This is a genomic window from Magnetospirillum fulvum MGU-K5 (assembly GCF_000442515.1).
Classification (GTDB): Bacteria; Pseudomonadota; Alphaproteobacteria; order Rhodospirillales; family Magnetospirillaceae; genus Phaeospirillum; species Phaeospirillum fulvum_B.
Map to the genome: position 1 here is coordinate 1 of NZ_AQPH01000001.1, position 57,671 is coordinate 57,671.

Annotated in this window: 37 protein-coding genes, 2 tRNA genes and 1 pseudogene (1 of these 40 running past the window's edge); 19 read left to right on the forward strand and 21 right to left on the reverse strand. The window is 63.1% G+C overall.

Annotated features, from left to right (window positions below; all coding sequences use genetic code 11):
• On the forward strand, nucleotides 1-2,964 hold a 2,964-nt coding region (locus tag K678_RS00005), incomplete at its 5' end, for an amino acid adenylation domain-containing protein (protein WP_021130392.1).
• Between the two features lie 88 nt (nucleotides 2,965-3,052).
• On the opposite strand, the gene K678_RS00010 is transcribed toward K678_RS00005, so the two are convergent.
• The 7 genes from K678_RS00010 to K678_RS00040 form a co-directional block, all read right to left on the reverse strand.
• Nucleotides 3,053-3,128: transfer RNA gene (locus K678_RS00010), tRNA-Val, on the reverse strand.
• Between the two features lie 43 nt (nucleotides 3,129-3,171).
• Nucleotides 3,172-3,459 carry an HU family DNA-binding protein gene (locus K678_RS00015; RefSeq protein ID WP_039851715.1) on the reverse strand — a complete coding sequence of 96 codons (288 nt, stop codon included), beginning with the start codon at nucleotides 3,457-3,459 and terminating at the stop codon, nucleotides 3,172-3,174.
• Between the two features lie 163 nt (nucleotides 3,460-3,622).
• Nucleotides 3,623-6,037: an endopeptidase La gene (gene lon / locus K678_RS00020; RefSeq protein WP_021130394.1), complete on the reverse strand. Its 2,415-nt coding sequence runs from the start codon at nucleotides 6,035-6,037 to the stop codon at nucleotides 3,623-3,625.
• Nucleotides 6,038-6,213: 176 nt separating this feature from the next.
• Entirely contained in the window at nucleotides 6,214-7,479 is a 1,266-nt protein-coding gene (gene clpX / locus K678_RS00025; protein ID WP_021130395.1) for an ATP-dependent Clp protease ATP-binding subunit ClpX, read from the reverse strand.
• A gap of 142 nt (nucleotides 7,480-7,621) precedes the next feature.
• Nucleotides 7,622-8,266: an ATP-dependent Clp endopeptidase proteolytic subunit ClpP gene (clpP, locus tag K678_RS00030; protein WP_039851716.1), complete on the reverse strand. Its 645-nt coding sequence runs from the start codon at nucleotides 8,264-8,266 to the stop codon at nucleotides 7,622-7,624.
• A gap of 102 nt (nucleotides 8,267-8,368) precedes the next feature.
• Nucleotides 8,369-9,787, reverse strand: a complete 1,419-nt coding sequence (gene tig, locus K678_RS00035; RefSeq protein WP_039851717.1) for a trigger factor — start codon at nucleotides 9,785-9,787, stop codon at nucleotides 8,369-8,371.
• Nucleotides 9,788-9,898: 111 nt separating this feature from the next.
• Nucleotides 9,899-9,983: transfer RNA gene (locus tag K678_RS00040), tRNA-Leu, on the reverse strand.
• Nucleotides 9,984-10,309: 326 nt separating this feature from the next.
• On the opposite strand from K678_RS00040, the gene K678_RS00045 reads away from it, so the two are divergent.
• The 3 genes from K678_RS00045 to K678_RS00055 are packed head-to-tail and all read left to right on the forward strand — an operon-like array spanning nucleotide 10,310 to nucleotide 13,129.
• Entirely contained in the window at nucleotides 10,310-12,337 is a 2,028-nt protein-coding gene (locus K678_RS00045) for a ribonucleoside triphosphate reductase (protein ID WP_021130398.1), read from the forward strand.
• A 17-nt stretch (nucleotides 12,338-12,354) separates the two neighbouring features.
• Nucleotides 12,355-12,543 (forward strand): anaerobic ribonucleoside-triphosphate reductase, encoded by a 189-nt coding sequence (gene nrdD / locus K678_RS19655; RefSeq protein ID WP_021130399.1) that lies wholly within the window; start codon nucleotides 12,355-12,357, stop codon nucleotides 12,541-12,543.
• Nucleotides 12,536-13,129, forward strand: a complete 594-nt coding sequence (locus tag K678_RS00055; protein WP_021130400.1) for an anaerobic ribonucleoside-triphosphate reductase activating protein — start codon at nucleotides 12,536-12,538, stop codon at nucleotides 13,127-13,129. The genes nrdD and K678_RS00055 overlap by 8 nt, the downstream gene beginning before the upstream one ends.
• A gap of 57 nt (nucleotides 13,130-13,186) precedes the next feature.
• Here the strand turns inward: K678_RS00055 and K678_RS00060 are convergent, their stop codons facing one another.
• Nucleotides 13,187-15,262 carry a methyl-accepting chemotaxis protein gene (locus tag K678_RS00060; RefSeq protein WP_021130401.1) on the reverse strand — a complete coding sequence of 692 codons (2,076 nt, stop codon included), beginning with the start codon at nucleotides 15,260-15,262 and terminating at the stop codon, nucleotides 13,187-13,189.
• A gap of 422 nt (nucleotides 15,263-15,684) precedes the next feature.
• Here K678_RS00060 and K678_RS00070 point away from each other — a divergent pair, with 422 nt between their 5' ends.
• The 5 genes from K678_RS00070 (at nucleotide 15,685) to K678_RS00090 (ending at nucleotide 25,299) form a co-directional block, all read left to right on the forward strand.
• Entirely contained in the window at nucleotides 15,685-16,632 is a 948-nt protein-coding gene (locus tag K678_RS00070) for a DUF7354 domain-containing protein (protein ID WP_021130402.1), read from the forward strand.
• Between the two features lie 115 nt (nucleotides 16,633-16,747).
• Entirely contained in the window at nucleotides 16,748-18,808 is a 2,061-nt protein-coding gene (locus K678_RS00075) for a CHASE2 domain-containing protein (protein WP_021130403.1), read from the forward strand.
• A 91-nt stretch (nucleotides 18,809-18,899) separates the two neighbouring features.
• The gene (locus K678_RS00080) at nucleotides 18,900-22,556 is read left to right on the forward strand and encodes a CHAT domain-containing tetratricopeptide repeat protein (RefSeq protein WP_021130404.1); all 3,657 of its coding nucleotides are present in this window, start codon (nucleotides 18,900-18,902) and stop codon (nucleotides 22,554-22,556) included.
• A gap of 62 nt (nucleotides 22,557-22,618) precedes the next feature.
• The gene (locus K678_RS00085) at nucleotides 22,619-24,832 is read left to right on the forward strand and encodes a cyclic nucleotide-binding domain-containing protein (RefSeq protein WP_021130405.1); all 2,214 of its coding nucleotides are present in this window, start codon (nucleotides 22,619-22,621) and stop codon (nucleotides 24,830-24,832) included.
• 44 nt (nucleotides 24,833-24,876) lie between these two features.
• Nucleotides 24,877-25,299: a hypothetical protein gene (locus K678_RS00090; protein WP_021130406.1), complete on the forward strand. Its 423-nt coding sequence runs from the start codon at nucleotides 24,877-24,879 to the stop codon at nucleotides 25,297-25,299.
• 10 nt (nucleotides 25,300-25,309) lie between these two features.
• On the opposite strand, the gene K678_RS00095 is transcribed toward K678_RS00090, so the two are convergent.
• Nucleotides 25,310-26,479 (reverse strand): ATP-grasp domain-containing protein, encoded by a 1,170-nt coding sequence (locus K678_RS00095; RefSeq protein WP_021130407.1) that lies wholly within the window; start codon nucleotides 26,477-26,479, stop codon nucleotides 25,310-25,312.
• 38 nt (nucleotides 26,480-26,517) lie between these two features.
• On the reverse strand, nucleotides 26,518-27,246 hold the full coding sequence (locus tag K678_RS00100) for a response regulator (protein WP_021130408.1): 729 nt from the start codon (nucleotides 27,244-27,246) through the stop codon (nucleotides 26,518-26,520).
• A gap of 322 nt (nucleotides 27,247-27,568) precedes the next feature.
• Here K678_RS00100 and K678_RS17460 point away from each other — a divergent pair, with 322 nt between their 5' ends.
• On the forward strand, nucleotides 27,569-28,276 hold the full coding sequence (locus K678_RS17460; protein WP_196802523.1) for a sensor histidine kinase: 708 nt from the start codon (nucleotides 27,569-27,571) through the stop codon (nucleotides 28,274-28,276).
• A gap of 29 nt (nucleotides 28,277-28,305) precedes the next feature.
• Here the strand turns inward: K678_RS17460 and K678_RS00110 are convergent, their stop codons facing one another.
• Nucleotides 28,306-28,692 carry a hypothetical protein gene (locus K678_RS00110; protein ID WP_021130410.1) on the reverse strand — a complete coding sequence of 129 codons (387 nt, stop codon included), beginning with the start codon at nucleotides 28,690-28,692 and terminating at the stop codon, nucleotides 28,306-28,308.
• Nucleotides 28,693-28,814: 122 nt separating this feature from the next.
• On the opposite strand from K678_RS00110, the gene K678_RS00115 reads away from it, so the two are divergent.
• The 6 genes from K678_RS00115 (at nucleotide 28,815) to K678_RS00140 (ending at nucleotide 36,351) form a co-directional block, all read left to right on the forward strand.
• Complete coding sequence (locus tag K678_RS00115) at nucleotides 28,815-29,369, forward strand: thioredoxin family protein (protein ID WP_021130411.1); 555 nt, start codon at nucleotides 28,815-28,817, stop codon at nucleotides 29,367-29,369.
• Between the two features lie 134 nt (nucleotides 29,370-29,503).
• Nucleotides 29,504-30,190: a tetratricopeptide repeat protein gene (locus K678_RS00120; protein ID WP_021130412.1), complete on the forward strand. Its 687-nt coding sequence runs from the start codon at nucleotides 29,504-29,506 to the stop codon at nucleotides 30,188-30,190.
• A 5-nt stretch (nucleotides 30,191-30,195) separates the two neighbouring features.
• Nucleotides 30,196-31,533: an outer membrane protein assembly factor BamB family protein gene (locus K678_RS00125; RefSeq protein ID WP_021130413.1), complete on the forward strand. Its 1,338-nt coding sequence runs from the start codon at nucleotides 30,196-30,198 to the stop codon at nucleotides 31,531-31,533.
• Between the two features lie 13 nt (nucleotides 31,534-31,546).
• Complete coding sequence (der, locus tag K678_RS00130) at nucleotides 31,547-32,962, forward strand: ribosome biogenesis GTPase Der (RefSeq protein WP_021130414.1); 1,416 nt, start codon at nucleotides 31,547-31,549, stop codon at nucleotides 32,960-32,962.
• Between the two features lie 142 nt (nucleotides 32,963-33,104).
• Nucleotides 33,105-34,196: a zinc transporter ZntB gene (locus K678_RS00135; protein ID WP_021130415.1), complete on the forward strand. Its 1,092-nt coding sequence runs from the start codon at nucleotides 33,105-33,107 to the stop codon at nucleotides 34,194-34,196.
• Nucleotides 34,186-36,351 carry an RNA degradosome polyphosphate kinase gene (locus K678_RS00140; protein WP_231376174.1) on the forward strand — a complete coding sequence of 722 codons (2,166 nt, stop codon included), beginning with the start codon at nucleotides 34,186-34,188 and terminating at the stop codon, nucleotides 36,349-36,351. Before K678_RS00135 ends, K678_RS00140 begins: the two co-directional genes overlap by 11 nt.
• A gap of 49 nt (nucleotides 36,352-36,400) precedes the next feature.
• On the opposite strand, the pseudogene K678_RS00145 reads toward K678_RS00140, so the two are convergent.
• Nucleotides 36,401-36,836: pseudogene (locus K678_RS00145) on the reverse strand (MaoC family dehydratase).
• A gap of 235 nt (nucleotides 36,837-37,071) precedes the next feature.
• Here K678_RS00145 and K678_RS00150 point away from each other — a divergent pair.
• From K678_RS00150 to K678_RS00160, 3 genes are all read left to right on the forward strand, one after another.
• Complete coding sequence (locus K678_RS00150) at nucleotides 37,072-38,817, forward strand: hypothetical protein (protein WP_021130418.1); 1,746 nt, start codon at nucleotides 37,072-37,074, stop codon at nucleotides 38,815-38,817.
• Between the two features lie 174 nt (nucleotides 38,818-38,991).
• Nucleotides 38,992-40,827 (forward strand): potassium/proton antiporter, encoded by a 1,836-nt coding sequence (locus tag K678_RS00155; protein WP_021130419.1) that lies wholly within the window; start codon nucleotides 38,992-38,994, stop codon nucleotides 40,825-40,827.
• Between the two features lie 14 nt (nucleotides 40,828-40,841).
• The gene (locus K678_RS00160; RefSeq protein WP_021130420.1) at nucleotides 40,842-41,903 is read left to right on the forward strand and encodes an ankyrin repeat domain-containing protein; all 1,062 of its coding nucleotides are present in this window, start codon (nucleotides 40,842-40,844) and stop codon (nucleotides 41,901-41,903) included.
• 28 nt (nucleotides 41,904-41,931) lie between these two features.
• On the opposite strand, the gene K678_RS00165 is transcribed toward K678_RS00160, so the two are convergent.
• From K678_RS00165 to K678_RS00205, 9 genes are all read right to left on the reverse strand, one after another.
• Entirely contained in the window at nucleotides 41,932-43,212 is a 1,281-nt protein-coding gene (locus K678_RS00165; protein ID WP_021130421.1) for an MFS transporter, read from the reverse strand.
• Nucleotides 43,213-43,458: 246 nt separating this feature from the next.
• Nucleotides 43,459-45,177 carry a methyl-accepting chemotaxis protein gene (locus K678_RS00170; RefSeq protein ID WP_231376175.1) on the reverse strand — a complete coding sequence of 573 codons (1,719 nt, stop codon included), beginning with the start codon at nucleotides 45,175-45,177 and terminating at the stop codon, nucleotides 43,459-43,461.
• Nucleotides 45,178-45,682: 505 nt separating this feature from the next.
• Nucleotides 45,683-46,204 (reverse strand): hypothetical protein, encoded by a 522-nt coding sequence (locus K678_RS00175; protein ID WP_021130423.1) that lies wholly within the window; start codon nucleotides 46,202-46,204, stop codon nucleotides 45,683-45,685.
• Nucleotides 46,204-46,668 carry a hypothetical protein gene (locus K678_RS00180; RefSeq protein WP_021130424.1) on the reverse strand — a complete coding sequence of 155 codons (465 nt, stop codon included), beginning with the start codon at nucleotides 46,666-46,668 and terminating at the stop codon, nucleotides 46,204-46,206. The genes K678_RS00175 and K678_RS00180 overlap by 1 nt, the downstream gene beginning before the upstream one ends.
• A 2-nt stretch (nucleotides 46,669-46,670) precedes the next feature.
• Nucleotides 46,671-46,847 carry a hypothetical protein gene (locus K678_RS18905; RefSeq protein WP_021130425.1) on the reverse strand — a complete coding sequence of 59 codons (177 nt, stop codon included), beginning with the start codon at nucleotides 46,845-46,847 and terminating at the stop codon, nucleotides 46,671-46,673.
• A gap of 296 nt (nucleotides 46,848-47,143) precedes the next feature.
• Nucleotides 47,144-48,733 carry a hypothetical protein gene (locus tag K678_RS17465; protein WP_021130427.1) on the reverse strand — a complete coding sequence of 530 codons (1,590 nt, stop codon included), beginning with the start codon at nucleotides 48,731-48,733 and terminating at the stop codon, nucleotides 47,144-47,146.
• Nucleotides 48,734-48,839: 106 nt separating this feature from the next.
• Nucleotides 48,840-53,186 carry a hypothetical protein gene (locus tag K678_RS00195; protein WP_155804382.1) on the reverse strand — a complete coding sequence of 1,449 codons (4,347 nt, stop codon included), beginning with the start codon at nucleotides 53,184-53,186 and terminating at the stop codon, nucleotides 48,840-48,842.
• A 338-nt stretch (nucleotides 53,187-53,524) separates the two neighbouring features.
• Nucleotides 53,525-55,747: a hypothetical protein gene (locus K678_RS00200; protein WP_021130429.1), complete on the reverse strand. Its 2,223-nt coding sequence runs from the start codon at nucleotides 55,745-55,747 to the stop codon at nucleotides 53,525-53,527.
• Nucleotides 55,740-57,671: the 3' portion of a hypothetical protein gene (locus tag K678_RS00205; RefSeq protein WP_021130430.1), read on the reverse strand. Its footprint extends 162 nt past the window's final position; 1,932 of the gene's 2,094 nt are visible here — the last part of the coding sequence; its start codon lies beyond the right edge, outside the window; it ends in the stop codon at nucleotides 55,740-55,742. The genes K678_RS00200 and K678_RS00205 overlap by 8 nt, the downstream gene beginning before the upstream one ends.

Genomic DNA, 57,671 nt, shown 5'->3' on the forward strand with positions numbered 1-57,671 from the left:
AGCCTGCCCGCGCGGGTCAGGGACTGGGCTGCCCGCTATCCCGATCATCCCGCACTGGTGACCGGGGCCGGAACGGTCGGTTATGCCGCGCTTGAGGCCCGCGCCCTCCATCTGGCTGATGCCCTGCGCCGTCACGGGGCAAGGCGGGGGCGGCCGGTCGGGGTGCTGACCCATCGCTCTGCGCGTCTGCCCGAAATCGTGTTGGCGATCTGGAATGCGGGCGCGGTCTATCTACCACTGTCCGCCGATCTGCCGCCCGAGCGGCTGGCCTTTATCGCCCAGGATGCCGGGCTGGGGCTGATCGTTGCGCTGGACGGACTGGTGCCGCCCGCCGGTCTTGACAATCTGCCCCTGCTGCGCCCGGAAAACCTGCCCAAAATCGCGCCGGTAGCGCGTCGGGCGGCGGCGGGGCCAGACGGGGACGATCCCGCCTATATCATCTATACCTCGGGCTCGACCGGCCAGCCCAAGGGAGTCGTTCTCACCCATCACGGGCTTAACAATCTGGGCGAGGCGCTGGCCGCCGCGTTGGAGATAACCGCTGAGGACCGGGTGTTGCAGATGGCTTCGCCCGCCTTCGATGCCTGGATTTCCGATCTGGCGATGGCCTGGGCGGCGGGGGCGGCGCTGGTTCCGGTCCGGCGCGACGAGATCGACGATATCGCCGGGATGGCGGCGACGATGACCCGGCTGGGCTTGTCGGTGGCGACGATGCCGCCGTCCTATCTGCGCCTGTTCGGACAGGCCGATTTCCCCGGCCTTCGGGTTCTGATGACGGTAGGCGAGCCGCCGATCCCCGCCGATGCCCGCCATTACGCCGCCCGGCTGCGCTATATCAACGGCTATGGCCCGACCGAGACCACCGCCGCCGCCGCGATCGGGCGCGTGTCGCCCGAGGCACGGCGGCTGACCGCCGGGGTTCCCCTTGCCAACACCAGCATCCATTTGCTCGATCCGGACGGACGGCCGGTTCCCCCCGGCGCAATCGGAGAGGTCTGGCTGGGCGGTGCCGGGCTGGCGGCGGGGTATCTCAACCGCCCCGATTTGACCGAGGCCGCCTTTGTCACCCGGCCCGAGGGACGATTCTATCGTAGCGGCGATCTTGGCCAATGGAGCGGCGAGGGCGAGCTGGTGATCCTCGGTCGGGCCGACAGCCAGGTCAAATTGCGCGGGCAGCGGGTCGAACTGGGCGAGATTGAGCGACGGCTCGACGCCCACCCCTTGGTGCGCCACAGCGTTGTCCTGGTCGAAACGACCGAGCCGGGCGGGCAAAGTCTGTGGGCATTCGTCCGGTTGGAAGATGGCGCGGCCCCGCCCGCCGCCGCCGATTGGCAGGATCATTTGTCGGCGGTTCTGCCGTCTTACATGGTGCCCTCGGCGGTCTTTGTCGTGCCCGATATTCCGCTGACGGTTTCGGGCAAGATCGACCGTGCCGCGCTGCTGGCGCAGGTGACCGACGCGGGCGGCGCTGACAAGGACAGCCCGTTGCAGGACGAGATGGAGCGCCGGATCGCCGCCGTCTGGGCCGAGCATCTGGGCCGCGCCAGCATCGGCCGCGACGACGATTTCTTTGAATTGGGCGGCGACAGTTTGCGGGCGATTGCCGTCGTCAACCAGTTACGGCGCAGCGTTCAATGCGCGATCAACGATCTGTACGAGCATCCCCGGCTGGCCGATTTCGCTAAACGCTGCCGCCCCAGGCCCGAGCATCTCCGCAGCCTGCTGCGCGACGCGGCGGCGGATTGGCGGGCCTATCAACGCAATCTTGACGCCTATGACGCCGAGCGCGACGCGATTCTGGCCGAAGCGGAACGGGCCTATGCCGCCCGCACCCAAGCCTGCCTGAGCGGGGAGGCTGGCGTGCGGGGCAGTTATGGCGAAGTTCTTCTGACCGGGGCGACCGGCTATCTCGGCATCTATCTGCTGCGCGCTTTGCTGGCCGAGCCCGAGCGGCGGGTTACCGTGCTGGTTCGGGGAGCTGACGATAATGCGGCCCGGACCCGTCTTGGCGGGCTGCTCCGCCACTATTTCGGGGCAAAGACGGGGGCGGCGCTGGAGGCCGATCCTCGCCTCACCATCCTGGCGGGCGATCTGCGCCAAGGCGATCTCGGCCTGTCGCCGGAGGAGCGCGACCGTCTGACGAAGCGGCTTGGGGCGATCTTCCATTGCGCCGCCAATGTGAAGCATTTCGGGCCGTACAGCGCTTTCGCCGCCGACAATGTCGCCGCCACCGCCAAGATGATCGCGCTGGCCGAGGCGGCCTCGGCCGATTTTCACTTCGTCTCGACCCTGTCGGTCTGCGGCAAGGCCCCCGATCACGGCTTCCGGCTGTTCACCGAAGATGACCCGGTTCCCGAGACGTTGGACGAGAATTACTACACCCGCAGCAAGCAGGAGGCCGAACGGCTGGTCGTCGCGGCGAGAGAGCGGCTGGCCAATGCCGCAATTCATCGGGTCGGCAATGTCGTCTTCGCCGCCGACGGCGGGCCGCTTCAGGCCAACATCGGCGAAAACGCCTTCTTCCGCCAAGTGAGCGCCTTCCTCCGCCTCGGTGCGGTCCCCGCCGAATCTCATGTCTGGCTGTGCCATGTCGATTGCGTGGCACGCGCGATCGTGCTGTTGGCCGAACGATCCGGACGCCCCCACCTTACCCACCATATCGAAAATTCCGAGCGGCTGACCCTGGCCGACCTGATGCCCGAGCTTCACGCCTGCGATTTCGGCGGGTTCCTCGAAAGGCTGGATCGGGCGATCGACGCCCCGGCCCTGGCAGCGGTGCTGGCCGAGACGATGGAGACTTTCGGCCTGTTCCGTGGACTCTCCCCCCAATCCCGCGCCCGGCGGCTCGAGATCGTGTCAAGCCGGACGCAAACGAGGCTGTCGCAACTGGGGTTCGCGTGGCCTGCGGTTCCGCCTGAGGGATGGGCGGACGTCCTGCGCCGGGCGGCGGACGCGTTTAAATAGAGGGATTTACCCCCCGGACGCCAAACATCGACCGACGGCCGCACGTCAGGTGCGATCGATCGCGACAGAAGATGTTGGCTTGGGGAAATGGTGGGCGGTGACGGGTTCGAACCGCCGACATCCTGCGTGTAAAGCAGGCGCTCTTCCAGCTGAGCTAACCGCCCAAAGGCCGGTCCCGGGGGGACCGGCAAAACGGCACTGGGGGTTTTATTGGATCGCGTCCTTCAGACCCTTGCCCGCCTTGAACTTCGGCAGCTTCGAAGCCGGAATCGGAATCTTGTCGCCGGTGCGGGGGTTACGCCCCTCCGTCGCCGCGCGCTCGGTAACCGCGAAAGTTCCGAAACCAACCAGCCGGACTTCGTCGCCTTCCTTCAGAGCATTGGTGATGGCCTGAAAAACGGCATCGACGGCGGTGGCCGCATCGGTCTTGGTCAGGCCGGTCGATTCGGCCACGGCCGCCACCAGATCGTTCTTGTTCGACAAGGTTGCCCCCATGAATTTACAGAAAAAAACGGCCACACAGACCGCCCTATGGACAGGATGCGGCAGTGTAATTCACGCTCTTTGAGAGCGTCAACCCGCAATGCAGCAATGGCGAACCCAAGACGATACGATCTGTCTCCCGCCGGACAGGATTGACGGGAGACAGATCAGTCGCTTAATGGGTCAGCACACCACCCACGGCGGCACTGTCGGCTTCGGCGGCAACCTTGGCCGGAGTCTCGCCCTCGGTCTCGTCCCATTCGATTGCCGCAGGCATCCGCACCAAGGCGTGCTTCAACACTTCGTCGGCAGTGGCGACGGGCAGAATGGTCATCCCTTTTTTGACATTGTCGGGGATCTCGGCGAGATCCTTTTCATTGTCCTTGGGGATCAGCACCGTCTTGATGCCGCCACGCAACGCCGCCAACAGCTTTTCTTTGAGACCGCCGATCGGCAGAACCCGCCCGCGCAGGGTGATTTCGCCGGTCATCGCGACGTCGCGGCGAACCGCGATGCCGGTCAGAACCGAAACGATCGCGGTGCACATCGCGACACCGGCCGAGGGGCCGTCTTTCGGCGTGGCGCCTTCGGGAACGTGGACGTGGATGTCACGCTTCTCGAACGCGGTCGGCTTGATGCCCAGGCTGACCGAGCGCGACCGGACGTAGGAACGGGCGGCCTGCACCGATTCCTGCATCACATCGCCCAGCTTGCCGGTGTGGGCAAAGGTGCCCTTGCCCGGCATGCTGACCGCCTCGATCGTCAGCAATTCGCCGCCGACTTCGGTCCAGGCCAGTCCGGTGACGACGCCGACCAGATCGGTGTCCTCGACCTCGCCGAAATGATAGCGGCGGATGCCGGCATATTTTTCGAGGTTGCGAGGGGTGATCGCGACCTTTTCCTTACCCTTCGAGACGATCTCCTTTACCGCCTTGCGGGCGAGGTTGGCCAGCTCGCGCTCCATGTTACGGACGCCTGCTTCCCGCGTGTAATAGCGGACGATATGGCGCAACGATTCGTCGCTGATCGAGAATTCGCCGGACCGCAGACCCGCCGCCTTGATCACCTTGCCGAGCAGATGGCGCTTGGCGATTTCGACCTTCTCGTCCTCGGTATAGCCCGAGAGACGAATGATCTCCATCCGGTCCAGCAACGGCTGCGGCATCCGCATCGTGTTGGCGGTGGTGACGAACATCACGTCGGACAGGTCGTAATCGACCTCGAGGTAATGATCGTTGAAGCTGGCATTCTGTTCGGGATCAAGCACTTCGAGCAGGGCCGAGGCGGGATCGCCGCGCCAATCCGCGCCCAGCTTGTCGATCTCGTCGAGCAGGAACAGCGGGTTGGACGACTTCGCCTTCTTCATCCCCTGGATGATCTTGCCCGGCATCGAGCCGATATAGGTGCGGCGGTGACCGCGCACTTCGGCCTCGTCACGCACGCCGCCCAGGCTCATCCGGACGAAATTGCGGCCGGTGGCGTGAGCGATCGACTTGCCGAGCGAAGTTTTGCCGACACCCGGCGGGCCAACTAGGCACAGAATCGGGCCTCGGACCTTGTCGGTGCGAATCTGCACGGCAAGATATTCGAGGATGCGTTCCTTGACCTTTTCGAGGCCGTAATGATCGGCGTTGAGCACCTTTTCCGCCAGCGCAACGTCCTTCTTGACCTTGCTGCGCTTCTTCCACGGAATCGTCAGCATCCAGTCGAGATAATTGCGCACGACGGTGGCCTCGGCCGACATCGGGCTCATCGACTTCAGCTTCTTCAACTCGGCCAGCGCCTTTTCGCGCGCCTCGGTGGTCAGCTTGGTCTTGGCGATCCGCTCCTCGATTTCGGCGATTTCATCCTTGCCGTCCTCGGTCTCGCCCAGTTCCTTCTGGATCGCCTTCAGCTGCTCGTTGAGGTAGTACTCGCGCTGAGTCTTCTCCATCTGCCGCTTAACGCGGTTGCGGATTTTCTTTTCCACCTGAAGGACGCCGATTTCGCCCTCCATGTAGGAATAGACCCGCTCCAGCCGTTCGGAGACGACTTCGATCTCGAGCAATTCCTGCTTGTCGGCGATCTTGAGCGCGAGGTGCGAGGCGACGGTATCGGCCAGCTTGGCCGCGTCCTCAATCTGATTGATCGAGACCAGCACCTCGGGCGGAATCTTTTTGTTCAGTTTGATGTATTGCTCGAACTGCGCGACCACCGAGCGGGACAGCGCTTCCAGTTCCTGCTGGTTGCCGGTCCGCTCGCCGATCGATTCGGCGCGCGCCTGGAAGAAGGCTTCGTTCTCGGTAAAGCCGGTGATCCGGGCGCGCCGCCCGCCTTCGACCAGAACCTTGACGGTTCCATCGGGCAGCTTCAGCAATTGCAGAACCGTCGAGACGGTTCCGACAGTATAGATGTCGTCGGTGGTGGGATCGTCCTGGGCGGCGTTCTTTTGCGCCACCAGCAGGATTTGCTTGTCCTCGCGCATCACGTCTTCCAGGGCGCGGACCGATTTGTCGCGGCCGACGAACAGGGGGACGATCATGTGCGGGAAGACGACGATGTCCCGGAGCGGAAGAACCGGGAAGATGTCGTCATGGGGGGCTTCGACCATTCTGCCTCGTAAGGTCTGCGGCTCCGACCATCGCGGAGCCGACGGGGGCGATGTGACTACCTATGACGAAAGATTGTAATGAGGAAGGCTCTCGTCAAGGGGCGGTGGACACGGGCGGCGCTGTGACCGCCGCGACGGGAAGGAGCGACTGCGCTCCTTCCGCCACCGGATCGGCCTTAAGCGGAGGTACCGATATCCTCGCGCCGTTCGGAATAAATGTAGAGGGGCTGGGCGCGACCCTCGACCACTTCCTTGTTGACCACCACTTCGTCGACTGCCTCGAGGCCGGGCAGGTCGAACATGGTGTCGAGCAGGATGCTTTCCATGATCGACCGCAGACCGCGCGCGCCGGTCTTGCGCTGGATCGCCTTTTCCGAAATCGAGCGCAGCGCATCCTCGTTGAAGGACAGGCGGACGTCTTCCATTTCGAAAAGGCGCTGGTACTGCTTGACCAAGGCGTTCTTCGGCTTGGACAAGATTTCGATCAGGGCGCTGACATCGAGATCTTCCAGCGTCGCCAGAACCGGCAGACGGCCGACGAATTCGGGGATCAGGCCGAACTTCAGCAGATCCTCGGGCTCGACCTCACGCAGGATTTCGCCGGTACGGCGCTCGTCCGGACCGCGGACCTCGGCACCGAAGCCGATCGAGGTTCCCTTGCCCCGGCTGCCGATGATCTTTTCCAGACCAGCGAAGGCGCCACCGCAGATGAACAGGATATTGGTGGTATCGACCTGAAGGAATTCCTGCTGCGGATGCTTGCGCCCACCCTGGGGCGGCACCGACGCGACAGTCCCTTCCATGATCTTCAGCAGGGCCTGCTGCACACCTTCGCCCGAAACATCGCGGGTGATCGACGGATTGTCAGACTTGCGGCTGATCTTGTCGACCTCGTCGATATAGACGATACCGCGCTGGGCGCGCTCGACATTGTATTCCGCCGCCTGCAACAGCTTCAGGATGATGTTCTCGACATCCTCACCGACATAACCGGCTTCGGTCAGGGTGGTGGCGTCGGCCATCGTGAACGGTACATCAAGGATGCGGGCCAGGGTCTGCGCCAGCAACGTCTTGCCGCAACCGGTCGGGCCGATCAGCAGGATGTTGGACTTGGCGAGTTCGACCTCGTTGCTTTTGGCACCGTGCTGCAATCGCTTGTAGTGATTGTGAACGGCGACGGACAACACTTTTTTAGCGTGGTCCTGGCCGATGACATAGTCATCAAGGACGGCACGAATATCTTTCGGCGTTGGGACGCCGTCGCTGGAGCGGACCAGATGGGTCTTATGCTCTTCGCGAATGATGTCCATGCACAGCTCGACGCATTCATCGCAGATGAAAACGGTCGGCCCGGCGATCAGCTTTCTCACTTCATGCTGGCTTTTGCCGCAGAAAGAGCAATACAGAGTGCTTTTTGATTCGCCGCTGGTGGACTTGGTCATCGAAGCTCCATTGGGTCTACCCCCCACATCCGCTTAACGTATGTTAGCCGCAGCTGACCCGACCAGACAATGACAATAATCTGTCTTTTCCCCAATAGATGGGGGGACGGGTCGCTGCGACCGCGCGAGGGGAGGGGTGGGATCAGGTGGAGGCGCCGTCTCCCTCGGGTACAGAGCGCTTGTTGACGACCTCGTCGATCAAGCCAAATTCGCGGGCTTCATCGGCGGTCATGAACTTGTCGCGCTCCATAACCCGCTCGATCACCTCCAAAGGCTGGGCGGTGTGCTCAACGTAGATATTGTTAAGCCGAGCGCGGAGCGCAAGGATCTCACGGGCCTGAATTTCAATATCGGTCGCCTGCCCCTGGGCGCCGCCCGAGGGCTGATGGACCATGATCCGGGAATTGGGCAGCGAATAGCGCTTGCCCTTGGCACCCGCCGTCAGCAGCAGCGAGCCCATCGAGGCCGCCTGACCGATACACACGGTCGACACTGCCGGCCGGATATATTGCATGGTGTCGTAGATCGCCAGGCCCGAGGTGACGACCCCGCCCGGCGAGTTGATGTAGAAAGCGATGTCCTTGGTCGGATTTTCCGATTCCAGGAACAGCAACTGCGCGCAGATCAGGCAAGCGACGTCGTCATGGACCTGACCGGTCAGGAAAACGATGCGTTCCTTCAAAAGACGGGAATAGATGTCATAGGAACGTTCGCCGCGATTGGTCTGTTCGACCACCATGGGCACCAGCGTATTCATGTAGAGGTCGATAGGGTCTCTCTCGCGCATGGTCCATCCTTCTGCGGTTCGCGACCCGGCCGGAGAAGGTCCGGCCGGAGCTTTCTGGGGCGGGAGGCGGCCGGACCGTTTCCGATCCGACCGCACGCCTTATTATTCCGCCGACTTCTTGCGGGGTGCACGCTTTTTCGGCTTGGGGCTTTCCTCGCCCTCGCCGGACTCGGCCTGCTCGGCCTCGTCAGCCGCAAGTCCCTCGGCCTCGGCATGTTCGCGACGAAGATCCTCGGCCGCGACTTCACGGTCGGTGACCGACGCCTTTTCGAGGATGAAGTCGACGACCTTTTCCTCATAGACCGGAGCGCGCAGCGATTCGATCGCGTCCTTGTTCTTCTGATAGTACTGAAGAACCAGATGCTCCTGGCCCGGATAGGCGCGGGCTTCGTTGAGGATGGCGCGGTTGATGTCGTCCTGGGTCACGGTGACTTCATTGACCCGGCCGACTTCGGCCAGCAACAGGCCGAGACGCACGCGGCGCTCGGACAGGGTGCGGTATTCGGCCTTCAACTCGTCGTCGGACTTGCCTTCGTCAGCCGGATCGACCTGACCAGCCTTGCGGCCTTCCTCAAGCTGCTTCCAGATCGCCTCGAACTCGGACTCGACCATCGAGACCGGAACCGGGAAATCGTGGCTGGCGGCCAGGGCGTCGAGCAGGGCGCGCTTGACCTTCAGACGCGACGCGTTGGTGAGGTCGCGGCCGACTTCGGCGCGGATCGCGTCCTTCAGGGCGTCGAGGCTTTCCATCCCGACGGCCTTGGCCAGCTCGTCATTGATCTCGGCGGGCTTGCTTGCCTGGACTTCATGGACGGTGATGTCGAAGGTGGCGGCCTGACCCGACAGCGATTCGTTGCCGTAGCCTTCGGGGAAGGTGATGTCGATCACCTTGGTATCGCCCGCCGACACGCCGATCAACTGGTCTTCGAAGCCGGGGATGAAGGTGTTCGAGCCGAGCTTCAGCGAATAACGCTCGGCCGCGCCGCCGGGGAAGGGCTCGCCGTTCAGCTTGCCGAGGAAGTCGATCACCACCACATCGCCGGAAGCGGCAGGGCGTTCGACCTTTTCCGCGGTGCCGTTGCGCTCGGAGATTCCGGCCAGAACGGTATCGATCTCGGAATCGGCGATGATCGCCTTGTCGCGCACCAGGCTGATGGTGGCGAAATCAACCAAGTTGATTTCCGGCATCACCTCAATGGCGAGGTCGAATTCAAGGTCGGTGCCCTCGGCGAACGAGGTGATTTCGACCTTGGGCTGGGCGGCCGGGCGCAGCCCGCTGCTTTCGACGGCCTTGCCGATGGCGTCGTTGACGGCAGCTTCCAGAATCTCGCCCAACACCGCCTGCGAGTATTTCTTGCGGACGATCGCCAGCGGCACCTTGCCCGGACGGAAGCCGGGGAGGCTGATGGTGCCGGCCAACTGGGTCAGCTTGTCCTGCATCCGCTGGTCGAGGTGGGAGGCGGGAACAACGACCTTGAAATCACGTCTTAGGCCGTCGGAATTGATCTCGGTTACCTGCATCAGTCTTTCGCCAATCGAGTCGAGTGGGTTGCATCCGGTGGCCCCGGCGCGGATCACGGGTCGCGACTGCCCGTCCGGCGAGCGCCCGTTGCGGAGCGATCAGGGGCACGCTGGTGCGGGCGAAGGGACTTGAACCCCCATGGCTTGCGCCGCTGGAACCTAAATCCAGTGTGTCTACCAGTTCCACCACGCCCGCATACGTTTTTATCCACCGCGCACGCACGATTCAGCCGCACGCGCGTGGGGCCGCCCCGTCGTGAACCAGTGTCTATACCATGTTCGTTCACATGGAAACAGGGAAAAGCCGGAGGGGGGCTCCCGCTCCCTTGGTCGGGGTGTGGCGGTGAATCGGACTTGACTTTCGGGCTTCGGCTGAACTACCCTATCTAGCGTTAAAGCCGTGTTGATCATCTATATATAGGATGATAACGCGGCTTTCTCCTGCGCCCGACTGTTGTGGGGGCGTGTTCACCGGGTTGTTTGTCCCCCCCTTCCGCCCTGTTCTGCCTAAGGAATCCGCTGATGTCCGGGTCCACGTTTCCCGCTGTATCGCCACGTTCGGTCGTCAAGCGCAACGGCCAGGACGTGCCGTTCGATCTCGACAAAATCCGCTCTGCGATCGAGCGTGCCGGCAAGGCGACCGGCGAATTCGATCCGACCGAGGCCTATCTGCTGACGATCCAGGCGGCCAAGGTGATCGAGCATCGCTTTGTCGATCAGCCGCCGCATATCGAACAACTTCAAGATGTGGTCGAGCAGGTGCTGATCTCGGCCAACCATTTCGCCACCGCGCGCGCCTATATCGTTTACCGCGAGCAGCGGGCACGACTGCGCAAGGACAAGAAGACCGTCGTCGACGTCGAATCCTCGATCAACGAGTATCTCGACCGCGCCGATTGGCGGGTCAATGCCAACGCCAATCAGGGCTACTCGCTGGGTGGTCTGATCCTCAACGTCTCGGGCAAGGTGGTCGCCAATTACTGGCTGTCGCACGTTTATCCGCCCGAGATCGGCACCGCGCACCGCGATGGCGATATTCATATCCATGATCTCGACATGCTGGCGGGCTATTGCGCCGGATGGTCGCTGCGGACCCTGCTGACCGAGGGATTGAACGGCGTTCCCGGCAAGGTCGAGGCCGGTCCGCCCAAGCATATGTCAAGTGCGGTCGGTCAGATCGTCAACTTCCTCGGCACCCTTCAGAACGAATGGGCCGGAGCCCAGGCGTTCAGCTCGTTCGACACCTATATGGCCGCGTTCATCCGCGCCGATTCGTTGTCTTATGACGAGGTGCGCCAGTCGATCCAGGAACTGGTCTACAACCTCAACGTTCCCTCGCGGTGGGGGACGCAGACTCCGTTCACCAACCTGACCTTCGATTGGACCTGCCCCGAGGATCTGAAGGATCAGGCTCCGGTGATCGCCGGGCGGGAGATGCCGTTCACCTATGGCGATCTCCAGGCCGAAATGGACATGATCAACCGCGCCTATATGGAGGTGATGACCAAGGGCGACGCGTTGGGCCGGGTGTTCACCTTCCCGATCCCGACCTACAACATCACCCCCGACTTCCCCTGGGAATCCGAGAATGCCGGTCGTCTGTTCGAGATGACCGCGAAATACGGGTTGCCGTATTTCCAGAACTTCCTGAATTCCGAGTTGAAGCCGCACATGATCCGCTCGATGTGCTGCCGTCTCCAGCTTGACCTGACCGAGCTGCTGAAGCGCGGCAACGGCCTGTTCGGCAGCGCCGAGCAGACCGGATCGGTCGGTGTGGTGACGATCAATTGCGCCCGGCTGGGCTTTACCTATCGCGGCGACGAAGAGGGGCTGTTCGCCCGCCTCGACCGGCTGCTCGACATCGCCCGCAACAGCCTCGAGATCAAGCGCAAGGTGATCCAGCGCCACATGGATGAAGGGCTGTTCCCCTATACGCGGCGCTATCTCGGCACGCTGCGAAACCATTTTTCGACGATCGGCGTCAACGGCATCAACGAGTTGATCCGCAACTTTAGCGCCGACCACGAAGATATCACCACCCCCTGGGGCCATGCCTTCGCGGTGCGCTTCCTCGATCACGTTCGCGCCCGGATCGTCGCGATCCAGGAAGAAACCGGACACCTTTATAATCTGGAAGCGACCCCGGCCGAGGGCACCACCTATCGCTTCGCCCGCGAGGACCGCAAGCGCTATCCCGATATTCTCCAGGCCGGAACCCCGGACCAGCCCTATTACACCAATTCGAGCCAGCTTCCGGTCGGCTTTACCGACGATCCGTTCGAGGCGTTGGAGCGTCAGGACGAATTGCAGCGCAAATATACCGGCGGTACCGTCTTGCACCTTTATATGGGCGAGCGGATTTCCTCGGCTGAGGCGTGCAAGAAGCTGGTCCGTCGCGCGCTGGAAAACTTCCGGCTGCCCTACGTCACCGTCACCCCCACCTTCTCGATCTGCCCCAAGCACGGCTATATCGCCGGCGAGCATAAATTCTGCCCGAAATGCGATGCGGAACTGATTGCCCGCAAGCGGTCGTGCGTCTCTACCTCCTGACCTGAAAGGATTGGTCCGTGAATCACATTCCGTCCACTATCGCCCGCGACGCCGCCCTGGATCTGCGCGACGACGAGCGCCAGCCCTGCGAAATCTGGACCCGGGTGATGGGCTATCATCGCCCGCTCGCGTCGTTCAACAAAGGCAAGCAGGGCGAGTTCGCTGACCGCCTCTATTTCTCTGAAGCGCAGTGCGCCCTTGATTGATCTCCGCCTTGGCGGGCTGGCCCGGCTGTCGTCCTGCGACTGGCCGGGCGAGCTGGCGGCGACTCTGTTTTGCCAGGGTTGCCCCTGGCGCTGTCCCTATTGCCACAATACCCATCTGCTATGTGCGACCGCTCCGGCGGCACTGACTTGGGACGAGGCGGCGGCGTTTCTCGACACGCGGCGCGGTCTGCTGGACGGAGTCGTGTTCTCGGGCGGCGAGCCAACACTTCAAGCCGCGTTGCCCGAGGCGATCGCCGCCGTGCGGGCGATGGGGTTCAAGATCGGCCTGCACACCTCCGGTGCGTTTCCCGATCGGTTGGAGCGGGTGTTGCCGCTGGTCGATTGGGTCGGCTTCGACGTCAAGGCTCCCTTCGCCGATTATGACCGTCTGACCGGGGTGCCCGGCAGCGGCGAGAAGGCAAAAGACAGCCTGACCCGTTTGCTGGCGGCAGGGATTCCCCGCGATCTCCGCATTACCGCCGATCCCGCCTGGGCCGATCCCGAGGCGCTGGAGCGTTTGGGTGCGGATCTGGCGGCATTGGGAGCCGAATCGCCCCGGATTCAGCCCTACCGGCCGGGACGATGACACAGCCGGACCTGGAGCCAGATGGCTTCAGGTCCGGTTTGCGTCCAGATTCGGGGCTTAGGCCCGGATGCGGCCGAGGAAGGATTCAACCTTGCCGGTCAGCGAGTTGATATCCTCGGCCAGTTGTTCGGCGGCGTGCAGAACCTGAACCGCCTCGCCCCCGTTGCGCCGTGCCCCGTCATTGACCCCTGCAATCGAACTGGAGACCGTGGCGGTGCCGTTGGCGGCCTGCTGCACGCTGCGGGTGATCTCCTGGGTCGCGGCCGATTGTTCCTCGACCGCCGAAGCGATCTGCGACGAAATCGAGTTGATGGTATCGATCGTCTTCGCGACGTTGTTGATCGCCTCGACCGCTTCGCGGGTGGTGTTCTGAACCGCGTTGATCTGGCTGCTGATCTCTTCGGTCGCCCGTGCCGTCTGGTTGGCGAGTTGTTTGACCTCGCCTGCGACGACGGCGAATCCCTTGCCCGCATCACCGGCACGTGCCGCTTCGATTGTCGCGTTCAAGGCCAGCAAGTTGGTTTGCGAGGCGATATCGTTGATCAGGGTAACGACCTCGCCAATCCGGTTTGCCGCCTCGGTCAGATGGGCGATCGTGTTGCGGTTGTGATCGACCTGATCGACCGCTTCCTGGGAGACGCGCGCGGAATCCGCGACCTGACGGCTGATTTCGCGGATCGAGGCCGCCAGTTCTTCGCTGGCGGCGGCGACCGTCTGGACATTGCTTGAGGCCTCGCCCGCCGCTACCGCGACCAGATTGGCGCTTGACGAAACCTGATCCGCTGTCGAAGACATCGACTGCGCCGTTCCCCGCATCGCCCGGGCACCATCTCCGACCGACCGGACCACACCGGCGACCTCGGTCTCGAACCGCGTGGCGGTGTCGAGCAGCAGGCGTCGCTGTTCTGCCGTCGCTTGTTGCTCCATTTCGGCATTGCGGCGTTGCATCTCGGCCATCGCGACGGCATTGTCCTTGAAGACCTGGACCGCATGAGCCATCGCCCCGATTTCGTCGCCGCGATCACCCCCGGCGATCTCGATGTTGAGATCGCCCTTGGCCAACCGAGTCATGGACCCTGTCATCGCTTTGATCGGCTTGACGATGCCGTTGCCGATCAGCACCGCGATTGCTGCCGCCAGCAATAGAACGACGGTTCCGACGGCAAGAAGCTTGGTTCGGGTTGCTTTGGCTTCAGCCAGAACCGCGGATTCGGGGACCGCAATCAGGAAGCTCCACACCTCGGGGGCCTGACCGAAACGGATCGGGACCAGAACCGCCATCATCTCCTCACCCGCTGTGCCGGTCAGGGTGAAGTCGGCGGTCTTGCCGTTGCGTGCCGCCGCCAGAGCGGTCTTTACCGCGTCGGTCTCGACGGGTTTGCCCAGCAGTGCGGGATCGGGATTGGCCACCCATTGACCGTCGTGCGAGATCAGCGCGGCATAGCCGCTGCCCATCGGCTTGAGCGCGGCCACGTCGGCCTGCACCTGCTTCAACGCCAGATCGACCGTCGCAACTCCGACCGCCTTGGTCCCGACGAGAATCGGCGACGCGACCGTGATCATCAGGGTCTTTTGGCCGCTGATCTCATAAAAGAAGGGCGGGGTGACGGTGTCGCGCTTCTCGCGTAGCGGCGTGTTGTACCAGAATTCCTCGGCCGGATCGCCGGTCAGCGGGGCGATTTCGACGATTGGCGCCCCATCCTTGCGATAGGCGTAAACCAGATAGCGGCCACTGGCATCGCCCCAGGTCCCACCGGCATTTTCGGCGTCACGACCGTCGAAATTCGCATCGAATCCGACATAGATGCCGGTAAAGCCGGGATTGTGTTCAAGCTGGCGCAACAGATCGCCGCCAATGGCGGAGCGATCATAGCTTTTTGGATTCGTCCGGCCCATCCAAGAGGCATTGGTGCGGGCCGCAGTCTGGCCTTTCTCTACCATTTGACGGATCAGATTGGATTCGGCCAAGGCGGATTGGTGCATCAGCGCCGTCGCTCCGGTCTTGGCGTCGCCAAAAGACTGGATCGACGAAAACCCGACGATCAGGGAGAAACCGACGGCGATCACCAGAATGATTGGAACGAGAATCCTGATCCGGATCGAAATGCCGTGTTGGGTGTCTGGATTATTCACGGTCAGCCTCGCTCAAGATTTTTGTAAATGGAACCGCACCCCGAGTTTGGTTCGGTGGGCGATCCCATTTCCGGATTTTTGCAAACCAATCAGCTAGTTATTTAGATATGGTCTGCGTCCAATTCTTTAGTGATGTAGATTAAGCCAAAAGAGATAAAAAGTCGATTCCGGAACGGTCCGTGTACGGGGGAGGGGCAACCGTGGCGCGATGGTGACGTGGCGTCATCGTTGCGTTCGGTCGAACAAAATGGTTCCATCCGCGCCGTCCACCCACCGCTTTAGAATTGCGGGGTTGATGGGAGGGATGGAGAATTAGGGTGTTCTCCCGTGATGGTATTGTTTTCGGGTCTAGTGTTTGCGCCCGATTATACCGCGCCGGGGGGTGTGGTAGTATTGGCGACAAGGGGTTCATGGAGGGTTAGATGAAGACCAGACTATTCGTAACCCTGTGTTTCGCGGTTGGTATTGTTCTGGCTTGTCTGCCGATTCCGCTATTCGCCGCCGATCCGCCGGTATCCTTGCTGATGCAGGTGTCCGGCACCGTCGAGCACAGTCGGGACGGGGTTACCTGGAAGCCGGTGACCCGCAATAAATACCTGTTCGCGGGCGACATTATCCGTACCGGTGCCGACGGATCGGGCAAGCTGGTCGATCAGGCGACCAATACCGCTCAGACCATTTCCGCCAACAGCCAGATTGAGGTGGCCGGATCGGCCTTAAAGGCGGTGGCGGGCAAGCTGTCGGCTCCCGAGGCGGCCTCGGGCGATCTGGTCGCCGGTCTGGGCAACCGCTTCGCCGAGGCCCAGCGCTATACCACCGTTCGCCGCAGCGTCCAGAAAGACCCTCAGGCGATCAAATTGCGGGTGGTCCAGCAGGTGACCCTGAGCGCTACCTATCCCGATTTGGCCTGGCAGAGCTTTGGTCGTTCGTTCAGCTATATCGTCGCCATTGACGGCGTTGCTCATCCTGTCGCCGGAACCGAGGACGAGATGGTCCGCTTCCGCGTTCCCGATCTTTCCCCCGGCCACCATGTCTTCTCGGTGGCGGTGCTGGACGGGGCGCAGAAGGTCGCCGAATCCGATAAGGATGGCGGGATCGTCTGGTTGTCGGCGGCCGAGGACAAGGTGCTGGCCGACCAGATTGCCCGCATTCGCGCCATCAATCCCAAGGACGATTTTTCCGTCGCCAACCAATTGGACGAGAAGGGGGTGATCGTCGCGGCGATGGACCTCTATCGCAAGTATTTCGATGAGAACAAGGACGACAATGAGATGCGTCCGTTGTTGATCCGGGCCTATAACGAACTGAAGCTGGTCGAGCTGAAGCAGCGCGAGGCTCAGGTCTATAACGACCGTCTTCCCGCTAATTGATCCGGTAATGCGTCCTCCGGCCCGATCCCGGAGGACGCTTTTTTCTTCACTGGGGTGAAGAGAGCTCTCGGGTTACCATAATCCAGAATGTGGGTTACGGGGGCGGAGGATAGTGATGGGTGGACTAGCGCGGCGGTACGATATCCTCCTCACGGTGCTGTTCTTCCTGCTCGCCATTCCAGCCCAATATCATGAATCCTTTGCCTTGCTGGAGGACCAGACTCTCTCCTTCCGCCACCAGCTTCGGCTGGCTTATGGCGAGGGGCGGGGACAGGTGTTGTCGCACGACATCGTCCTGGTCAATACCGACGAAGCCTTCTTCAAAGCCTATAAAAGCTTTCCTCTCCGCCGCAGCGACATCGCCCAGATCGTCACCAATCTGAAGGCGCTGGGCGCGCGGGTGATCGCGGTCGATATGCTGATGGATTACCCCAGTTCCTATGGCGAGGACCCGATCCTGGCCAAGGCGCTGGACGAGGCGGGAAACACGCTTCTGGTGGCCCAGGCCGAGTTTCACGACGGTCGCTTTGTCAGGATTAACCGGCCAGCGCCTCTGCTCGACGAGGCTTCCGTCAGCGCCTACACCAATATCCAATCGACCTCGCGGCTGGTGACCACCTTGTCCCGGTTGACGATTCACCCCCAACTGACCGGTGAACGCGGTGGTTGGCCCTTTGCGGTGGCGGCGGCGGCGATGTATCTGGGGGTCGAGCCGCAATTGGAGCCCGGAGCCCTTCGGCTCGGCGCGTTGCGGGTACCGCTCGATCATCGCAACAATCTGCTGATCGACTTTCCGCCGCTGCCGACCGGAATCCGCTTTCTGAGCCAGTCGGCCGGAATTAGCGCGTTGGAGTTCCTCGATATTTCTAACCTGGACGAATCCGAGCGCGCCGAACTCGAAGCCTGGGTCAAGGATCGCATCGTTCTGGTCGGCGACACCTCCGAAGTCTCACACGATTGGTTCGATACCCCGGTTGGGATGGTCTATGGGGTCGAGATCATCGCCGATACTCTCAGCACCATCCTGAATGGCGGACAATTGCGGGCGGTGTCGCCCGAAACCGCCGCGACCATTCCCGTGGTCTTGCTCCTGGTGATGATCGCGCTGTCGCTGCTGCTGCCCCGTCCGCTGGGGCGCGGGCTGTGCGTGCTGGGGCTGACGCTGGGCTATTTCGCCTTTGCCACCGTGCTGTATGTCCGCCAGGGAATGGTGCTGCCGGTATCCTATGTCGTGATTGCGATCATTCTCAGCTATCTGCTGATCGAGTTCCGCCAATACATGGTTGAACGGGCGCAGAAGCAGCGGATCGCCCGCACCTTCGGGCAATATATTCCGCCTGAACTGGTCGCCGAGATGAATCGCAGCGGCCTTAATGTCGAAATCGGGGGCGAAAGCCGCGAGATGACGGTGCTGTTCTCGGATGTGCGCGGCTTCACCACTATTTCGGAAGGGCTGCCGCCACAGGATCTGACGATGCTGATGAACGCCTTCCTCAGCCCAATGACCCGGGTGATCCACGAGCATCGCGGCACTATCGACAAATATATGGGCGACGCGATCATGGCGTTCTGGGGCGCGCCGCTGCACGATTCCGACCATGCCCGCCACGCGGTCGAGGCGGCGCTGGCGATGGTGCGCAAGATGGACGATTTGCGCGACGATTTCGTTGCCCGGGGGTGGAAGCCGATCAAGGTCGGGATTGGTCTCAATACCGGGCCGATGAATGTCGGCAACATGGGATCGGACTTCCGCATGGCCTATACCGTGCTGGGTGACGCGGTCAATCTGGGCTCGCGGGTCGAAAGCCTGACCAAGCAATATGGCGTCGATCTGATGGTGACTGAATACACCCAGGCCGCCGTGCCCGGTCTGGTCAGCCGCGAGATCGATCTGGTCCGGGTCAAGGGCAAGGATACTCCGGTCCGATTGTTCGAGCCGTTGGGCTTTGAAGACGATATCGACGACGAGACCGACGAGCGTCTGGCCCGTCATCACGAGGCGCTGGCGCTGTATCGCGCCGGAAAGTGGGACGCGGCGGAGGCGGCGTTCGAGAGTCTGGCCGCGCTGGAGCCGGGGCGGCTGATCTATCGGATTCACCTCGACCGCATCGCGCATTTCAAGGATTTCCCGCCCGGTGACGGGTGGGATGGGGTCTATACCCACAAAGAGAAGTAAGACCAAGGGGCCACGCGGCTTATGCCGCGGGAGGCAAGGGGATCGGGTCCGATCACCGAGAGATGGGATAAGGCCGGGAGGAACGACGGTGATGCAGCGAGCAACGATCGGGTCGGCCTGGAGCGCCGTCGCCCTGGCCTCCTTTCTGTGGGCGGTTCCGGCCTGGGCCGAGAGCGTCGATAGCGCGATCGCCGAAGCCGGACAGGCCTTTGCCGCCGGTCGCGCCGCTGACGTGGTGCGGCTGGACGGCGAGATTTCACGGCTGCGCACGGTGTTCCCCGCCTGGGTCGCCGAGAAGCAGGCGGCGGCATCCGAGATTCCGGCGGCAAAGCAGCGGGCGGCGGCGCTGTGGAACCGGGTCCATCAGCAATCGATTCTGGCCGCCGGGGCGGGCGATCTGCCCAAGGCGCTGGAAACGGCGCGCCAAGCCGTATCGCTGGCCCGCGACAATCTGGGCGATGGCCATTTCGCGACGATCATCAGCTATAGCGATCTGGCGGCGTTGCAGCATCTGAGCGGCGATGTCGATGCCGCCGAAGCCAGCTACCGTCAGGCGATTGCCCTGGCGCGGGGAGCACTGGGCGCCGGGCATCCCGAAACCCTGAAGCTGGATCAGGCGCTGTCGCGCTTTTATCGCGATCAGGTCCGGCTGGGTCCGGCGGATTCGCTGCTGACCGAAGCCTTGGCGGCCTCGACCGAGGCGCTGGGGGCGGGCCATCCCCAGACCCTGGCCCTAGCCTATGCCCTGGCGAGCGCCCGGATCGATCAGGGCAAGGTGAACGAGGCCGGGGTCGGGCTCGTCTCGCTTTGCGCCACCGCCGCCCGCACCTTTGGCGAGGCGCATCCCGATTTCGCCCGCTGCCTGACCTTGCAAGGGGCAGTGAAGCATCGGCAGGGAGAGTATGCCTCCGCCGCCGCTTTGTTCGAGCGGGCGATCGCGATCCAGGCGGCGGCTCTTCCCGTTGCCGACCGTCAGGCGCTGGCGACGAGGCTTCAGCTTGCCCAGACCTATCACCGTCAGGGCCGACTGGCCGAGGCGCGGGCGGCGCAGGACAGCGTGATCCGTGACGCGGTGGCCGCCTCCGATCAGGACAGCGTTCTGGCGGCAAAGGGCGATCTGGCCGACGTTCTGGACGATCTGGGCGAGTATCAGGCCGCCGAGGCCGCCGCCCGCGAGGTGCTGGACACCCAGACGGCGCGGCTGGGGCCATCCCATCCCGCGACCTTGGCGGCGTTGTCGTCGCTGGCCAGCGTGCTGCGTCGTCAGGGTCATCTGCTTGAAGCGGAAAAGCTGTTCGACGAAGCGTTGCAGCGCTATCGCAAGGCGTTGGGCGACGACCACCCGGCCACCGTGGTTGCGGTCAACAATCTGGGCGAAATCCTGGAAAAGGAAGGCAGTTTTGATCGTGCCGAGCCGGTGTTGCGCACCGCGCTCGAGTCCAGTCGTCGGGTGTATGGCGAGAACCATCCGGCGACGATGACGACAATGAACAATCTGGCCCTGCTTTACGAGAGCCAGGGCTTGTTCGACAAGGCCGAGCCGCTCTATCAGGGCGTGATCGCGGTGTTTTCCCGCACGATCGGGCCCAAACATCCCGACACGATCGCCAGCACCAACAACCTTGCTTACCTCTATATGTTGAAGGGAGAGCCGGACCGGGCGGCGGTGATGTTCCGCGAGGTGTCCGATGCCTGGGCCAAGGCCTATGGCCCCCGTCACCAGAACACCTTGAAGGCGCTGAACAATCTGGCCCGCGCCCTTCATGCCCAGGGTCGGCTGAAAGAGGCCGAGGCCAATTTCGACAAGGCCCTGGCCGCGCGGCGCGCCACGCTGGGCGAACGCCATATCGATACTTTGCGCTCGATGCACGATCTGGCCGCATTGTATCGCACCACCAAACGGCTGCCAGAGGCCGAGGCGCTGTTGAAGAAGACCCTGGAGGGCGACGAGGCGGTGCTGGGCGCGGCGCATCCCTACACCTTCGAGACGCTGAACAGTCTGGCGGCAGTGCAGGAGGATCGCGGCGAAAGTGCTGCGGCGTTCGAAACCCGTCGCCTGACCTTCCTGCGCCGCACCGATTTCTTCGGCCGGGTGTTGCCGGTCACCGGCGACAATGCCCGCGAAGGCTATCTGCGCCTGCATGCCCCGGAATATTCGGCCTATGTCGCTTTGCTGGCGCGGCAGAACGATGCCGAAGCCGCCCGCGCCCTGCTGGAAGCCAGCCTGAACCGCAAGGGGCTGCTGCTGAAGATTGCGTCGGAAAGCCAGCAGATTACCCGCCTTTCCCGCGATCCCGAGCTGAAACGTTTGGCCGCCGAATTGACCGACGTGCGCAAGCGGCTGGCGGCGCTGACCCTGTCCGGGCCGACCGCCGAAACCCGCGATAACCATGTTGAGGTCGTCAACGGTCTGGAAGATCGGGTCAACCAGCTTCAGGGCGATCTGGGCCGGGCCAGCCAGCGTTTCCGCCGTTCGGTCGCAGCGCTGACGCCCGAGGATGTGGTCAAGGCGTTGCCCGCCGATGCCGCGCTGGTCGATTTCGTGATCTATGGCGAAGCGGGGCGGCAGAAGCTGGCGGCGGCAGTCCTGCGCAAGGAGGGCGAGCAGCCGGTCTTCTCGCTGGTCCGCTTTGATGATCCCGCCACGATCGAGGCGGCGGTGACCAAATACCGCACCGTGATCCAGGATGAAGAAGTCGAGATCGATGACCTGCTCGATGCGGGCGAGGCGGCCACCCGTCTGGTGTGGCAGCCGCTCGAGGCGGCGCTGGGGGGGCGCAAGACGGTTTATCTGGTTCCCGACGGCATCTTGAACATTTTACCGTTCAGCGCGCTGGTCCAGAAGAACCGCAAATATCTGATCGAAGCGGTCGATCTGCATGTGCTGACCTCCAGCCGTGATCTGCTCCCCACTCCGGTCGGGGCGGCGAAGGGCTATCTGATTGATGCCGGTCCCGATTACAACACTGATGCGGTGGTCGGGCGCGACGTGCTCGATCAGGCCCGCTCGCGCTCGGCCCGTGCCGCCGACCTGCAATTGGCGGTGCGGGGGATGTCGGGTTTGCGCGGCCTGCATTTCGACCCGCTGCCCGGTGCCGAACGGGAAGGCCAGATGATCCAGCGTACCGTCGAAGGGCAGGGTCAGCCGACGGTGATTCATTCCCGCGCCGATGCCCAGGAAAAGACCCTGCGCGATCTCGATCAACCGCCCGAGGTGCTCCACATCGCCACCCACGGCTTTTTCCTGAAGCCCGACGATACCCTGCGCAAACGTCTGCTCAAGCTCCAACGCTCCAGCGATTTTCAGGTGCCGCCGCCCGGCGACAATCCGTTGTTGCGGGCCGGTCTGGCCTTTGCCGGAATCAATTCCAACGCTCAGGTGCTGGGCGAGATTGATACCGACAATGATGGAGTGCTGACCGCGCTGGAAGTGCTGGGGCTCGATCTGACCGGCACCCGCCTCGCTATCCTGTCGGCCTGCGAAACCGGCTTGGGCGAGATCCATGAGGGCGAGGGCGTCTATGGTCTGCGCCGTGCGTTCCAGGAAGCGGGGGCGCAGTCGGTGGTATCCTCGTTGTGGGAGGTCAGCGACGCCGGGACCCAGACCTTGATGGCGGCTCTTTACAAACGGCTATTGGCGGGCAAGACTCCGCACGACGCCCTGCGCGAGGCCCAGTTGGAAATGCTCAGAACGCCGCAATGGAGCACCCCGTACATCTGGTCCGCCTTCTTCATGGTCGGTGGCTGATGCAGTTTGGGCGGCCTGGGTCCGACTCGTTTTTTCCGGCCGCATTGTCTCCTGGCGGCCGGATGCGTCTGGTCGCGGTGTCTCCCGGGATCAGTTGGGTCGAGGTGCCCGAGGCCGATCTGCGGGTGCTGTGCGGCTGCCCCGCCGATAGCGTCAAGCATCTGATCAAGCGCGGCCTGATCGTCGAGACCGAGCAAAACGGGGTTTCGTTCGAGACCGGGCCGAACGCGATCTTGCTGTCCGACGTCTCGCTTCAGAACGGGGCGTTCTGCAATCTGTCCGAATTCCCGATTCTCCAGATGCTATACCGCCAGGGGATGATCATTCCTGGCCATCCCAATTGCCGGGGCCGTAAGCCGTTGATCCTCGGTTCGGCCCAGCAGGTTGATGCCCAGCTTGAGTATGTGATGCGGGGCAATTACGGTCTGCTGTCGGTCGAGGAGATGGTCGAGGCCGGAGTTCCCCCCGAGATCGCTCAGGAATGGATGCGGATGAAGCTCCGCTTTGCGTTCGGTGCGATCCGTCCGCCCCGCGATCTGCTCGATACCTGCATCGTCGGCGACGGGCTGTCCTTGCTGCCCGGCGGGGTGACGGTGCGGCGAACCGCCCTCAACGTCTTCGAGTTTGCCTATCAGGGCGAGACGGTGACGGTCGATCTGAATCTCGGGTGTGGGAGGACCTATCAGACTCCCTATCACCTCGGCTATCACGATCTCGAACGTGGCTATTTCACCATCGTTCATTCCGGCGAGGGTGATGGCTGGGACGCCGAGCGCGCTGCGATCTCGACGATCATGATGGTGCAGGGCAAGGTCTATCTGATCGACGCCGGCCCCAATATCCATGCTTCGCTTCGGGCGCTGGGGATCGGGGTTCAGGAGGTCGCGGGGATTTTTCATACCCATTGCCATGATGATCATTTCTGCGGCTTGACCACTCTGTTCCGCGCCGATCATCGCATCAAATATTTCGCGGTCCCGCCGGTGCGGGCTTCGGTGGCCAAGAAGTTGGCGGCGCTGACCGGAGTGGACGAGGATTCGTTCGGCGCTTATTTCGACGTCTGCGATCTGACCCTGGGGGCGTGGAACGAGATCGAGGGATTCGAGGTTTTGCCGCTGTTTTCGCCTCATCCGGTCGAAAACTCGGTGTTTCACTTCCGCACCCCGTGGGAGGGCGGCTATCGCACCTATGCTCATCTGGCCGATATCGTTTCGCTCGATGTGCTGGGGCAGATGGTCGATGACGACGAGAGCCATCACGGGATCAGCAGCGCTCTGTTTGAGCAGGTCCGCGCTGATTATCTGATTCCCGCCGACATCAAGAAGCTCGATATCGGCGGCGGTTTGATCCATGGCTCGGCCGAGGATTTCAGCGAGGATCGCTCGGGCAAGATCGTACTGGCCCATACCGCGCTACCGCTGACCCGGGCCCAGAAACGGATCGGATCGGGTGCGCCGTTTGGCACCGTCGATGTCCTGATCCCGTCGCACCCGGAATCCCGCCTTAGCACCGCGCGCGACACCTTACGGGCTTATTTCCCAGGCGTGCCCGGCCACCAGATTCTCAGCCTGCTCAACCATCCGGTGGTGACGATCAATCCGGAAACGATCTTGCTGCGCGAGGGGGCTCATTGCGAAGCGATTCATCTGGTCCTGACTGGGCTGGTCGAAGTGATCGAGTCGGAAAACGACGGCAGCGCGATTTTGTCGGCCGGGGCCTTGGTCGGTGAATCCTATGCCTTGTCGGGCGAGCCGTCGCGTGAGACCTTCCGCGCCCTTAGCTTCGTTCGGGCGCTGCGTATTCCCGCCGCGCTCTATTGTACCTTCGTCGAGCGTAACCAGATGACCCGGCGTATCACCAGATTGGCCGAATTGCGGGATTTCTTCACCCATACCTGGCTGTTCGGCGAAAGCCTGTCCAATCTGACCCAGGTGCGTCTGGCCGAGGCGTCGACCTTCACCTCGCTTGACGATGGTCAGCCACTCGATCCCCGCCACCGGGACGAATTGTTTCTGGTCCGCGCCGGATCGCTGGCCCGGTACAGCGATGATGGCAACCTGATCGACCGCGCTGGGCCGGGTGACCCGTTCAACGAATCCGAAGTGCTGTTCGGCTGTACCTCAGCCGGGCACCTGCGGGCCGAGGGGACGACCGAACTCCTCTCGGTGCCGGGGGCGCTAGTACGCGAGATTCCGGTGGCGCGGTGGAAGCTGCTGGAATTGCATCAACGGCGGATGCGCCTGTTTCCTTTATCCGTCGAGGGGGAGAGATCCTGAGACCGTTTCGCGACGTTTCCCGCGCGGGGCTGGCGCTATCGCTGTTGCTGCTGCCGTCCTGTGCCTCTGTCATCAATGCGTCGAGTTCCGACGTGCTGATCCGTACCCGGCCCGAACCGGCGCGCTGCGCCTTGAGCGGGCAGGGCGGCTATCGCGAGACGATCGACGCCCCGGCGACGGTTGCGGTGCCGCGTTCGGCCGCGCCGGTCACCGTATCCTGTAGCGCTCCCGGCTATCGCCAGACCGTCGCGACCCTCAGCGCTTCGGCCGACGGCTGGGTGTGGGGGAATTCCGCCCTGGTGATCGTGACGGGCGGGGTTGCTTTCCTCGGCATGGCGGTCGACGAGGCGACCGGCTCGGTCTGGAATTACCAACCCGATTTTACCGTGCCACTAGACGAGGACAAACCCCGGCCACTCAATTTGCGCCAGCGCGGCGAGGCGGCGTCCACCAAACTGGGGGAATAACGCGCCGGTCTTAGCGCATCGTGAGATGGGTGCGCAGGTCCGCGCCGAGCACCGCCTGCAACTCGCCCAGATCGTTGGATGGCACCGCGACGAACGTGAACGCGAACACGGGATAGCGGTTGAAATCGGTGGGGCGAAGCTCGAGCACGCGGCTGAACCGGGCGGCAAATCCGTCATAATCAACCGATTGAATCCGGGCGAGATCGACCGAGTTCGGCAGGTCGGAGACGACGATCGCCGTGGTGCGCCCCGTCGTTGCCGCCGCGATGCTGGACCAGTCGATGGTTTCGCCCCGCAGGTAACAGCGATACGGATTGATGCCATAGGCAAAGGACGCCAGATCGGTCGCGCACCAGCCACCGAAGCGCATCGGGTTGACCTCGATGGGGGCGGCGTTGCCCGCAGCGTCGATGCGCATCTCGACATGAACCGGGAAGTCCGTGATCCGGGCGCGGCGACCGACTTCGGCCAGGAAGTCCAAGGCTGGTGCACCGAGGCGCGCCACCGTTTCGGCATTGGTGTAGTAGACGCGGTCGCTGACATCGTTGGCCGAAGCGAACAGATGGGTATAGGCATTGACAAGTACCGGCGTTCCGGTCGTGTCGTAATAGGCGTCGATTGCGAACTCTTCGCCCGGGATGACCTCTTCGATGATGAAGCGATCCAGGCCGAGAACCTGCTGTGGATACAAAGTGGCGAACTGGCTGGCTTCGTGCTCGATCGCGTCGATGGCCTTCCGCCACGCCTCGACGGACTCGACGACGTGGACCCCCATGCTGAAAAACCCGACGGCGGGTTTGATGACGAACGGAAACGGGATGGTGTTGGGGTCGAACCCGCGCAACTCGGCAAGCGAGCAGGCGGCAAAGCGGTACCCCGGGTAGAGATCGGCCACGAGTTCGCGGAACGCCACCTTATCCTTGAACAGCTCGATCATTCTGGGCCGATCGGTGTCCGAAAGATGCTCGGCGATCCATCCGATGGCGTTCTCTGAATTGGCGTAAAGGCGGGCGCCCGGTTTGGCGGCCGCCGCCGCGAAGGTTGCCGCATCGACGATCAACGATTCAGCGCGTCCGGTCAGGCGGCGGCGGGCGATCGGGGTGTCAAGGACCGGGAGACCCAACGCGCCGATGGTGGCGACGAGAAGATCCGAGACGTATGGCTCTTCGAGAATAAACACAGAGAGGCTCCGCGATGGTGGGGATGTGCGGTCTGGCCTCAGCCGCCGACCAGCCGGTATCCGACGCCATGGACGGTCAGAATAATCGCGGGGTGACGCGAATCCTCTTCGATTTTGCGCCGCAGCCGTCCGACCAGAACGTCAATGGTGCGGTCGATCACCGCTTCGCCATCGTGCTGGGTGAGGTCGAGCAACTGGTCGCGGGTCAGCGCCCGCCCCGCATTGCGCGCCAGTGCAGCCAACACGTCGAACTCGCCCCGGGTCAGGCGTACGTTTTCGGCTTTGGGGGAAAAGAGCTGGCGGGCATCGCAATCGAGCTTCCATCCGGCAAAGGAATAAACGCCCGAGGCGGAGCGCTCGGCGGCCATCGTCGGGGCGACCCGGCGTTGCAGGTTGCGGACCCGCACCGCCAATTCACGCGGATTGAATGGTTTGGTGATATAGTCGTCGGCCCCGATCTCGAGACCGACGATCCGGTCGGTTTCGTCTTGCCGCGCCGTGACCAGGATGATTCCGACTGAGGATTTAGCCCGTAATTCCCGCGCCAGGATCAAACCGCTTTCGTCCGGTAGATTGATGTCGAGCAGGACCACATCGGGAATGGCGCGGGCGACGATCGCTTTCATGTCGCGGGCATCGCTTGCCTCGCTGACCTGAAACCCCTCGGCCTGCATATAGGCCGCCAGTTTGCTCCGGGTAACCGGGTCGTCTTCGACGATCAGTACGTGAGCTTTAGCCTGCACGGCAATGGTCTCCAACTGACGCATTCACGACTCATTTATATCTTATTTCTCTTTAATTCAATCGTTGCCGTAATTTCATTGAGATTTATGTCTTATAAGGGTTGATGTTCGCCTCTCTGACGTCGGGCGTTAAAGGGGCCGGGGGTAACCGCAAAGAGATAAGTATCGCATCATGAACGCTCAATCCTCTGGAGGCGGAAACAGGCAGACCTTGGCCGTTTTGTTTCCCGTGGTGGGAGCGGCCATGCTTGCCTTGGTGTGGTCTGTCGGAAGCGATGGTCTGGCTCGGACCAGCGGCTTTTTTCAGCGCCTTTCTGGCATAGAGGGGGCCGTTAGTTCGCTGGCCTTGTCCCAGATTTTTTTGATTGCGGTGGTGATGGTCGGCGTCGCCGGAATCGCTGTTATCGTCAGCACTTTGCGGCATCGTCAGAATCGGCTGGAAATGATGCTGCACGGCCGCTCGTGTGACACAGCGGGATCGGACGATCCCGGCCGGAGCGGGTGGATCGCCGCCGAGGCCGGTCCCTATCCGCACTCCTTTAGCCATCGCGTGGTTGCCGCTCCTTCGGCGGCCGTGGCGCAGGCGCGGCGGTCTTTGGCGGGGGCTTTAAGCGATGCCGATGTTGCCCTGATCGTCGATCCACTGCCGGAGGTTTTTGCCGAACCGGATGCGCTGGTCGATATCTTCACCCGGCTGATCGACAACGCGGTGCGCTTCCGCTCACCGCACCGGCGGCCGGTGGTTCATATCTCTGCCGCCCGCGATGGGGCGATGATCGAGTTTCGTATCCGGGACAATGGCTTGGGTATTGATCCGGCCCGCGCCGCCCGATTGTTCGAAATTCTCCGTCAGACCGGGGCGGGTGACGACAGCATCGGAGCCGGTTTGAGCTTGGTCCGCCGTCGGGTCGAGTGGATGGGCGGCACGATCTGGGTCGATCTCAGCCCGGGTCAGGTGGGGACGACGTTCGGATTTTCGATGCCCGCTTTGCCGATCACGGCGGCAAGTCGGCCGCTGTCGCGGCGCTGTCAATTCGGTCAGTCCGCACTCTGATCATCACCGGCGGGACGGAAGTGCAACACTCAGCGCATCGGCGTCGAGGGCGGGACGAAGCCGATCAGACGATCATTCCCCTCATTATAAGGCTGGGCATAGCAGGTCGGGCGGGCCAGCGTGCTATAGCAATAAATCTGCGGCGGCGGCGGCGGCTTGCCCACCCACTCGCGGCAATAGGCCTCGCCGCGTTCGGCCCGCGGGCTCGAGCAATCCTTATCGGTGATCCAGCCATAGATGTGATCGACGATGGATTTGTGCGTTCCCATCAGGCTGAACGCCTCGAAATGCATCATGGTATAAGGGTCGGGCAGGGGCTTGGGCGCCGTCCCAAATCCGGTCGATGTCAAATAGTAGCATCCCCCCAGCGGGAGGAGCAGGACCAGCGTCGCCAGGGGAACGCGTCTTGACACCATTTCCCTGATCCCATCCAAAATATTCCTGTGTATTGTGGGGAGGGAGCGGGGCCGAATCAATGGGCAGTTTCTGCCCAGGATGGTGGCCGGCCCCCGAGGCGAGGACGACAGGGAGCAGAACTATGGCGGTGGAAACTCCGACCGGAAGCCTGGGGGCAAAGGCCTCTGATTTCGCTTTGCCCGACACCAACAGGCGGGTCTGGACCCTGGCCGATATCGCTGGTCCGCGCGGGACCCTGGTGGTCTTCATGTGCAACCATTGTCCCTATGTCCTGGCGATTATCGATCGCTTGAACCGCGATGCCGCCGCGTTGAAGCAGCTGGGTATCGGGGTGGTGGGGATCAATGCCAACGATGCCGTGACCTATCCCGACGATTCGTTCGACAACATGGTGGCGTTTGCCAAACAGCATGGTCTGGTTTTCCCCTATCTGCATGACGAGTCGCAGCAAGTTGCCCGGGCCTATGGCGCGGTGTGCACCCCGGACTTTTTCGGCTTCGATGCCGCGGGTGTGTTGCGCTATCGTGGCCGCCTTGATGCGTCGGGACGGCAACCGGGACCGCCCGATGCCAAGCGCGAACTGGTCGAAGCGATGCGTCTGATCGCCGAAACCGGCGAGACTCCGGACGGGCAGGTGCCCAGCATCGGCTGCTCGATCAAATGGCGGGACGAGTGAGCGCCGGTGATCTGGGGCGCTTTGCCCGACAGAAACGATAAAGATGTGAACCGGGGTTTGCCAAGACCGCCGCCGCGGACTATGTTACGGCGCGGCCGATCCGTGCGCCGCCTTCCCCCCATGGAGAGTCTTTCTTGAACGAGAAGCAGCAGCATGATGCCGCCGCCGACCTTCTTATCAAGGAGGTTGACGAGGATCTGAGGCACGAGCAACTGACGAATCTGTGGAAACGCCACGGGGTTCTGGTTGTCGGTTTTGGCGTTGCGGCTGTTCTTGCCGTTGCGGGCTGGCAAGGCTGGCGGGCCTGGGACGGGCAGCAACGCAAGGATTCTTCGCTCCGCTTCCACGAAATCGCTTCGTTGCTCGAACAGGGCAAGCGCGATCAGGCGGTAGACGATCTGACTCGTCTGGCTGCGGATGGTTCGGGCGGGTACCGTCTGCTGGCCAATCTGCGTCTGGCCGAGTTGCGCCAGCAACAGGGCGATCTGGCCGCCGCCGCCGCGATCTATCGCGCCGTCGCCGCCGACAGTTCGGTCGCGTCGGTCTATCGCGACATGGCGTTGATCCGGGCCGGTTACCTGACCCTGGATAGCAGCGATCCCGCCCAATTGGAAAAGGCGATGGAGCCGTTGGCGGTCGAATCCAGTTCGTGGCGCCACTCCGCCCGCGAGATTCAGGCGCTGGCGGCGTTGCGTCGCGGTGACAAGGCCCGTGCCGCCGATTTGTTCGGTCGCCTCTCTGAAGATGCCGCCGCGCCGGAAGGGATGCGCACCCGCGCCGCCGAAATGCTGGCCGTTACCGGCCAGGCGGATCGGGGCTGACCGCCATGACCGCCGCCGCGCCGCGTCGTCTTGTCCTGGCCGGAGCCCTGGCGGCTTCGGTCGTCCTGTCCGGCTGCGATGCCGGCTGGCTGGGCGAGCGGGCGGCCCCTCCGTTGCCGGGCAAGCGCATTTCGGTGCTGTCGCGTGAGAAGCTGATCGAACCGGAAATCGCCGGTCCGGTGGCCAAGGTCATCTTGCCGCCGCCGGAACCGAACGAGGATTGGCCCCAGGCCGGGGGCTATTCCAACCATGCGATGCAGCACATGGTGGCGGACGGCGACCTGCGTGAAGTGTGGTCGGTCAGCGCGGGCAGCGGGTCGAGCAAGCGAAGCCGCCTGTTGGGGCAGCCGGTGGTGGCCGACGGCATGGTGTTCACCGTCGATGCCTCATCTGAGGTCAGCGCCTTCAACGCGGAAACCGGCAAGCGGCTGTGGAGGACCGACACGGTCCCCAGCGACAATTCGAACGTCTATACCAGCGGCGGCGTCGCTTATGACGAGGGACGGGTGTTCGTCGCCACCGGGTTTGCCCAGGTGGTCGCGCTCGATGCCGCCTCGGGCCGCATTCTGTGGCGCCAGACGCTCTCTGGGCCGATGCGTGGCGCGCCGACGGTACGCGGCGGGCGGGTCTTTGCCGTCACCGTCGATAACCAGACCCACGCCTTGGCCGCTGAAGATGGCGGCGTACTGTGGACGCATTCCGGCATCACCGAGGCCACCGGCCTGTTGGCGGGCAACAGCCCCGCCGTCGATGGTAATATGGTGGTGGTGCCGTACTCGTCGGGTGAATTGTTCGCGCTTCGGGTCGATACCGGAGTGCCGATCTGGCAGGATTCGCTGGTGACGATCCGCCGCACCGAGATCATCGGTGCGTTGATGGATATTCGCGGCCGTCCGGCGATTGATCGCGGCCGGGTCTATGCCATCAGCAATGGCGACATGCTGGTCTGCATCGATCAGAAGACCGGCCGTCGTCTGTGGGAAAAGGAAATCGGCGGGGTGGAAAGTCCGTGGGTTGCCGGTGACTTCCTGTTCCTGCTGACCAACAACAATGAAGCGGTCGCGGTCGAAGCCAAGACCGGCCGTATCGTTTGGGTCACCCAGATGCAAAGCTGGGAAGACCCCAAGGCAAAGGAAGGCCGTATCTTGTGGTCGGGGCCGGTTCTGGTTTCGGACCGCCTGATTCTCGGCAGTTCCGATGGTAAGCTGGTGTCGCTGTCGCCCTATACCGGCGACATGCTCGGCTGGGAGAAGGCGCCCGATGGGGTCAGCATCGCTCCGGTCGTGGCCAACGGCACCTTGTATTTCCTCACCGACGAAGCCGATCTCGTCGCCTATCGCTGAAAACTGAGAGCGCATGCCCTTCACCGTCGCCATTGTCGGACGCCCGAACGTCGGCAAGTCCACCCTGTTCAACCGCCTTGTCGGGCGCAAGCTGGCAATCGTTCACGATTTGCCCGGCATCACCCGTGACCGCCGCGAAGGCCGCGCCAGCCTGATGGGGGTCGATTTCCAGGTTGTCGATACCGCCGGTTTCGAAGAACTGGGCGGCGACAGCATTGAAGCGCGGATGCGCTTTCAGACCGACCGCGCGGTCGAAGAAGCCGATGTCGCGTTGTTGCTGATCGACGCTCGCGCCGGGGTGACCCCGCTTGACCGTCACTTCGCCGACCATCTGCGCAAGGCGAAGACGCCGGTGATTCTGGTCGCCAACAAGTGCGAGGGTAAGGCGGGCGCTCCCGGCCTTTACGAAGCCTATGGCCTGGGGATGGGCGAGCCGGTTCCGGTGTCGGCCGAGCATGGCGAGGGTATGTACGAATTGTTCGAGGCGCTGATGCCTTACGCCCAGAAGGCGGGGGTGGTGCTCGACGACGAAGACGAGGACGAGTTCCCGCCGTTCCCCGACGAAGCCGCCGATGCGGCGTCCGAGGCAGAAGCCGAGCCCGATCCCGGCCGTCCGCTGACGATGGTGATCGTCGGCCGTCCCAATGTCGGCAAATCGACCCTGGGCAACCAGTTGCTGGGTGAAGAGCGGCTGTTGACCGGCCCCGAGGCCGGATTGACCCGCGATGCGATCGGCGTCGAATGGATTCATGGTGGCCGCGCGGTCAAGCTGGTCGATACCGCCGGTTTGCGCCGCAAGGCCAATATCTATGACGCTGTGGAGAAGCTGTCGGTCGCCAACACCCTGGAATCAATCCGCCGCGCCGAAGTGGTGGTTCTGGTGATGGATGCCGCCCAGATCCTCGATAAGCAGGATTTGACCATCCTGCGTCTGATCGCCGACGAGGGCCGCGCCCTGGTCGTTGCCGTCAACAAGTGGGACGTGGTCGAGAATCCCCAGGTGGCGTTGGGCCGTCTGCGCGACCGTCTGGAAACGTCGGCTCCTCAGGTCAAGGGTGTCCGCACCGTGACGATGTCGGCGCTGAACGGGCGCGGCATCCCCCAATTGATGGATGCGGTGATCGACAGTTGGACCGTGTGGAACCGCCGCATTCCCACCGCCCAGCTCAATCGCTGGCTGGCCGAGGTGATCGAGCGTCATCCGCCGCCCGCGCTGCCCGGCGGCCGCCGTTACAAGATTCGCTATATCACCCAGGTCAAGGCCCGGCCGCCGACCTTTGCCCTGTTCGCGACCAAGCCGGACGAACTGCCCGAATCCTATGTCCGTTATCTGGTCAACGGCCTGCGCGAGGCGTTCGACCTGAAGGGCGTGCCGATCCGACTGTTCGTGCGCGGCGGGCGTAATCCCTACGCCGATAAGGGGGCCTGACCGGCTCTCGTTTCCCGGCGGTGTTCACCCTTGTTCGGGGTGTCGCTGCCGGAATCGACAACCGAGCCTTGATCTTCCTTTTGTCACTTTCCGATCCTCCTGGTTCGGTTATCCTGGAAGGATGTGACAAGGAAGAGGTGTGATGGGAGTCGACAAGGAATTGGCCGCCGGGTTGGAGCCCGGATTGCGCTTTGCCATGCTGGCCACCGCCAGCGGCGGCTTCGTCGATCTGACCTGGACCGGGGTCGAGGCCTGGACCCCGATCGACGGGTTCCTGTGGATTCATCTCGAACGCGACGATCCGGTTGCCCAGGAATGGGTGCGGACTAAGGCCGGGCTTGACCCGCTGGTGGCGCTGGCGCTGCTGGCCGACGAATCCCGGCCTCGGGTCGAGGATGTCGACGATGCCTTGCTGGTGGTCCTGCGTGGTGTCAACAAGCCCCGCCCCGGCGAGGATCAGCCCGGTTCGGTCGATTCCGAATTGGTGCCGATCCATATCTGGATGGAAGCCGGTCGGTGCATCTCATTACGCGATAAGGATCACAGCCTTAACGCTCTGCGCGATCTGCGTCTGTCGATGCTGAATGGCAAGGGGCCGCGCACGGCGGGCGGGCTGATGGCCCGGATCGCCGAAAAAGTCACCGATCATGTCGGCGATCTGGTCGACGAGTTGGAAGAGAACGTTTCGCTGCTGGAAGACCGGTTGAGCGATGCCGATGCCGGGTCCGACCTACGCGCTTCGATTGCCGATTGTCGGCGTAGCGTGGTCCAGGTGCGGCGCTATCTGGCTCCGCAGCGCGACGCACTGTATCGGCTGCGCTCCGACGATGCGACTTGGCTGACCGATGTGGCGAAGACCCATCTGCGCGAGATCAGCGACCGGCTGATCCGCCATCTGGAAGATCTCGACGAAATCCGCCAGCGTGCCTCGATTTTGCAGGAAGAATTGGCGGCGGTCGTCGCCGAACAGACCAACAGCAATCTTTATACCCTATCGGTGGTGACAGTGATCATGCTGCCGATGACGTTCATCGCCGGTTATTTCGGAATGAATACCGGGGGTTTGCCGTTCGGTCTGGAGAATCAGAATGGAACAATACTTGCCAGCGTCCTGATCGCCGTGACCGCTCTTCTGACCGCGCTGGTGGTGCGCTACGGCATTCCACTGGGGCGGTATGGCCGGGTCGGGCGGATGCGGCGCGACAATAGTAAGACTGATGGAGATGGGGAATGACCGCGATGACCGAGACGGCGGCAAGCTTGCCGGAAGACCGTTTTTTAATCGCGAATTGTCGTGGCTGGCCTTTAACACGCGGGTGATAGAGGAAGCGTTCAACCCCCGTCATCCGCTGCTGGAACGGCTGCGCTTTCTGTCGATCTCGGCCTCTAACCTCGACGAGTTCTATATGGTCCGCGTTGCCGGGCTGAAAGGGCAGGTCGAAGCCGGGGTGTCAGCGCCCAGCCAGGATGGTTTGACCCCCGCCGAGCAATTGGAGGCGATCAGCCGCTATGCCGCCGAACTGATGGCAACGCAATATCGCGGCTGGCGCGAATTGAAGAGTGAGTTGCAGGCGGTCGGGATCACCGTGGTCAAGACTGATCACCTGACCATCGAAGATACCGTCTGGATGGGCCAGACCTTTGACGAGCAGATTTTTCCGGCGCTGACGCCGCTGGCGATCGACCCGGCCCATCCGTTTCCGTTCATTCCCAATCTTGGTATCGCGCTGGTGGTGCTGCTGACCCGTCGCTCGGATGGCGAGGCGCTGCGGGCCTTGATCCCGGTGCCGCCGCAATTGCGCCGCTTCCTCCGCCTCCCCGGCGAGGGGATCCGCTTCTATCCGCTGGAAGACGCGATCACCCTGTTCCTTGACCGCCTGTTCCCCGGCTTTCAGGTCGAAAGCGCCGGGATGTTCCGGGTTATCCGCGATTCCGAAATGGAAATCGACGAAGAGGCCGAGGATCTGGTCCGAGTCTTCGAATCCGCACTGAAGCGCCGACGCCTGGGGCGGGTGATTCTGCTGACCTTCAAGGTCGGAATCCCTGAGGCGCTGAAATCGCTGATCGTCGCCGAAATGAATGTCGACGAGCGCGATGTGTTCGAGTTCGAGGGGCGGTTGGGGCTGGTCGATGCCCGCCAGATCATCACCGATCAGCGCCACGATCTGTTGTTCCCGCCCTATAACGCCCGCTTCCCGGAACGGGTGCGCGATTTCGGCGGCGATTGCTTTGCCGCGATCCGTCAGAAGGACATTGTTGTCCACCACCCGTTCGAAAGCTTCGACGTGGTGGTCCAGTTCATCCGCCAGGCCGCGCGCGATCCCCAGGTCGTCGCGATCAAGCAGACGCTGTATCGCACCAGCGCCGATAGCCCAATCGTCAAGGCGCTGGTCGAGGCGGCCGAGGCGGGTAAGTCGGTCACCTGCATGGTCGAACTGAAGGCGCGTTTTGACGAGGAGGCCAATATCCACCTCGCCCGCAGCCTGGAACGGGCCGGAGCCCAGGTGGTGTTCGGCTTCATGGAACTGAAGACCCACGCTAAGATGTCGTTGGTGGTTCGGCGCGAGGAAAGCCGGTTGGTCTCCTATGTCCATTTCGGCACCGGCAATTACCATCCGATCACCGCGAAGATTTATACCGATCTGTCGTTCTTCACCTGCGACCCGCTGCTGTGCCGCGATGCGGCGCGGGCGTTCAATTTCATGACCGGCTATGCCGTGCCCGACGGGTTGGAGAAGCTGGCGATTGCGCCGTTGTTCCTGCGCGGCCGTCTGCTCGATTTGATCGAGGACGAAATTACCCATGCCAAGGCCGGGCGTCCGGCGATGATCTGGGCCAAGCTCAATTCCCTGGTCGATCCTCAATTGATCGACGCGCTGTACCGCGCCTCGCAGGCCGGGGTGGCGATCGAATTGGTGATTCGCGGCATCTGCTGCCTGCGTCCCGGCATTCCCGGTCTGTCGGAAACGATTCGGGTCCGCAGCATCGTCGGCCGCTTTCTTGAACATGCCCGCATCGTCTGTTTCGGCAACGGCAAGCCGTTGCCGTCGCGTGAGGCGAAAGTGTTCATCTCGTCGGCGGATTGGATGGGACGCAATATGGATCGACGGGTCGAGACCCTGGTTCCGATCGAGAATGCGACGGTGCACGCCCAGATTCTCGACGAGATCATGGTGGCCAATCTGCGCGATACGGCTCAGTGCTGGATGCTTGATGCCGACGGGGAATATCGCCGGGTCGATCCCGGCGAGACGCCGTTCAGCGCCCATAATTACTTTATGACCAACCCGTCACTGTCGGGCCGGGGCAGCGCCCTGATCACCGCGCCGGTGCGGGCGGGGGGCAGCGCGGCGGCGCGGCGGGGCAAGCGCAAGGCCGCTTCGGACTAAGGGGCACAACACGGGGCGGGAATGATCGCGCCCCGTGTTGTCGTCGATCTTATTCTCGCCGTTCGACCCGCAAGGTTGCTTCACCTTCCAGGACCACCTTGCCATCGACGGTTGCGGTGGTCTTGAAGGTCGCGAACTTGCGTTCCGGCACCAGCGCGATCAGTTCGACATGGGCGGTAACGGTATCGCCGATCCGCACCGGCGCCTTGAATTTCAGCGACTGGGCGACATAGATGCTGCCCGGTCCCGGCAGCCGGGTGCCGAACACCGTCGAGATGAACGCCGCCGACAGCATGCCATGGGCGATGCGGCCCTTGAACGGGGTGCCCTGGGCGAACTCTTCATTGATATGGACCGGGTTGAAATCGCCCGAAATTCCAGCAAAAGCGACGACATCGGCCTCGGTGACCGTTTTTGGCGAAACTGGCTGTTTGCCCGACGGACAAATCTTCGTAATACAGGCCGTGCAAGGATTCATCGCTCATGGTTTTGCCTCCCTTTTTTAGACGATGCTGCGGCGCAATAGAGCGAGTATAGCGTGCCGACGGGCTCAGTCCAAAGGAGGGAATCGCTACACTGTTGGTGTATGTTTGGGTTGGTGCGATACAAACCATGCTGATATACATAAAGCAAGATATACGCGATGACTCGGCTGCGGCTGGCACTCTCCCCAACATGCGCCATGCCGTGAGTTCCCATGGTCGAAAGGAAGGAAGAAGCATGAACCGGTCTTCGGATCTCGGGCGGATGCTGATGATTGGGGGGCTCGGCCTGTTTGTCGTGTTCACGTATTTCGGCTTCGCACCGCCCCATCACCATCTGCTCGAATTGCTGGCGAAGGCGCGTGATCCCGGACTGTTTCCCGCAGACCCCTTCCTGACCGATCCGGGGGCATTTGGCGCGTCGCTGCTGTACCCGCTGGTCCGCCTGACCGGCGTGCCGCTCGGCAACGATCTGTTCGGCTTTACTCTGCATCTGGCCGCCGGATTCTTGATCCTGGCCGGAGCGGTCGGTGTGGTGCGGCGGCGTTTGACCGGGGGCGACGAGGCCGCCGCGCTGCTGACGGTGCTGATCGGCTGCTTTTTCTTTGGGAAAGTGCTGGTTGGAGTTCAGGCGGCTCCGCTGCCGCTCTATACCCCGACGCCCCAGGGGATCGCCCATTTGTTCGGGATGGCGGCGTTGCTGGCTGGCCTTGACCGCCGCCCCGGTTTGGCTGCCGTTGCGGCCGCTGTGTCCGTCGCCATTGCTCCCGAGGGTAATGGTTTGATCGCGCTGGCGGTTCCGCTCTGGTTGGCGTTTGACCGTTCCCTGCCGCGTGCCTCGCTGCTGTGGGGGCTGCTGCCGTTGGCGGCGGCAGTGGCGATGGTGCGTGTCGTGGCCGCCCTTCCTCCGACCGGAAGCGATGTGGTGGCGTCTCTGGCCGGGCAGACTCCCTTGGCTGGTGTGCTGCTGGTGCTGGTCTGTCTTTGGGCGATCAGGGCGGGTCGGACCCCGGACGCCACGCCCACCCTGCGCGGCTGGTTGTGGGCGCTGGCTGGGCTGACCCTCGCCGTTGCGGGTGCCTCGCTGGCTTTGGTGTTTTTCCCGCAATTGCTGTCGCCGTCGCTGACGTCGGTGTTGGCGTTGCCGCTCGCCAGCGTTTATCTGACCTGGCTGGTTCTGACTGTCGCTTTGGCCCGCGTCGCCGTGTCGACCCGGCTGGCGGGACTGGAAAAGCTGCTGCTGCTCGGCGCGCTGCTGGTACTCGTTCCCGGCCCGGTCGCGATCGGGATTGCCGTCGCACTGGCGCTGCTCGCCCGTCTGCTGCTGCTGATCCGCGAAAAGCTGGGATGCGGGCTCGGGGTAGGGCTTCACCCGGCCGCGACTTTGGTTCCGCTTCTGCTGTTTCTGATGCTGGTCCGCAGTGGGACCGAGCTGGTTTCGCCGGTTTGGCTCGACCGCACCGCTTTGGCCCATTCCGCGAGATGGAGTGCGGGGGTTTACGCCAACCAATCCAGTTGGGAGGCGTGGGAGGCGCTGAAACCGCTGCCGGACTTCCCCCTGGTGGCGCTGTACGACAATCTGGCCTATCAGGTTCCCGATCTGAAGAGTGTGGCGTTGCCCGGCGCGTTGGAGGTGCATCCTGCCGCCAATCTCGCGGCGGGGAAGTCGCCTTTCCTGGCGCCGCCCGGCTTCGTTTCGGCCGATCCTGATCGGGCGCTGGAAGCGTCGCGTCGCGCCGCCGCGATTGCCGAATTGATCCGGGTTGTCGGTCGCGGCGAAGCCCTGTCCACCGATCCGGTGGGGTGGGTGAGGGCCGGGGCCGACCATCGCGCCATCGAGATTCCGGTCAGCCTGGAAACCTTCCTGTCCGAGCGGCAGATGGCGGTGCTGGTTCCGCCCGGATTGGCACGGCTGTTTCCCGCCTCGTTGCCACGTCGGACGGTGGGGGAGCAGGTTCTGATCGGTTTCGGCATCGCGCCCTGAGACCGGGAATGAGCGGGCGATTAGAAAAGAGGCGAAAAACCAGGACTTGACCATTGCGGCAGCAACGGCCCAGGCCTAAGCTTGGAAACGCAGGGGATTTTGGGTCTGGGCGGTCTCGTCCAGCCCGATCCCCGGCTCCCCCTCGACCCCCCCATCCGAAGGGCGCGCCCCCCGATGATCGAGTCCATGAACGTCGCCATCCTCATCGTTGCGGGGCTGGTGTCGCTCAGCATCTTCTCCAGCCTGCTCAGTACCCGCATCGGCGCTCCCTTATTGCTGGTGTTTCTCACCGTCGGATTGCTAGCCGGGGAAGACGGTTTGGGGCATCTTCGTTTCGATGATGCCCGTGCCGCCTATCTGATCGGGAGTGTCGCCCTGGCGGTGATTCTGTTCGATTCCGGGTTTCATACCGGCATCAAGGCCTTTCGCGCCGCCGCCTTTCCCGCTTTGACCTTGGCCAGCCTGGGCGTTCTGATCACCACCACGGTGGTGGCCATACCGACCCATTATTTGTTGGGGATGGGGTGGGTTGAATCCGCCTTGCTCGGCTCCATCGTCAGTTCGACCGACGCGGCGGCGGTGTTCTTCCTGCTGCGGGTGGGCGGGCTGAACCTGCGCGATCGCGTCCGCTCGACCCTCGAAGTCGAATCCGGCAGCAACGACCCGATGGCGATCTTCCTTACCTTGTCCCTGGTCGGTTTGTTGGCGGGACATCATGCGGTGTCGGGCTGGGCCGGCCTTACCATCCTGTCGGAATTTGCCACCCAGTTCGGCGTTGGCGCGCTGGCCGGGATGGCTGGCGGCGGGATGATCGTGTTCGCGGTCAACCGGATGGGGTTTGAGCGCGGGCTGCAACCCCTGGCCGCGATCAGTCTGGCGATGGTGGTGTTTGCCGCAACCGGGGTGATGCAGGGCAGCGGTTTCCTCGCGGTCTATATCGCCGGGCTGATCGCCGGAAACGCTCGGATTTCCGCCCCCGAAACGATGCGGCGGTTTCAGGAAGGGCTGACCTGGCTGGCCCAGATCGTGATGTTCCTGACTTTGGGCTTGCTGGCGACCCCATCGCAATTTGCGCCCTATATTCCGGGGGCTTTGGCGGTCGCGGTGGTACTGATGTTCATCGCCCGGCCGTTGGCGGTGTGGCTGTGTCTGCTGCCCTTTGGCTTTAAGCGCAATGACACCTCGTTCATCGCCTGGGTCGGATTGCGCGGCTCGGTGTCTGTGCTGTTGTCGATCGTGCCGATGGTGGCCGGGCTCAGCCATGGCCGCGATTACTTCATCGTGACCTTCCTGGTCGTGCTGGTCAGTCTGGCGTTGCAGGGGTGGACCATCGCTCCGGTCGCTCGCTTCCTCGGTCAGGTCGTGCCGCGCCGGATCGGCCCGGTCGAACGCATGGAGCTGGAAGTTCCCGGAGCCCGCCACGAATTGGTCGGCTATCGCGTCGTGGCGGATTCGATGGTGGCGCGGGGGCAACGTCTGCCCCGCTGGGCCGAGCCCTCGTTGGTGGTGCGGGACGGCCGCTCATTCGGCGCTTTCGCCGTCGGGGCGTTGCGTCCCGGCGACACTGCCTATCTGTTCGCCCGGCCAGAGCGGGTTCCTCATCTTGACCGGATGTTCGCCAGCGCGGCTCCGGCGGCCGAGGCCGACCACCGCTTCTTCGGCGATTTCGGACTGGCTCCGACGATCCAGATGAAGGAACTGGCGGTGTCCTATGGTCTGGATATTCCGCCCGAGGCGCAGAACCAGACCGCTTCGGAATGGCTGATCCGCCAGTTGGGCCATACCCCCGGCGTCGGCGACCGTGTCGCCTTGGGCGATGTCGAGTTGATTGTCCGCTCGCTCGATTGGGACGACACCATCGCCGAGATCGGTCTGGCGGTGGAGCCGACCGCCGTCGATCGGCCGCGTCTGCCGCTTCTGTTCCAAAGCCCGGCCGAGATGATAGGAATGGTGCGCCGCCTGTTTCGTGGCCGGGCCAAGCCGCCAGTGATACCGCCAACGGTTGAATGAGTGTGGAGGAGCCGTTGCGTCCGTGGGCTGTCCGAATCGGTGTGGTCCTGCTTCTGGCGATTGCCGGTGTCGGTGGTGGCTGGCTGTTGTCGTCGAAACCCGAGCCGGTTGTGCCGCCTGCTTCGGCACCTGCGGCTGATGTCGAGGCTCCGCCCGCTGCGGTCGAGCTGCCTCCGTCCGAGCCCGCCGAGGCACCGCCGCCTACCGAAGAGGCGTCAGTGTCCCCTCTGCCCCATACTCCGCAGGCGGCGTTTGCCCGGATTCAGACCGAGTTGAACCATGCCGCCGCTGGTCGCGATCTGACCTCGGTCGATTCCGACTCCGACCGTCTCGGGCTGGTGGCCGAAGCGTTGCGGCTGATTCTGTCTGGCGACGGTGTCGGGGCCAACCGTACCCTTGATACGGTCGAAGCGACGATCGCGGCGCGGATTCCTTCGGAAGCAAAGATGGAAACCGACCCCGCCCAGGTCGAGCGGCAGGAATGGTTGGTCAGCTACTTTGAGCTGTTGCCCGCTCCTCGCCGGAAAAGCGGCGATGCCGCCGTCACCGCCGCCTTTGTCCGTCTCACCCTGGTCCTGCGCAAGGTTGATGCGGTTCTGTTGGCGGGGATGCTGCCGCGGCTTAGCGATTACGATCTGGTGGCGCGGCGTGCGATGTCGGGGCCCTCGGCGTTCGACGGTCGCGGGCTGAAGCTGCCTTGTCGTCTTGCCGCGACCCAGCGGTCCCGTCTGGAAATTGCGGCAAGGACTTTGCGCCAACTTGCCGGGCCGTTGACCGATTGCCCGGTCGTGGCGGCACGAGCGACCGATTTTGCGGCGTTGGAACGCTTTGCCCGCGATCCGGTCCAGGGCCTCGCCACGATGGCATCGCACAAGCCGGTGCGGCCGGGAGCGTTCGCCACTCCGCTGATCAAGGCTGCAGCCAGCGGTAGTCTGGCCGAGATCGAAGCGGCGTTGCAGGGCGGGGGCGATCCCCTGCGTGCCGATGGGCGGGGCCTGACCGCGTTCCACTATCTGGCGGCGAACCGCACCCTGTCCGCCGCCGACCGGGCGCGGGCGGTGGCTCTGCTGTTTTAGAGCGGATTTCGATAGACCGAAATCCGCTCTACGGCGCGGCGTCTTTCGGGACCGTCAGCAGGACGAGGCCTCCCCCCAGTACCAGCAAAATCGAGATCGCGTACAAGGCCGCAGACGGATCGGACGAAAGGGCACGGATCCAGATCGCGATGTTGGGGCCGACATAGCCCCCCAGATTGCCGACGGAATTGATGAAGCCGATTCCGGCGGCGGCAGCGGTTCCGGTCAGGAACGCGGTGGGAATCGGCCAGAACAACGGTAACGAGCCGATGATTCCCAGCGCGCCAACCGACAGGAATAGCGTGGCGAGGACAGGGGAATCGGCGTAAAGCCCGCTGAGCGTCAATCCGGCCGCGCCGGTCGTGACGGTCAGGACGAAATGTAGGCGGCGTTCTCCCCGGCGGTCGGAATGGCGGCAGATCAGCAGCATCCCCAATGTTGCCACGCCATAGGGAATCGCCGACACCAGCCCGATATCCCAATAGCTGCGCACTCCGAACGAATGAACGATGGTCGGCAGCCAGAAGGCGACGCCGTAAAGGCCGATCGTCAGGGTGAAATAGACGGCGCAAAGGGCATAGACCTTGCCGGATTTGAAGACGTCGATCAGCCTGCGTTGCGGTTTTTTCGCCTCTTCCCCGTCGAGATTGTCCGCCAGGATTGCTTTTTCCGAAGCGGTCAGCCATTTCGCCTCGGCAATCGAACTGTCGAGGTAAAACAGAACCCAGATGCCGACGAGGATCGAGGGAATCCCCTCGACCAGAAACAGCCATTGCCATCCGGCCAGTCCGGCACGTCCCGACAGGGAATCCATCACTAAACCAGAGATCGGGTTGCCGATCACTCCGGCCAGCGGAACCGCCGCCATGAACCACGCGGTCCGGCTGGCGCGTCGGCGTGAGGGATACCACAGGGTCAGATAGAAAATGATGCCGGGGAAGAACCCGGCCTCGGCAACGCCCAGCAGAAAGCGCATCACCAGATAGACCGTCTCATCGGTCACGACCATCATCGCTGCGGAGACAACGCCCCAACTCATCATGATGCGGGCGATCCAGCGTCTGGCACCAAAACGATGCAGGGCCAGGTTGCTGGGGACCTCGAAAAAGAAATACCCGAGAAAGAAAATCCCCGCGCCGAAGGCATAGGCTGCGTCGCTGAGGCCCAGATCGGCCGACATCTGCAATTTGGCGAAGCCGACATTGACCCGGTCGAGATAGGCCAGGATGTAGCAAAGAAACAGGAACGGCAGAATGCGGAGATCGACCTTACGATAGGCCGCCGCAACGTCTTGGGCGCTGGCTGTCACGATATCGCTTTCACTTCGGGGCGGCCGGACGAAAACGGGACCTTGGGCTGACGCACATCCATGGCCTGTCTTTCGTCGGCGAACTGATCCGGCAAGTATCCATGTCTTCCCGGCCGAGGCAACCAGGACTTCCACGGACATGAACACGTCAGGAAAAGCGATGGGCGGGTACGGATCGCTAGCAAAAGGGATTCCCCCCGCTTAAACCGGGGGGAATCGTTAACAGATGGCAATACGCAAAAAGGTCTAGGCGCTTTTCACGCCGCTTAAGAAACTATCGACCACGCGCTTCAAATCATTGCTCTGGCTCATCAGGGACTTCGACGAGATCAGAACCTGTCTAGCACCGTCTCCGGTCTGGTTGGCAATTTCGCTGACCCCGCCAATAGTGTTCGAAACTTCCTGTGTTCCGATGGCTGCCTGCTGGACGTTGCGAGCAATTTCATTGGTTGCGGCGGATTGTTCCTCGACGGCCGAAGCGATTGTCGTGGCGATCTGATTGATCTCCTCGATCCGCTCGACGATCAGAACGATGGCTTTTACGGTGTTGTCAGTTGCGCTTTGCACGGCTCCGACCTGATTGGCGATTTCTTCTGTCGCGCGGGCGGTTTGGTTGGCGAGGTGTTTGACTTCGCCAGCAACCACGGCGAAGCCCTTCCCCGCTTCGCCAGCCCGTGCCGCTTCGATTGTGGCATTTAAAGCCAGCAGATTGGTTTGAGACGCTATATCGTTGATCAGGTCAACCACGGCACTGATTCTGCCCGAGGATTCGGCCAGACTTTGAACCAGAGCACTGGTCTGGCGTGCCTGATCGGCGGTGGCGTTCGAAACCCGAGAGGATTGCTCCATCTGGCGTCCGATCTCGGTGATTGAGGCAGACAGTTCTTCGGCCGCGCTTGCAACTGTCTGGACGCTGGCTGACGCCTGTTCCGTTGCGGCGGCGACAGCCGTGACTTGGCGGTGGGATTGTTCGGCGCTGGCGGACAGCATCTGGGCCGTGGCTTCCATATCGTGGCAGGCCGAGACGACAACCTCGATCACGTTACCGACGGAGCGATCGAAGGTGCCGGTCATCTCCTCGATCACTTTTGTCCGGCGTTCGCGGGATTCGCGCTGGTGTTCTTGCTGGGTACGCATTTCATCGGCTTGGCGGGCATTGTCGCGGAATACCAACGCCGCCCGGGCGATGTCGCCGATTTCATCGCGGCGTGCGGTGCCGTCGATCTCGCAGTTCAGGTTGCCCGCCGTTAATTGCTTCAAGACATCAATGATCCTTACGATCGGCTGCACGAGGCTTTTACTTGAAATCAGCATTCCGGCGACGACGCCGAGGACGATGCCGCCCAAGGTGGCGGTGATCATGATGATGCCCAGAGTTCTGGCCATCGACGCAGCGTCATCGGCAACGGCCGTTCCATCCGCGTCGAACGAATCAACGACCGCGCGCATGTGCTGGATCAGTGGTGTGGCCTGGGCGCGTGACGCCCGGACGATTTCATAGATCGCCTGCTGCTGGGGGTCGAGGACACGATCTTTCTGCGCCAGCGCCGCGCTTTCCGTTTTGCGGGCATGTGCGTAATAATCGGTGAAGGCGGCCCGGATTTCTTCCAGGTCCTTCCGGGAAGAGGGAGGGGCCAAAGACAGAAGCTTATCGAGGCTGGTCTGGACAGATTCAGCCGATTCTCTGAGGAATTTGGAGGCATCATCGACTTCGGCCGGGTTGGCGGCCATGCGGTATTCCGCCCGGTTCATGATGAGCAGATTCTGATTGAGCCGTCCCCCAAGCTTGACCAGATCGCCATAGGCGTCGATCCGTCGCGCGGCAGCGCTCATTTCCTGCAAGCTGTAGTAGCCAAGGGCGCTGATCGCGACCATGACGCAGGAGAGGATGGCGATAACGATCCCAATCTTATGGGAAATCTGGACATTGGCGAGCATGTGACACCTGTCGAAGATGCGAACCATACATACGACGGTCATATTGTCGCGACTAAAAGGATATTCAAGAACGTCTTTCGGCGGATAGAAGCAATGTGGCTTCAATCGGTGTCTACGCACGCCGCCGGATCACCAGAATCGGTGTTGCGATCTCGTCCGAGCAAAGGCGATCAGTGATCCGCGCCGATGAGGCGGTTTGGGAAGGGAGGCAATAACGATCGACACAGCCCGAGGAATGAAGTGACCCGGGGCGGTCAATTCTATGTTCGGCGTGGCATATGCGATCGCGAGACTTTCGCTAAGTCACTGATCTACAATGTAGAGTCAGGACTTAGGGAAAGTGGCGGAGGGGGCGGGATTCGAACCCGCGCTAGGGTTTGACACCCTAGGACGGTTTAGCAAACCAACCCAACAAGCCGCAAGATGGCCTCGCGATCCGCCAACTTCTTGAATTCATAAATAAATTTACCGCGCACCACACGCTAACAGCGCAGAAGACGCCGGTTTGCCCGACACGTTGGGTCGGCACAAATTACTTCACCGGTCCCGCCTTGGACAGCAGCACCGCTGCCTTGTCCGCACCGCTCGACGATCCGAAATAGTAGGCCACCACCTGCTCGGCCTTGGCCGACACGTAGCCGACCAGCGATCCCGCGAACGCGGCGGCGGCGGCATCCATGCCGGACAGGCCCCAGCCCAGGACGTAGGCCACGGTCCCGAAGAACCCTCCGACGATGACGAAGGCCAGCACCTTGGGCGTCCAGTCCTTGGCGTCCACCTCGCGCTTGCGGGCGCTGTCGCGGTCCCCCGCCGCGATCCGCTCCAGGTCGATATCAAGTTCGCGCATTTTCACAGCGAAATCCTGATCGGCCTTTTTCAGCGCCAGCAGTTGCTCGGGCGTGGCGCTGGTGACGGCGGCCGCCACGCTGTCTTCGCTGTCATCGCCCAGGCCGAACGCCCTGGCAATGGCCTTGGTGGCAAGGCCAGACAGCGGACCACCCAAAGCAGTGGCGATGCTCGGCGCCACCGTGCCGACGATCTTCTTCCAGTCCATTACGCAATCCTCCGGTTGGTGTCGAGGTCGAGGGCCAAGGCGACGCCGCGATTAATATCGGCGTCCGAGATCAGCGCCGCCGCCTGAGCGCCGTTCTCGTGACGGATGATCGCCCGCACCAGGGCGGTCATCACCAGGGCAGGCAGAGGGGCGGGCAGGGGATCGTCCGGGCCGACCTCGGCCGCACGGGCGACGGCGGCGACATAGGCCCCGGTGTCGTTCTCGTTCGGCGGTGCCCATCGCGTGATGAGGCCGCGCACGGTGTCGAGGCCGTATTTGCGGCGGTAAGTCCCCAGCAATTTCCCAACGGCGCGGATGCCGTGAGCCATGCTGTCGAAGCGGCAGAAGCGGGGAGAGGAGACGCCTTGTTCGACACCCAGGCACCCGACGAAGCCTTTGGTGCCGGGTCCATAGTCGATGTTGCCAGGGTTGTTGTTGCGGATACCGCGCGGGATCGTGGACATGGTCAGCCCTCCCCGGCAGTGTTGGACCGCGCCGCCCGATGCCAACGCCACACCAGGAAGGCGAGGCCCATGGAGAGCGATACGAACGACAAGACGACGTTGATGGTGGACAGCACCGGCACCCACGCGGGCGCGGTCAGGGCGGCGACGATGGAAGCGTTATCGATTCGCTCAGGCATTGGAAATCCTTTCAATCGGCCATGAAAAAACCGCCTCCGGGAGCCGGGGCGGTTGGCGAACGTTTGTGATTGGGCGCGATGGTTAGACGGTGGGTTTGGGGATCGCCGATTTGATCATCTCGACCTCGGCATCATATCGGGCCAAGTCTCCGAGCCTGCCCTGGCGGGCATCCTGTTCGGCGGCTCGAACTGCGGTATCCGGCCACCGTGCCAAGATGATCTGGCGGCGACGCCCCGCCCAATTCCCGTCGTCCGGGATTTGAACCAATAGATCGGTAAGCCACTGCACCATAGTGTCACTCCGCGTAAAGGGCCGGGGCGGCGATGCGCTGGGCCTTGAGATTGAGGGTCTTGATGCGGGCCACCAACGACGTGCCGACCGGCTGCGCGGCCAAAGCGGCGCGGGCCCGGATCAAGGCATAGGTGCCGTCATAGGCGGCCAGGACGGCGATCGCCGCCGCCGTCCAGGATGCCCCCCCGTCGCGGCTGATCTCGGCGGTCAGATCGGTGCCGAGGACGGCAGCCCCGCTATCGTCGTGATACAGCGCGTAGGCCGAAGCGTAGGCCGGGGCGGACGCGACAGATACGACGTCGCTGACCAGCGTCATATTTACGGGGGAGGGGTCTGTGTAGCCGTTTATATCGGCGTAGATAGCGCCGCTGGTCGATACTTGACCGTCGCCAAGCCAGACAAGAGCTAAATACCGGCAAGCAACTGTCCCCGTGACTGAATAGTCCGTCGCCGTTTGCGGTGAGGGGTTGTAACTTGACGACCCGAAAGGTGCCCAGGTAGAGCCGTCTGTGGATGTGTAGAAACGATACGCCCACGCGGAGGGTACCCCCGGCGTCCAGTTCAATTTGAACTGTTTTACCTCGGCCTTGGTCAGGTATATTACCTCACCGAAGTCTAGCTTACCGAGTATACGCTGACTTGTTGGCTTACCTGACAAATCCCCAGGACGTATTTCTACAGTGGTCCCGATATTGTTATCGTTAATATTTGCCGCGACCCCGGCGTGAGGAGCGTACGGCAAAGACGGCGTGGCCGTAGCCACCCTGCCGTAGCCCGTGGGCATGTTAGTATAATAGTTCGGGGATGCCGCCACCCATGTCTGGCCTGTGCTGGCGCTCCACTCGTCTGACGCCAACTCCCACTGGTGGCCCTGGACCAGCGCCCCCGAGGTGATCGCGCTGTTGAGCATCAGGCGCAGGTTGGTCAACGCGATCTGTCCCCGCATCGGGTCCAGCGCGCTGGATGCTGTAGTATCGACATAGGCTTTGACCGCCTTCTGCGACGGCACTTTTACGTCGCTGTTGGTGCCCAGGGTCGGATCAGGATCGAGGGTGAAGTCGATCGATGCAGCAGAGGCAGCAGCGGCGGCGGCGGCATTGACTGCTTCGGCGGCGCGGGCGGCGGTTGAGGCGGCATCTGCGGCCGTCGAAACGGCGGCGCTCTGAATCGCGGCAATCAGCCCATCCGGATCATCTCCCGAACCGATCGGAACCTTGGGCGTTCGGTCGATCTGTTCCTTCAGTTCCTGCGCAACGAGGGTAAGCCGGTCGAACGCCCCCTCATGGACCTCGGCATAGAACGCCCCGGGCCCCAGGTCGACAGGCTGTGTGATTGCGGTATTGCGCCTGATCGTCAGCCGGTTGCCGCTGGCGATGGGGGTGCCGGTCTTGGGATAGGTGATCGAGCCGCCAGCAGCGGCACCGATCCCGGTGATCGTGTAGGCGGCGCTCGACACCACCGTCTCCAATCCTGAAGCATCGGTGATAATCACCTGGGCATCGCTCTCGGCCAGGATCGGGAAGGCAAACGGCCAGACCGTGGTCGAACCGTTGGCGGCATAGGTGACGGCGCTGGCCGTCGATGAAACGGTCATGGGGCAACCTCCATGGATTTTCGCGAAACTGGAAAACCACTTGAAAAAGCTTCGTTTTCCGCTGTGCAGGATGGCGGCCGAATTTCCGGCCGAATTTCCGGCCGAATTATCGCGCCGTGCCGTCCTGGCCGGTCAGGATGCCGGACACGACATTACCGATATGGCGGGGGCGGGAATCGCCCTCGGCCACATCGACGGCATAAGAGGCGGGTTTGCGCAGCCATCCCAGCGGGAGGCCGAGAACGGTGCCGATTGCGTTGATGCCATCGGCAGTGGCGCGACTCTTATCGCCATCGGCGAAGATCGCGGTCGGGACGGTCTTTACCGCCCGGACCGCGCCTTCGATCATGCTGACCGCCGGTGCGGTTGAAAGCCTGTCGTCATAGGGTTTGTCGTTGAACTGGTTGGCGATCAGGTTGACGGTCTGGCCGACCCCCGGAACGAACGCAGCGAAATATCGCAGTTGCGACAGCAGGAACAGCCCGGCCAGATCGTCAGCCCATCCGTCGTCATCCTCGTCGCCAAGTTCTCCCTTCGCCGCCTGGGTGATCGCCTCTGCCACCACCGCAGGCAGGAAGCCGCCGAAGAAATAGATCGCGGCCAGTTTCCCAGCGCCGCCGTTCCATCCTGCCTCGCGCAACGTGATGGCGATCTCGGTTCCGACCATGTTCGCCTGGGCATTGAAGTAGCTGTAGAACATCGTGAACAGCCGCGCCCAGGTCGAGCCGGTTTCGATCCGGCTGACATCCTCGGGGCTGAAACTGCCCTGGCTGGTGCGAACCGCGCTGTCGGCCCGGCGCACCGCTTCCGCGTCCTCGATGCCCGTCGCCGCGGCGTGATCGTAGGCCGCCGCCCACACCACACGGTCAACCAAGTCCTGCGCAATCTGCTGCGCGAAATAGCCGTGGCGCAAGGCGATGTCCTGAGCCTTACCGAGCGCCCCCTTGTGCGTCAGGATTCCATCGATATCGGCGGCGATCTCGCGAGAGGCCGAGTCCATCCGATCGCGCATGAAGGCCGACTTGACTGTGATCGCGGCGCGGGTCATCTCGGGATCGCGCCAGACGGTGACCAGGGACCGGGCCAACGCTGCCGGGGGGACGATCACCGCTGCCGAGGCGATGCCGGTTACCTGCTGTGCCGCATTGACCAGATTGCCCACCATCGCCTGCATTCCGGCTGACCGGCGGAGATAGCGGAAGATCGCGTCACCAGCCCGACCACCCGCGCCTGTGGCGGGAGCGTCCACCGTCTGGCGGGCCGTGCGCTGGAGCCAGGGAACCAACAGGTCATTGATCGCGGTCTGATCGACCCCGCCCATGATCGCGCCGAAGTCGGACCGCTTGACCAGACGGGCAGCTTGACGGATCGCTGGTCCGACATGGCTGAACAGCAGCACCTTGTTGACGTGGGACGGGATCATGGCGAGGTCGAGCAGCAGGGGCTTGTTATATTCCGACCGGCCCTTGGTGAAACCGCGCGCCGCCGCCGGGAACATGCTGGCGTTTTGCAGGCTCCCGATCGCCTCGGCGTCGAGGTGGCGGGCGCTGTCGGTGTTCTGGTCGCTGTCGGTGATCGCCGGGACATAGCCGCCGCGGTACTCGCCGAACGGGGTCTTGATCGGGCTGGCCTCGATCTCCTTGAACGAGAACCCGAACATCGCCTTATGTGCCGCCTGAGCAGCCGGTTTTGTGCTTTCCAGCAAATCCCAGACGCTTTGCGCCATATCCATGTCGGCCTTGGTCACCACGCCGTCGGCCCACATCCGCGCCATGAAGGCGTCCCAGCGCGAGCGGTCGAGCGTCCCGTCCTTGGTGGTCGATCCCCAGCCCCGGCGACCGAGCAGCAGCTTGCGAAGATTGCTGTCGTTGCCGCTGTGCAGGATCGCGGCCATCAACTGGCCCTTGGTGTCGAAGGTGAAGTCGAGTTCCTGAGCGGCGATCACCTGGGGTTTCGACAGTTCGCCCATGCCGGGACGCAGGATATCGAGGATCTGCGGCAGGATAGACCGCCGCGCATCGCGATAGGCATAGACCGCCTCGGACACCGGACGCCACAGATAGCGGGTCAGCGCTCCGATCTTCCCGTCATCCAGATCACGGGCCCAACTCTCGACCCGGCGGCCCGCCGATACCAGACCGAGGAGCTTGGTTCCGGCCCGTTCCATCCGGGTCGGATCGCGGCTGTGGTCCGGGTCTTTGATTCGGTCCCCAATCTGCGCTTCGATATCGTGGACGATCTGTTCAAACTCGACCCGTTCGCCATCGACCAGGGCGGACCGGGCATTGCGGCCCATCGTCAGCATGGCCTGAACCCCGTCGCGCAAATCCCTGAATGCCGCCAAGGTCATGTCGCGATAATCGGGCGCAATCTCGACCCGCCGCCCGTCCGGCATGAGCCGGGACTTGACTTGACCGGGGGTGGGAGCCTTGGTCAATTCGGCGATGATCTCAGCGATATCCTCGGCCCCGGCGGGGTCGGTCTCTTTCAGCCGCTTGACCCACACCCCGGCGTCGAACTCGCTGTCAGCGCGGGCGAGGCCATAGCGGGCCAGCACCTGCCGCACCGCCCGGAAGAAGTCCTCGTCCATCGTCGCCGCCAGCTTGCCGTCTGGCTTGTTGAGCCGTCGGGCCTTGGCCTGGAATTTCTCGACCTCCGTGCGGGCCTCGCGCGCCAGCCTCTCCAGTTCCATGTTGAGAAGTTGCTGCTGTTTGGCGTCGAACGCCTCGACGTAATCGCGGGCGGCAAGCGCCAGGGTGGCACGGCGCTCGTGTCGTTTGGCCTGGGCGCGGTACATCGTCGCGTCGGTGGCCTGGGAGACCTGCCGGGCCGCGATGAACGCCGCCGCCGCGTCCTTGATCGCGGCATGGTCCATCCCGGCCAGGATGCTCCGGGTCTTCCGTACCGCCGCCCGCTGCGCCGTCCGCTGGAGCGGTGCCGCCTTGGCCTCGCCCGCCGCCATCACCTCGGCCACCTGGGCCGCCGTCACCCCTTCGGCCGGAACACCGGCATTGATGACCTGATCAGTCGAAGCCGCTGCCGTGTCGATTCGCGCTTGGTCGCTGGCGGCACTGCCTGCTCCTTCTTCGGCCTGCCGCCGCGCCGCCGCTTTGTCGATGATGTCGCCCGCCAGACGCTTCAGATATTTCGCCTGGAGCGCTACCGCCTCAATCGCCTTGCCGGTCGCGACAATATCCGCCGCGTCCTCGGCAATCCGCCCATCAGTGACCATGTCGCCGTGACGCTCGCGCATCCGGGCGTCGGTTTCGCGCTCGACCACGTCGTGCAGCGGGTTGGCTTTGGCGTCCATCAGGGCAAGGCGCAGGGCATCGCCATTCGGCAGACCGATCATTCCGGCCAGGATGTGATGATTGACCCCGCCCTTCGCCGTCGTCACGCCGCTCGGCAGCAGGCGGACGATCTCTTCACCGTATTCGGCCACCAGCGCCTTGCGGTCAAGCTTCAGCACCCGAGCCTCGCCGGTGTCCGGGTCGATCAGCTTTGCCCCGTCAGGACCGATCCCCTTCGACAGTGCGACCACCCGATAGGCCGGGCGGCTCCTCACGTCGGCCTCAACCTCAGCGCGGACGCCGTCGCGTTCCGTTTTCCACCACTCCAGACGCTCGCGGGCGAGTTCCCGCATCACCCGGCCTTGCAATTCGGCCTTTGCCTCCAGCGCCGCCTGTTCCTGCCGCGCCTCGATCTCGCGCCGTTCCGCCGGGGTCAGCACCGCCAGCAACTCGGACGGCACCTTGAACACGGTGTCGCGCCGGGCCTGCTCGATCGCATCGTCGCTGGCCAGCAGCCGGTCCATCACGCCCCGGACTTCCGGCGTCAGCTTGACGGAGAGATTGCGGACCTTCTTATAGGTACGGATCAGCCACGCGCTGAAGCGGGCGAACACGTCGCGCAACGCCACCGATGGAGCCTTGCCCTCCATCAAATACGCCTCGATCCCCCGCGCCCATTGCTCGTGCGCTTCGACCGGGATCGCCGCTTGAATGTCTTCAGGGCTGGCCGTCGCAACGTCGATATCGACCCTCAACCAGTCCATCACGGTCTGGAGGTCGCGGACGGTTCGGAGCCTCGCTTCGGGCAGCACCCGTTCGTCGCCCAGGTCGCGGACCATCTGGAACAGCCAGAGGTGGCCGCCCTCGTGCAGGAAGGTCGAGAGATTGGCGCTTTCGAACAGGCGGATGGTGTCGTCGATCGGGTCGAAGCTGCCGCGCAGGCCGCCGCCGTCGGGTTGAGGTAAAGTCCGCTTGCCTTGTCCTTTTCCGGCGAGCAGTATTATTTCGTCGCCCGGTTGACCTGCATCGCGAGATGCAGCGAGGTGCCTGTGCTGAACAACCATCGGTTCTACCGATGGCGGCTTCACCAGAATCGCGGAAGTGCCGATCCGCCGCCGGGCGACTTCCATTTTATGTTCAAGCTGTCCCTTCGAGAGGATCATCGCCGAGATGATCTGGTGCTGCTGCTTCCCCCCCTTGATCTCAAGAACGACGGCCCGGTCGCCATCGTCTCGACGAACGAGGAGGAAAGAATCCTTGCTTGACCCTGGGAGGGCAATATCAGGCGAGGAGAGCACATGCTCGACATGGGTTTGTAGTTCTTCGACAGAGGAAAATCGGAAATCTTCCCCAGATTCTCCGGCCTTCCTCTGGTACTTCCGGAACAGTCCGTCGTAATTCGCCTGGATAGGCTTGTTTTCAATGCCAAGCCACGAATGCAACCAGCCGGGGGTTGGGACAACGGGCTGCCCCAGAGCCACCGTGCTCTGATCTCGCTCCATCAGCCGCAACACATCTTCCTTGGTCGCGAGCTCCGGGATGATCCCCTCTGCCTCCAGCGCCTTGCGCAGGTCGCGGACCGGGGCATCAAGCCGCGCTGCCCGGTGCGGTCGGCCTGGGTCTGGAGCGGGTCACCGGCCCATTCCTTCGCAACCGCCTGCATCAACGCGTCGTGGTCGGCATAGCCGTTGCCGCTGTTGTCGGCCTTGACCTGGTTGTCGCGCAGCACCTCATGCTCGGACACCACCACCTGATCGGCTGAACCGATGCCGGTCCGCCGGAACAGGCCGGGCGCTTCCTTCGGCGTGATCCCCATCGCCGCCAGTTCCTGGGCCAGCGTCGACCCCGGCTTGACGCCCCCCAGGTGGCGGAAGATGTCGAGAACCGGCTGACGCGGCGGCGTGACCTCATTGCCCGAGCGGATGCGCTCCAGCACCAAGTCGATATCGTCAACCGGCAGACGCGGGGCCGGGCCCAAGATGCGAGGCTTTTCTTCCAGCCACAGCGCATCCGGGTCAATGCCGCGATCCGCGCCACGCTGGATCATCCGTTCGCGCCACAGCACAGCCTGGGCCTTGGCCTGAGACTCGGTATAGCGCCCGGTCTTCATCAGGGCCTGGGTAACCTCGTCCTCGACGATCTGGCCGGGCTTTGCTCCCTCGTACTGGATTGAAAGGCTCTCCATCAGGTCGGTGACGTCCTTTCGCCGTTCCGATCCATCAGCCAGGAACGCCTCCACCTCCTTCATTGTCATGTCGGTCGCGCCGCGCCGGGTGCTGCCGATCACCTGGGCAAGCGCCTCGGGGGTCAGCTTGGACGCGGCGGCAAGGTATTTGGCCGGATCGACCAGCACATCCCCGCCAGCAGCCAGCGCCTCGGGCAATTGCGCCGTAACATCGAAGCCATCCAGCGTCGCATCGTCGATCACACCGGACTGGTAGAGCGATTGCAGGCTGGCCGCCGGGATATGCAACTGCCCGTCGCCCGCGATCTGACGCACCAGATCGGCGAACCGTTCGGGATCGCGGGTGGCAAGCTTGGACTCTTGCGTGGCGGCAACGGCCTCGGTCAGGGCGGCGGCGGTTTCGCGGGCCTGATCGACCCCGGCCCGGTCGCGCACGAACGGATGCGTCGCCACCGACAGTCCACCGCCGACACCGGCCCCGACGATGCCAGACCGAACCACCGCCTCGACGGCCTGCCCGAACGTCATCTCCTCGCCGATCACGCCAGCGGAATAAGCCCTCTGCAAGACCTCGGTCACCATTTCCTGGGCACCCTCGGCCACCGCGCTCTTGCCCATCCTGGACAACAATGCCTTCCCGCCGCCCTCCAGCAAGGCACCCATCGGGATCGTCTCGGGGATAGCCTCGGCGGCGGCGAAGAACAGGGAATCGACCAGTGCCTGATTGCTCGAGCGGCCCTTGTCGATGCTGTCGCCATATTGCTCGCCCAGCACTTGGCCGCCGATCACGCCCGCACCGACGACGGGGGAACGGGTCGCGATCCCGGCGGCGATGGCCGGGATCATGTTGGTCGCACCGCCGACGATATCGCCCACCAGTCCCTTCGCCGACCAAGGATCAACGTTCGAGGCGTTTGCTTTCATCGCGGCCTGGGCAGAATCGCGCAGCCGTTTTCCTGCGGCGAAGGTCGGATCGCGCTCCAACTCGGCCTTGATCGCGTCCTCGGCTTTCAGTGACGGGTCGGCCTCGAGCGCTTTCAGCGCCCGCATCTGCGCGCCCAACACCGACACGTCATTTCGGCCGAACATCTCCAGCACGCCACCAGCAGCGGATCGCCATTGCTGGGGGACGTTGGCAATCGCTTTCCCCAGCACCCGACCCCAACTGTCTTCCAGGCGGGCGAGGGAGGCGATGTCATCTTTCGCCAGCGCAGCATTGGTCGGATCGGCCAGGAAGGCCCGGGTTGCTTCCGGGGCGGACCAGAACCGGTCAGCGATCTCGCGGGCCTCGAACTCGGGCAGATCAGCCAGCACTGCGCCAATCGGCATCCCGGACTGACGAGACAGCGACACGGCGCGGGCCGTGGTATCGGGTGAGGCTGCGACGGCATCGCGGGCAGACCCGGACAGGCGTGACCGCAATTCACCCGCCAGGGTCGCGTCCGCTGCCGCCGGATCGAACGATGTCGCAGGGGCCTGGGAAGACAGCGGCGACCCTGCCAGGGTCTGGTCGGCCAGGGCGGGGTCGAACTCAGCCATTGCCGCCACCTCCCGCCGACTGGGTGGGGCGGCGCGTCCCGGCGCGGTGCACCATGATCAGGTTTTCCAGAGTCACCGGCATACCTTTCTGTTTCAGAAACCGGCTCACCGGCAAGATGTCCGTCTCCGGGATGCCGCTGGCCTCGGCAACGCTGGGCAGGGTGTTGCGGTCGATCTTCAGGATGAAATCGGCCTCTTTGTTCTGGCGCATGGCGTCAATCCGGCGCTGTCCGAAGAACGACGAATCATCCTGAAGCAGCATAGACTTACCGAACCGATAGACCTCGTCCGAGGGTGGGGCTTTCTTGTTTTCCTCGTGCCAGGAATCAAGCCACGTCCGCATGCGCTGGTTGGCGACGGCGAGGTTCTCTTCGTTGTCGGATCCGGTCGCCTTCAGAAGCTCCTTCACGACCTTGTCGCCCAGGGCGTAGGACGGCTGGCGGAGCGCGGCCTTTCCCTCTGCGGTTGCCATCTGGCGCTGCTGCCCCTGCCAGTATTCGACCCGATCCGTCTTGTGCGTGGCGTAGAGAGGGGACAGGTCGGTCTGAACGAACTTCTCCGGGTCTTTCAGAGCCAATTCGTGCAACTGGTTCTCGACCTGGGGATTGAACGGAACCACGCCGCCACGGCCATAGGCGGCCTGCATGTGGGTCATGAACTCAGGCCCGGCCATGGTTTGCAGATCAGGCGGGACTGACATAGGGTCAATTTTCTTAGTCAGAACCATGTCCTGAACCTGTCGCCTCGCCTCCTTCTCCTTTTGCGCCAGGATCGCGTTTTCCTGGGCGTGGTCGTGCTCGATCCTGGTCAGTGCCGCTTGGCGATCATCGGGCTTGAGGTCGGCGTTACCCATGATCGCATCGCGTTGGCGCTCGAAAGTGTCGGCGCGCGAGGGGTGGCCGTTACCACTGACCCGGCCCAGAACGTCCTTCACGTAGGCCGATGTCGTCTTCCCATTGGCGTCGGCAGCATCGCGGACCCACGGAGTCTGGCTTCCCGGAGGCGCGATGTTGCCCGGGCCGCTGAAATATCCCACAGCGATCCGAGCCGGGTCGCCGCCAGCCTTGGCGTTCAGGTCCGAGACGATGCGGTCAAACACCGCTTTCTGATGATCGGGGTTGTCGGGCGATTCTCCGGGCTTTGCGTATTGAGCCCATGTGCCGGGCTGGATCTGGTAATCGCCGGTCTTTCCGCCCGATTCCTGCTGATGAATGGCGGTCGCGATATCGGTCGGGCCGCTGGTGATCGCCGGGATAATCAGCGCCTTGACCCGCGCCACCTCTTGATCGACGCGATAGAGCTTCGTCTTCTGGTCGATCAGCGCCGCCACCGGAGCGAATTGTTCGGCGGTCAGGCGACCCTTGTTGTCGTCGAAGAACTTCTTCGCCGCCATCGGATCGGCCTCGGCCATCCGCTGGACCACGCTCGTCGTCCATTTGCTGTCGATGTCGCGCAATTGGAGCTGGAGGCGGGGATCATCGAAGGGGATGCCCTTCTCCGCGCTCCGGTCGAGAACGGCATTGCGGGCCGCGGTCAGCGCGGCATCCCGTTTTCCAGGGTCGTTCCAATAGAGCGCCGCTTCGTCGAGGCTGCTGTTTGCCAGCGAGGCAGACACCCCGTCGCGCCACTTCTCCCGCTCGGAAGCCGCATGACGGGCGGCGGTGTCGAGATCACCAGACAGATCGCGGATCGACGCTTGATCGTAGAGCTTGCGGGCGGCGGCAGAGAGGTTCGACCCCATCCGGACCCGCTCTTCCTCCAGCGCGGCAGGCAGTTTCTGATAGCCCGCATAGGCGGCTTGGCCTGACTGGCGGAAGAAGGCGGTGTCATCGTTGAACAGGACGTTACGCTTCGAAGTTTGAAAGGCGGTCAATGCAGCCATCGCCGACGTCTTGGCGTCGTCCTCGGCCATTCGGACCGCATG

Coding starts and splice junctions, on each gene's coding strand:
- K678_RS00150 (WP_021130418.1), top strand. CDS start 37,072: ATGAACCGGTCTTCGGATCTCGGGCGGATGCTGATGATTGGGGGGCTC.
- K678_RS00080 (WP_021130404.1), top strand. CDS start 18,900: ATGCAGCGAGCAACGATCGGGTCGGCCTGGAGCGCCGTCGCCCTGGCC.
- K678_RS00015 (WP_039851715.1), bottom strand. CDS start 3,459: ATGGGGGCAACCTTGTCGAACAAGAACGATCTGGTGGCGGCCGTGGCC.
- K678_RS00125 (WP_021130413.1), top strand. CDS start 30,196: ATGACCGCCGCCGCGCCGCGTCGTCTTGTCCTGGCCGGAGCCCTGGCG.
- K678_RS00100 (WP_021130408.1), bottom strand. CDS start 27,246: ATGCGTCAGTTGGAGACCATTGCCGTGCAGGCTAAAGCTCACGTACTG.
- K678_RS00085 (WP_021130405.1), top strand. CDS start 22,619: ATGCGTCTGGTCGCGGTGTCTCCCGGGATCAGTTGGGTCGAGGTGCCC.
- K678_RS00195 (WP_155804382.1), bottom strand. CDS start 53,186: ATGATCCTCTCGAAGGGACAGCTTGAACATAAAATGGAAGTCGCCCGG.
- K678_RS00135 (WP_021130415.1), top strand. CDS start 33,105: ATGGGAGTCGACAAGGAATTGGCCGCCGGGTTGGAGCCCGGATTGCGC.
- K678_RS00200 (WP_021130429.1), bottom strand. CDS start 55,747: ATGGCTGAGTTCGACCCCGCCCTGGCCGACCAGACCCTGGCAGGGTCG.
- K678_RS00155 (WP_021130419.1), top strand. CDS start 38,992: ATGATCGAGTCCATGAACGTCGCCATCCTCATCGTTGCGGGGCTGGTG.
- lon (WP_021130394.1), bottom strand. CDS start 6,037: ATGGTCGAAGCCCCCCATGACGACATCTTCCCGGTTCTTCCGCTCCGG.
- K678_RS18905 (WP_021130425.1), bottom strand. CDS start 46,847: ATGCCTGAGCGAATCGATAACGCTTCCATCGTCGCCGCCCTGACCGCG.
- clpP (WP_039851716.1), bottom strand. CDS start 8,266: ATGCGCGAGAGAGACCCTATCGACCTCTACATGAATACGCTGGTGCCC.
- K678_RS00070 (WP_021130402.1), top strand. CDS start 15,685: ATGAAGACCAGACTATTCGTAACCCTGTGTTTCGCGGTTGGTATTGTT.
- K678_RS00170 (WP_231376175.1), bottom strand. CDS start 45,177: ATGGTTCGCATCTTCGACAGGTGTCACATGCTCGCCAATGTCCAGATT.
- K678_RS17465 (WP_021130427.1), bottom strand. CDS start 48,733: ATGACCGTTTCATCGACGGCCAGCGCCGTCACCTATGCCGCCAACGGT.
- K678_RS00175 (WP_021130423.1), bottom strand. CDS start 46,204: ATGGACTGGAAGAAGATCGTCGGCACGGTGGCGCCGAGCATCGCCACT.
- K678_RS00180 (WP_021130424.1), bottom strand. CDS start 46,668: ATGTCCACGATCCCGCGCGGTATCCGCAACAACAACCCTGGCAACATC.
- K678_RS00075 (WP_021130403.1), top strand. CDS start 16,748: ATGGGTGGACTAGCGCGGCGGTACGATATCCTCCTCACGGTGCTGTTC.
- K678_RS00045 (WP_021130398.1), top strand. CDS start 10,310: ATGTCCGGGTCCACGTTTCCCGCTGTATCGCCACGTTCGGTCGTCAAG.
- K678_RS00115 (WP_021130411.1), top strand. CDS start 28,815: ATGGCGGTGGAAACTCCGACCGGAAGCCTGGGGGCAAAGGCCTCTGAT.
- clpX (WP_021130395.1), bottom strand. CDS start 7,479: ATGACCAAGTCCACCAGCGGCGAATCAAAAAGCACTCTGTATTGCTCT.
- K678_RS00110 (WP_021130410.1), bottom strand. CDS start 28,692: ATGGTGTCAAGACGCGTTCCCCTGGCGACGCTGGTCCTGCTCCTCCCG.
- der (WP_021130414.1), top strand. CDS start 31,547: ATGCCCTTCACCGTCGCCATTGTCGGACGCCCGAACGTCGGCAAGTCC.
- tig (WP_039851717.1), bottom strand. CDS start 9,787: ATGCAGGTAACCGAGATCAATTCCGACGGCCTAAGACGTGATTTCAAG.
- K678_RS00140 (WP_231376174.1), top strand. CDS start 34,186: ATGGGGAATGACCGCGATGACCGAGACGGCGGCAAGCTTGCCGGAAGA.